We start from the raw sequence: 55,209 nt of genomic DNA on the forward strand, positions 1-55,209 counted from the left end.
GATGGTGAGCGTGCGCGGCCGCGCCGCCAGCCACCATAACCGCCAGCCGTCGGGCGGCTGGTCGGCGCGGCTGGCGTCGGGCTGAACCAGTTCGGCCGGCGCGGATTCGGTCAGGCCGGTCTCCAGGGTCATGGCTTGCCCCCCACATGCAGACAGGCGATGCCGGCCGAGAAATCGCGCCATTCCACCGGGGCGAAACCGGCATGACGCATCAGCCGGGCCAGTTCCCGCTGATCGGGAAAGCGGCGAATGGATTCGACCAGATAGGAATAAGCCGCGGGCTGGCGCGCCACCCAGGCCCCCAGGCGGGGAATCACATGGAACGACCAAGCGTCGTAGACCGGACGGATCGGCCCCCAGGGGCGCGAGAATTCCAGGCACAGCAGCCGGCCGCCCGGCTTCAGCACCCGGAAGATCTCGGCCAGGCCGGCTTCCGGGCTGGTGGCGTTCCGAAGGCCGAAGGCGATGGTGACGGTATCGACCGAATCATCGGCGAACGGCATGGCCTCGGCCTTGCCCTCGACGAATTCGACGCCGGCCGCGGCCGAACGGTCACGCCCCACCGCCATCATCCCGGCGGACGGATCGCACACCACCACCCGGCGTCCGTCTCCGGCCATCAGCCGGGCGACATCGCCGGTGCCGCCGGCCAAATCGACGATCAGCTGCCCCGGCCGGGGCGCCGCCGCCCGGGCCACGCTCCGCTTCCACAGGCGGTGGATACCAAGGCTCATGACGTCGTTCATCAGGTCGTAGCGCGGCGCCACCGCGTCGAACACGGCGCGAATGCGCCGTTCGCGTTCCTCGGTCGAGACCCGCTCGAAACCGAAGGTCTCGGACAGGGGCGAGGTCACGGCAGATCGCCCCGCCGGAACACCGCATAGCCAATCCCGGCGCAGACGGTGCCGAGCGCGATGGGATACAGGACGGCGAACGCCAGATAGCCGGTCCGACCCAGGGCGTCGAGAATGACATAGGCCGCCGGCCCCAGCAGCAGCATCTCGGGATCGAACAGCAAGATGGCGGCGGTGCGGAAGCTTTGCAGCGGATTGGCGACGGCGACGCCGATCACCGCCTCCACCGGCAATTGCTGGCGGATCATGACGCCGAGCAAGATGAGGTCGAGGAACAGCAGCAGCACCAGCCACACCAGGAAGGCCCCGGTCTGGGCCACGTCGGGCGAGCGCGCCAGGGTCGACACCAGCATGCCGATGCCGAGAAACGCCCAGGACAACGCCACCAGCAAGGTGGTGTAAAGCAGGAACAAGGTCCAGTCGACCTCGACGCCGCGCAGCAGGGTATAGGCCACGGCCAGCGCCATGGCGCCGAACACCGGCAGGAACACCACCACGAAGCGCCCGACCATCTTGCCCCAGAACCAGGCATGCAGCGGCACCGGCAGCGACAGCATGTATTCGAACACGCCGGCGTCGCGATCGCCCGCCACCGAACGCACCGTGGTGATCAATATGAATACCGGCAGGATGGCGACGCAGATCTGGATATAGGTGACCAGCAGCCGCGACAGGCCGGTGAAGCCGAGAATGCGCGATTCCGTCAGGCCGAACACGAACAGCAGCATGACGATGCCGCCGAACACCAGCGAATAGAACATGAACCAGCGGGCACGCAGCGACTCGGCGATATCGAGCCGGGCGGTCAGCATCAGGGCATTCATCATCCGCGAGTCTCCATGGCGACGTCGGTGCTGCCGGTGGGCTCGCAGCGGCTGGTCGAACCGCGCACCACCACCATCCCCTTCATGCGGACGAAATCGACCGCGCCGTCCCGCTGACCGGCGATGGCGCCGAAACCGTGCGCCATGGGAGATCGCTGGTTGGCGAGATAGTACGCCTTCAGGCCGTCCAGCCACTGGCCCTTGGCGATCTCCAGCCCCCCCACCCAGAACTCGGTGGCGGGATCGTCGGCCCAGTCCTGCTTGACCAGGAACAGCACCGCGTCGCCCAGATCGTCGAACTTGTAGACCTTGCGGTCCTTGCCGCCGCGCAACTGTGCCGCGAAGCGGTGATCGTCGATCACCATGCCGCAGTAATCGCAGGTGTCGCGCCCCCACTTGATCTCCACCGGGCCGGTGGTCTGCTGCGAACACCCCGACACCGCCAGCGCCATGCCGGAAATCAGGCCAAGGAAGTGGCGGCGGGGCATGCGATGATGATCACACATGGCGGACCCTCCTATTTCATCTCGATGCCGGCGATCAGGCCGGCATAGCGGGCCAGGACGCCCAGGAACCGCAAGCGGTCGGGGCCGTTGACCGCCCCCGTCCAGCTGACGCCGCCGTCGCCGGAAACGAAATTCCACTCGCCCATGGCCCGGGCGAAAGCGGCCTCGGCCCGGGTCAGGCGGATAACGCAATCCAGCCGCGCCGTCATCTCGACGTCGTCGGCCACCCGGTCGTCCAGGGCGACCTTGCCCTGATCCATCTCGACCACGCGATTGACCAGCGCCGCCACCTCGTCGAGACGGTGGCTGGTGATCAGCATGATGGCGTTGTCCTTGCGGTCATGCAGCTGGTGGAAAAAGATGTGGCGCGCCTCGGGGTCCAGGTTGGCGGCCGGCTCGTCCATGATCAGGATGTCGGCATCGCGGCCCAGCGCGATGCCGATCAGCATCTTCTGCTTCATGCCGCCCGACAGCTTGACGAAGGGCAGGCGGCGGACCTGATCCCAGTCCAGCCCCAGCTGGCGCACCATGGCGACGATGCGATCAGGGTCCGAATCGCAGACCGAGGCGGCGAAGTTGACCAGTTCGCCCACCGGCATCTTCAGCGGCGGCGGAATCTGCGGCACGAAACCGACCCGGGCCAGCACCGCCTTGCGGTTGGCCTTGGGGTCGAGACCGCCCACCGTCACCTCGCCGTCGTGCAGATACTCGCCCAGCAGACAGCGGATCAGGGTGGTCTTGCCGGCGCCGTTGGAGCCGACCAGGGCCACCCTCTCGCCGGTATCGATGGTCAGATTGACGGAGTCGAGGACCGTGTGACGCTTGAAGGTCTTGGAGACGTTCTTGAATGTGATCATGCGGCAATGGTCTCTACAGCAGCTTGTTCAGGCCCTTGACCTCGAACCGGAGCGACCCGGTCGGGCAGGCGTCGATGCATAATCCGCACCGGGTGCAATCGGCGCCGATGGCCACATCCACGTCCGGGGCATAGGTTTTCTTGGTGACCTCCAGCACATGCGGCACCAAGCATACCTTGCGGCAATCGCCTTCGTGCAGGCAATTTTCCAGGTTGTACTTGACCCGCATCGGTGAGACCGCGCCGACCAGCCCATAGGTCAGGCCGATCGGACAAATATAGCGGCACCACATGCGGCGGATGAACACCACCTCGTAGACCAGCAGGCCCAACACCCACACCATCGCGAGGCCCGGCCCGTAGATCAGGGCCCGCGACACGATGCCGGTCGGCGAGATGGATTCGTAGACGGTATAGCCGCTGACCACCGCCAGCAGGCCGAAGATGACGTACAGCACGCTGCGGGTGCCGCGATGCAGAGGATAATCGACCACCATGCGGCGCGCCGCCAGCATCAGATGGATCTTCTCGGCGATCTCGGCCAGCAGGTGATAGGGACAGGCCCATGAACAGAAGGTCCGGCCGCCGAACAGCCACCACAGGAAGAACACGGTCCCGGTCCCGATCACCAGATTGATCAGGATGACCTTGTAGGCCAGCATCACCTGGATGGCCGAATAGAGGTCGGCCATGTGAAAGCCGATCACCCTGGACGCGGTCAGCGAGCCTTCCACCAGTTGCACGTCGAACTGGAACGACAGCACGAACACCATGTTGAGGAAGATCAGGGTGGCCCAGCGGATGTTGCGCCACTTGTTGGAATGCGTCCCGGCATGGGCGGCCCTGATCTGGCGGGCGCGTTCCGGTCCCTTGACCTGACGCTTGGCCTCGTGCATGGCCTCGGCCGCCGGGGTATAGGAGGCCGGCCGCTCGGGGGCGGCGCCCAGCATGGTCTTGAGGGAGGCAAGCAGGCCCATCACACGTCTCCCCACTTGCGGCGGATGTCGATGACGATGGCGGCCGGCTCGGTCGGACAGATCATCTCGCACATGCCGCAGCCGACGCAGGCCTGATGCACCACCGGGGTCCGGCGCTTGTCGGCGGGATCGCCGGACATCGGTTCCAGCGAGATGGCATCGGCGATCGGGCATTCGCGGACGCACAGGTCGCACAACTCCAGGTCGTAGTTATAATCGGCCAGCTTGACCGGTTTCCAGCGGTCGATCTCCATGTAGCGGTGGACGCCGGTGAACGGAGCCGGCCGCGCCGGCCCCTTGAAGCCCTCGCCCTTGCGGGCCAGACAGGCGTTGGGACGGTCCAGCCGGGCGAGGCCCATGTGGACCTCCTCCTTCTTGCTGATGGAATGCGACAGCGCCCCGGTGGGACAGGCCAGCACGCATTGCACCGCGTCGCAGGAGAAGTCGCAGGCCTGCTCGCGGGCGGGAATGTAGGGGACGCCGACGCCAAAGCCCTCGTCCAGGTCGCCCAGATAGATGGCCCGGACCGGACAGACCTGGACGCACTGGCCGCATTTGATGCAGGCGGCGAGGAAATCGTTCTCGTCGATGGCGCCCGGCGGCCGGAGCCTGGGCGTCCACTTGCGCGTCACCGGGAAGAACCCGAACAGCGACGCGCCGACGATCGCCGTTCCCATGGTGATGGAACGCATCGCCTGCCGCCGGGTCTTGGGATTGGCGAGCGGCGGGCGCTTGGCCGGCGGGGCTTCATCCGTCATGATTTCGGCTCCAGTGTGGACCCCGCCTTGAACGACTTGTCGTTGCCGAGGCGGGGACGCTTGTCCTCCAGCAGCAGGGTCGGCTCGCTGAACGGCGCCAGACGGTCGAGGAAATCAAGCACCTCCAGCAGCGGCGCCCCCTTGAAGAAGCGCGTGTTCGGAACATCCATCCACACCTGTCCGGCATAGCCGTAAACCCGGTGCGGGGTATCGCCGATACCGTCGCCGGCCCGGTCGAATCCCTGGTAGTCATCCCAGCGATTGCCGTCCCAGGTGTTGCGCATGGCGCTGCCGCCGCCATAGACCGCCACCTCGGTGATGTTGCCGGTGAACAGGTTGCCGGTGAAAATGCTGTCCTTCCAGTCGTTGACGAACGACACGCCGACATTGTTGTAGGCGATGCGGTTGCCGCGGATATGGTTCTTTGTGCCGGGCTCGTAGGGCGAGACGTCCATGGCGATGCCCGACGCGCAATACATCAGATCGTTGTTCTCGACCACAACGTCGCTGCTTTCCTTCAATGACAGGCAGACGCCGACGGTGCCGGTCGAGCGGACGATGTAATTGTTCCGGATGACGTCGCCGTGGTCGTACATCAGCGAGATGCCGGTCATGTTGTCGTAGAACAGGTTGCCCTCGGCGAGGTTCTCGCTCGACTTCATGACGTGCAGGCCATAGCGGCCGCCACGCTCGACGTTGCGGAGGAACTTGTTGCCGCTGGCGTACCAGAACACCACGTCGCGGCCGTTGTTGAACTCGTTGTCGCTGATCTCGTTGTCGTTGGAATACCAGACCTTGATGCCGTCGCCGCGACGCGGCATCTCCAGGTCCTGGCCGAAATAGCGGTTGCGGCGGATGATGTTGCGGTCCGACTTCTCCAGCGAGAACCCGAACAGGGTGTTCTCGATCAGATTGTCCTCGATGACGTTGGCGTGGCCGCGCACCTGGATGCCGGCATCCTGTTCGGGATGCTCGTCGCCGCTGTTGACGATGCGAAGATTGCGAACGGTGGCACCGTCGGTCATCACCCACAGCACCGAGCCCGTGCCGTCGCCGTCCAGGGTCACCTTGCCCTGGCCATCGAGGATGATGGGCTTGGTGACCCGCAGCGGCCCGCGATAGCGGCCGGGCGGCGGCACGATCACCTGGCCGGGCTGGCCCATGTCGATCAGCGCCTGGAGCAGCGCCGGGCTAAGCAGCGGCTCCTCGGCGACAGAGGCCGGAGCGGCGGCCCGCACCGCGACCGCCAGCCCCCCCGCCACGGCCAGGACGGCCATGGCGGCCAGTATCGATTTAGACAAACTCTTGATCAGAATTCGCATGGAACCGCCCACCGCCTTGTACCGGGCATCCGGAAAACTAGTCCTTCAGGGCCTTGCGCTGCAACAGCAGGGCCAGGATCAGGCACAGCGACGCGGCGCACAACAGGCCAAAGCCGTAATGGGGGTAGGAATAGGTGAAGAACTGGGCGACCTTGCCGTCGCCGAACACGGTCGGCATGAACGGCTTGACCGAGAACGCCGCCCAGGGATGCAGGTTATGGCCGAAATACCACAGCCATGCCGAGTAATCGATGACGAAGGCCGCCGGAATGACGATTCCCGACATCGGCAGGCCCCACCAGAACGGTCCGGCATAGAACAGGAAGGCGGCCAGCATGACCCCGACCAGGCCGAACAGGTACGGGGCGGCCATGATCTCCAGCTGGGCGCCTTTCTCGATGGGCTCCATGCCGATGTAATGATTGATGATGTTCATTTCCTCGACACAGTCCAGCCCGCCCTCCTCGTCACCCCAGGCGGCGGAGTGGCCGGGCTTCGGCGCGGCCTGCGAGGTACAGCCGTTGAACACGCCGTTGACGTGGAAATGGATACGGATGCCGTCGGGGAAGGTCTCGGCGGGATAGTTGGGGGCCTTCAGCGACACCCACCAGATCGGCGAGAAATAGGCTCCGCCGATCAGCAGCGCGGCGACCACGGTGAGGATTCGCACGATCGCGGGCTTGCTTGTGGTTCTGGTCATGGAAACCTCGATGGACATTCGGGAGGAGGCGGCGACCCGGCCATCGGCCGGATCGCGCCCAGTGTCCACGTTATATCAGGAAACGCTACTGGAAGTCAGGATTCTTCCAGCCCTTCGGCGCGGTCAGGTTGGCCGGCGGCTTCAGGCGCGAGGTATAATCCAGCACCGCCTTGGTGTCCCGGTCGGTGAAGGCCTGAATCTGCTTCATCATGTCGGGATTGGCGTTGCGGCGCTTGCCTTCCTTGATCCACTGGTACTGACGCACCAGGTAGTTGTAGTGCTGCCCCTGGATACGGGGATAGAACTTGTCGTTGTCGCCGGCGCCATCGACGCCGTGGCAGCGGGTGCAGTTCTCTTCGTACAGCTTCTTGCCGTGGGCCAGATCCTTGCCGTCGCCCACGCCGGGCTCGGGGTTCATGGGCAGCTTGGCCATGTAGGCGGCGACGTCGGCGATGGCCTGCGGCCCGCCGATCTGCGACGGCAGCGCGAACGGATACATGGTGGGATTGTCGCGGTTCAGGGCGCGGATGTCGGCCAGCTGCTTGATGGTGACCTTGGCGTGCTGCCCGGCCAGCTGCGGGAAGGTGCCGTCGGTCAGGCCCCAGCCTTCGGGCTGATGGCAGGCCGAGCACACCTCGTAGACCTCGCGGCCGTTGTTCAGGTCGGGCTTCAGGGTCAGGGCCGCGTCCTCCTCACCGCCGCCGGCGTGCCAGACATAGCCTTCCTCGCCCAGCGACTTGCCCTTGGTCGGCTTGACGTCGGCGGCATGGGCCGCGCCGCCCGCCAGCAGGGCCGAGACGGCGGCCGCGACGGCCAGGCTGTACTTGAATTTGAACATCGTCGTCAGTCTCCGAATGCGATCAAACTGGGGCGCACGATACCTCAATGGGCCGGCGCGTCACTTGACTGTGGACAAGCACCGGCGGCGCTGGTTCGGCTTATTTGACCGAGGACAAGTAATCCGCGATGGTGGCGATCTCGTCGTCGGTGACCAGATGCATCACCGGCTGCATGGCGTTGGATTTGCCGTTGGTGCGAACGCCGGTCTTGATGTCCTTGGTCTGGGCCAGGATATAGGCCTTGTCCTGGCCGGCGATGGCCGGATAGCCGGGCAGCGGCTTCTTGCCTTCCTTGCCGTGGCAGGCGACGCAGGTCTTGGTCAGGAACAGGGTCTTGCCGGGATGGGGGGCGCCGGCGGCGGGAGCGGCGGCGGCCGGCGGCTCCTTCAGGCTGGCGAGATAGTCGGCCAGCGCCTTCATTTCCGCATCGCTCAACTCATCGACGATCGGCTTCATGGTGTCGACGCTCTGGCCGTTCTTGCGGGCGCCGGACTTGATGTCCTTCATCTGATTGAAGGCGTATTCGGCGGTCTGGCCGGCCAGCTTGGGGAAGCCTTCCTGCAACGGGGTCTTGGCGTCCTCGCCGTGACAGGCGACGCAGCCCTTGTCGGTGAACAGCGCCTTGCCGTCGGCGGCCTGGGCCGGGGACAGGCAAGCCACTCCGAGACCGGCCGCCAGGGCCATGAAGGGAAGCTGCCGCATGACACTCTTGAACATGTCTGAACCTCGCAGGTTTAAAAACGATCGAAAGGCCGATACGCCTGATGCCGGACGTTCGACCCTGGGGTGGAGGGAAATCCGGGAGCGGGCAAGCCGCTCCCGGTCATTCCGATGATTCCGGCATCGGCGGGTCCCGGACCGGGACCCGCCTTCGTCGGTTTCCTTACTTCGCGGCCTCGACCTTCTTGGCGCCGTTCTGCTCCAGGAACGTCTTGGCGCGCAGACCGATGTCGGCGGCCTTGACCTGATACTGGAACCACTGCTCGGCCCACAGGAAGGCGGAGTTGTAATCGCCCTTGGCGGCGAACTCTTCCGACTTCTTCTTGTTCTGCTCGGCATAGCCGAGCTGCTCGGTGGCGTCCTCGACCATGGCGACCACGGGCGGGAAGTCCTTGAAGTTCACCGAGGTGATGTAACCGACGACGCTGTTGATGACGGCCTGGGTCTCGACATTGGCCTTCACGCGGGCGTCGTAGTCCTTCTGGGTGTAGGTCTGGCCTTCCTTGCCCTTCACGCCGGCATCCTTGTAGTTCGCCGGCTTGACGAGCAGATAGCCTTCCATTTCCAGATGCAGCGCCGAGCAGAACTCGGTGCAGTAGTAGGGATAGACGCCAGCCTTGTTGGCCTTGATGGTCGCCGAGGCGGTCTTGCCCGGCTCGACCGACAGGTTGACGTTGTGCTTGGACACGGCGAAGCCGTGGGTCTGGTCCTGGGCACGTTCGAGGTTGGTCAGGTGGATGGTGATCTCGTCGCCTTCATTGGCCTCGATGATCTCGGGCGTGATGTGCGAACGGATCAGGGTGCCGAACACCTCGACCTTGCCCGGCTTCCTGTCGACCCGCTCCTGACCGGGACGCACCGCGAACGGCGACTTCTTCTCGGTGCGGGAATCGGTGCCGAACGGATAGCGGATATTGGTCTTCAGCTTGCTGATGTCGATGGACACCGCGTAGTGGGGCTCGCCCAGCGGCAGCGGCATGTCGTAGAGCAGCTGCATCTTGTCGCCGCTGATGTCGATCAGCTGATGGTTCTGCGGATGCAGCGGGCCAACCTGGGCGAAGCGGTCGATGGCCAGCTTGTTCAGCGCGATCAGGTACTTGCCGGCCGGCTTGGCGGTGTCGCCCTGCATGGACATCAGGTGACCGATGTTGTAGTGGACCGACACCTTGTCCAGCACCTTGCCTTCGCAGTAATCCCACTTGGCGACCATGGAATCGACATAGAGCGAGGTGTAGGCGACGCAGGGCTTGGAATCGTACTGGGTGTGCAGCGGGCCAAGACCCAGGGCGACCTGCTTGTGGGCGACGTCGGCCAGGGCGATGATCGGAATGCCGTACTCGTCCTTGCCCTGGAACTTCTTGGCCTTCAGCGCCGCCTCGATCTTGGAGATGTCGTAGACGGTGGTGTGGCTGTCCAGCTTGCCCGAAACGGTCACGTACTTGCCGTCGGGAGTGACGTCGGCGCCATGCGGGCTCTTGGGCTCGGGGACGAGCACCAGGATGCCTTCCGCCACGGCGGTGTCCATGGTGATGACGGGATGGCCCTTGATCTTCTTGACCTTGCCGGCCTTGACCAACTCGGCGGCCTTCTTCCAGTTGATCACATGCAGGAAGTCGTGATCCTTGGCCGAGCAGCCGGCCTCGAACGGCGGGCGGCCGCGCTCGATGCCGCCGACATAGCGCTCGGTGCAGAACGAGTTGACGAAGGCCCAGCCGTCCGACGGACCCTTGCCGAAATCGGCCAGATCCTGGCTGTAGGGCGGCAGTTCGAGCGAGAACGAGTTCTCGGGCTCGATGCGGCCGTGCTCGCGGTTGAACTTCCAGAAGGTCACCGCGCCGCGATACTTGTCGTTGAACTGCTCCAGCGGGGCGAACTCGCCGCCCAGCGGCGCGGCGTACTGCGCCGGCTCGATGATGTAGTCGGTGTTGGGGCTGACGAAGGCGCCGCCGTGCTCGGACTGCATGATCGGGTTCTGGACGATCTGCTTGGTCTCGAAGTCGCGCAGGTCGATGACGGCGATGCGGGGCGTGTTCTTGTCGTTGATGAACAGCCACTGGCCGTCGGTCTCGCCGTTGGTCTCGGACAGGGCCGGATGGTGGGTGTCGCCCCACAGGATCGTGCGACCCTCGACATCGGAGCCCTGCTTCAGCACCGCCTTCGATTCGTCGTCGTAGCCGTATCCCTGCCAGGGCTCGGGAGTGAACACGCCGATATACTTCAGGATGCGCATGGACGGCACGCCGTAGACGATCACCTGACCGCTCTGGCCGCCCGAGCTGAACACCATGAACTCGTCCATCTTGCCGCTCGGGGTGTAGGTCTTGGCGGCCGCCAGGATGTCGTTCTCGGACAGGCCGCGACGCTTCATCACGTCCTGGAGCGACTCGGCCGAAGCGGCCCCCGCCGCCAAGGCGCAAAAGCTTACAGTGGCGAGCCAGCTCGCCAGCTTGCGGGACTTTGTCATCTTCCCCACCTTTTGAATTGTTGAAATACTAAAAATTAACCCAACCTTCGCCGGCCACCATGAGCGCGAAGGGGTAAAAAGGCCTTAACTTTCGTCAAGAAATGGCGGGTATATTCAGTCTTTGTGATCATGGCCCAGGCGCTAAGATGGGGCTTCCCCGATGGCGGGGACGGCGGCATCCTGTGCCGATGGCTGGACTGGGACGATTGGGGACCGACATGAAAACTTTGCTGATGGCCGCCGCGGCGCTGCTTGCCGCCGCCGCCGCCGCCCCGGCGTCTGCCGGCGAGCCCCCCCCGCGCGACGCGGCGGAGCGCGAGGTGGTGGGACGCTTCCTCCTGATGGACGTCAACGGCCGGCCCGTCACCGACCAGGCCTTCGCCGGCAAGATCCGCCTGATGACCTTCGGCTACACCTATTGCCCCGACATCTGTCCGACCGTGCTCAACACCCTGGCCGAGACCCTGGACAAGCTGGGTCCCGACCGCGACAAGGTCGCGACGGTGTTCATCAGCGTCGATCCCGAGCGCGACACCCCCGCCCATCTGAGGGATTACCTGACGTCGTTTCCCGGCATCACCGGCCTGACCGGCACGCCCGAGCAGATCGCCGCCACCGCCTACAACCTCAAGGCCCGCTACCAGAAGCAGCCGGCCGCCAACGGCGACCCGGCCGCCTACAGCGTCGACCACACCGCCTCCATCTACATCATGGACCGGGCCGGCAACTTCCTGGCCCGGCTGGCCCACATCTCTCCATCCGACCATGTGGTGGACCGGGTGCGGTCCTACCTTCATTCCGACAGGCCGGGAAGCCGGCCATGAACCGGCGGGCCTTCATCGCCGCCCTGGCGGCGGCCGGCCTCGCCCGGCCGGCCAGCGCCGCCCGCGCCGCCCAGGGACTGACCATCCATTCCGCGCCGAGGCCCCTGCCCGCCCTCGACATCCGCGACGGCAACGGCGCCAGCGCCGGACTCGACGGCTTGCGCGGCCAGGCGGTGCTGCTGAACCTGTGGGCCAGCTGGTGCCTGCCCTGCGTCGCCGAACTGCCGGCGCTGGACCGCCTGAAGCCCAAGGCCGAGGCCATGGGGGTCCGGGTGGTGGCGCTGTCGCTGGATCGCGGCGGCAAGGTCGCGGTGGTCAACACCTACGCCCGGCTGGGGATCAAGACGCTGGACATCCGCACGGACGAGGCCCGCGCCGCCGCCGAGAAGCTGGGCGCCAGCGTCCTGCCGGTCACCCTGCTGCTCGACAGCCAGGGCCGCGAGGTCGCCCGCTATGTGGGCGCCGCCGAGTGGGAAGGCCCGGTGGCCGCCCGGCTGCTGGACGCCCTGGCGGCCGGGCGGCCGCTGACCCCCGACATGGCGCCGCCGCTGGCCAAACTGACCGGACCGGCGCCCTAGAGCGTCGAGCCCTATATACGCCCCCCCAGGATCAGTGCTTCATGCCGGGTCCGTGCTGCATCATGGGGGCGGCGCCCATGGCGCCGGCGGCCAGCACCGGCACCTCGACCATGATCTTGCCGGCCCTCTCGAACACCAGGGTGACAGGCACCTTGACGCCTTCCTTCATCGGCTCGACAAGGCCCATGAACATGACGTGATCGCCGCCCGGCTTCAACTCGACGGTGCCGCTCTTGGGCACGGCGATGGCGTCGACCTTGCGCATCCGGAAGACCTCGCCGTCCTTGACGTGGGTGTGCAGTTCCACCGACTTGGAGATGGCGGCCTCGGCGGCGACCAGACGGTCGTCGCCGCCATGGTTGCGGATGGTGAGAAAGGCCGCCCCGTTGCCGCCAACCATGGGAGTGGCGCGCATGAACTGGCCGGACACCTCGATATCGGCGGCGGATACGGGCGACGCCAGCATCAGGACGGCGGCGGCGGCGGCAAGGATGATGTGCTTCATTCGGCTAAGGCTCCGGGCAAAACAGGTAGGGGGCAGGCTATCATTCCGATGCCCGACTGTCGCGAGTGGTGACGGCGTGGATGGATTTGCGGTGGCGTCACGCCACGGAATGCGGGGGCGCCCGGGCCAGATACCGGTGGGATGCGTGCTGATCGACCCGTGTCGAGACGCTCCGGGCGGCCAGAAGCGTTGCCGTACCTGCGGTGGGTAGCGTGAAGGTTGGGGACGGCAGCGTCCCTTTCGCCAGCGGAGCGGCCTGGCACACCAGGCAGCATCCGTGATGCTCGGCTTGCCGTTCCCCGTCCGACCCGGCGGGAGCCGCCGCGCGCGCGGCCTCACCGGATGGAGGGGAATGGCAGATGGCGGACTCGATCCCGAATGGGGTCCAGGGCATCTCGCCCCGGAAGGCGAGATCGAGGCCGGGAAGGAACCCCTGGAGCAGAAAGGCAGCCGCGAGCGCCCCGACCAGTCCCGGCCGGATCGACGGCCGGAGGGTGCGGAAACGCTTCATCATGGCTGACCGGAATCGGCCCAACTCGTTCCTCCTCGAATGTCCGGAAGACTCGCACATCCCGGACCGGAAAAGATTAACCGAAGTCAACCGGGCGCGTCAAATCGCCGGCGGCGGCACATTCAGCCGGTTGGTTGTACGCTTCCGATGCTGTAGTGTGGGCGCGTAACGTCCAGCGGATTGAAATGACGAAGTTGCGCCTAGCCGTCTTCGACGTCGACGGCACCCTAGTCGACAGCCAGCACAACATCGTCTCGGCCATGACCGAGGCGTGGAGCAGCCTCAATCTCGGCATTCCGCGCCCGGATCAGGTGCGGCGGATCATCGGTCTGTCGCTGGTGGAGGCCTGTTCCGTCCTGCTGCCCTGGGCGCCGTCGTCGCTGCACCGGGCGGTGGCCGAATCCTACAAGGAGGCCTTCCGCGCCATGCGGCTGCTGCCCGACACCATGGAGCCGCTGTTCCCCGGAGTGAGGGAAGCCCTCGACGTCCTCGAGGCCGAGGGCTGGCTGCTGGGCCTCGCCACCGGCAAGTCCCGGCGCGGAGTCGACGCCCTGCTGGACAGCCACGGGCTCAAGGGCCGCTTCATCACCATCCAGACCGCCGACGACCATCCCAGCAAGCCCAACCCCTCCATGCTGAAGCGGGCCGCCGAGGATTGCGGCCTCGATCCCGGCGACATGGTCATGATCGGCGACACCGCCTATGACATGGCCATGGCCGCCGCCGCCCGGACCGGCGCCGTGGGGGTGTCGTGGGGCTATCACTCGCTTGACGAGCTGCATCAGGCCGGCGCCCAGGTGGTGTTGGACACCTTCGACAACATCACCGAGGTGCTGGACGCCCTGGCCGGAGAGCGGGGATGAGGTTTTCCAGCGTGCTCAAGATCGTCGCCGCCCTGGTCCTGGCGGTGGCCGTGGCGCTGATCGCGGCGTCGAAATCGCTGGACAGCGCGGATTATCAGGCCTTCCTGGCCCGGGAGGTCGGCAGGGCCAGCGGCCTGGACCTGAGCTTTTCCGGCCCAACCAAGCTGAAGCTGGGCCTTCGTCCCCAGCTCAGTTTCACCGGCCTGTCGCTGAGCCGCCCCGGCAGCGGCCTGCCGCTGCTCTATATCGACCGCATCGAGGCCCGGGTGGCGCTGCTGCCGCTGATGTTCCGGGAATTGCGGATCGAAAGCGCGACACTCCAGCGTCCGATCCTGCGGCCCGAGACCATGCCCCGCCCCGGCGGCGGCCTTGATCTGATCCGCCCTGCCGACAAGGTCCCGTCCACCCGCCTGGCGGTGGCGGACATCGTCGTCGAGGACGCCGCCATCGTCTGGCGCGAATCCGAACCCCACATCGACGTCGTCCGTGCCCGCATCCGGCCGGAAAGCGTGGAGGGCGGGCCGCTGTCGCTGATGGCGGAGGGCCGCTGGAACGGCAACGCCTTCGAGATTTCCGGAACCCTGGGCCCCGCCGCCGCCCTGCTGGACGCCAAGCCCTATCCGCTTCGGCTCAAGGGATCGGCCAGCGGCGCCGTGGTGGTGGTCCGGGGACAGGTCGCCGAGCCGCTGGCCGGCAAGGGCATCGACCTCGACGTCAAGGCCCAGGGCGACGAGCTCGCCGAACTGCTGAAGCGGGCTGGATCGGATCTGGGCGATCGCATCGCCGCCATCGGCCCCTACAAGCTGTCGGCTAGGCTGTCGGACGCCCAGGGAAGCCTCGGCCTTACCGACATCGACGCGGTGATGGGGCGTCGCGACAGCCTGTTGCTCAGCGTCAAGGGCTCGGCGCGATCCCTGACCCGGACCGCCGGCCTTGATCTCGCCCTGGTTGCCGAGGCCGATGGAACCGGCGCCCTCTTCCGACTCTTGGGAATTGATCCGCCGGCGGCCGGACCGGTCAAGCTGGCGGCGCGGCTGTCCGACATCGACAACGGCTGGCATCTTGCCGGCATCAAGGGCGCCATAGGCCGCAACGACGTCGCCGGCGACCTGTCGCTGGTCCAGGCCGGCCGGCCGCGCCTGTCCGGACGTCTGGCCCTGTCAAGCCTGACCCCGGCCGAGATCAGCCTGCCCCCCGCCCTCCGGGGGACCGAGGCCAACCCGCTGGTTCCCCTGCGCCCCGCCATTCCGGTGGTGGACGGGCGCATCTTGTCGCTGGATCTGCTGCCATTCGAGGCGCTGAAGGCCTTCGATCTCGATCTGTCGCTGAGCGTCGCCCGCCTTCACCTGGGCGGCATGGTCCTGTCCGATACCACCGCCCATCTCCGCCTCGACGCGGCCCGGCTGACGGTGGGGGAATTCTCGGCCCGGCTGGGCGAGGGCAGCCTGAAGGGCGAAGCCCGCGTCGACGCGGCCGCGCGCGTCCCCTCCGTCGCCCTGCGCCTGGCCGGAATCGGCCTCGATTTCGCCCGATTGGGAGGCGCGGGACCGGTGACCGGCGGGCGCGGCGACCTGGTCCTGGACATCAGGAGCGCCGGCGCCAGCCCCCGCGTCCTGGCCGGCAACCTGGAGGGCAGCCTCTCCCTGGTCCTCGGCCAGGCCACCCTGTCGCGCGGCGGGACCGACCTGCCTTTCCAGGTCATCGCGGCCCTGGACGCCGACGCCGAGGAACCGCTGCTGCTGCGCTGCGCCGCGCTGAACCTGTCCGTCAAGGACGGGCTGATCAACGCCGACCGGGGCATCGCCGTCGAGACCATCCGCACCGCCATCATGGGATCGGGCCGCATCGACCTGCGCACCGAAACCATCGATCTCGCCTTAGCGCCGCGCGGCGGACCGGGGCTGAGGCTGCGCGGCATGCTGGGCGCCCCGACGCCCGACGCCAACGGGCCGCCGGTCAAGCCCTCGGGCGAGGCGGCGCCCTGCGCCGCCGTCGCCAAAAGTTCCCGATAACCCGGAGTCAGTCTTGTCGAAATCCTTCAAGCGCGTCTATGCCAGGGCCGATATCTCGGCCGCCGGCCACGGCCATGCGATCCATCTCGACGGAAAGCCGGTCAAGACTCCGGGCGGACGGGTGCTGGCGGTTCCCACCGCCGCCCTGGCCGAAGCCGTAGCCGCCGAATGGAACGCCCAGGGCGAAGTGGTGATACCCGCCACCATGCCGCTGACCCAATTGGTCAGCACCGCCCTGGACCGGGTGGAGCCCGACCGCGACCATATCATCGCCGAACTGATGAAATACGCCGGCACCGATCTGCTGTGCTACCGGGCGGAAATCCCAACCGATCTGGCCGAACGCCAGACCCGCGAATGGCAGCCGCTGCTGGACTGGGCGACGCTGGCGCTCGACGCCCCCCTGACCACCACCACCGCCATGCTGGCCATCCACCAGCCGCCCGGCGCCCTGGCGGCGCTGAGGCGCATCCTGGAGCACGCCGATCCGTGGCGGCTGACCGCCGTCCAGTCGGCCACCGCCGTCATGGGATCGCTGATTCTGGCCCTGGCCCTCGCCGAGGGACGCCTGACCGCCGAACAGGCGTTCGCCCTGTCGCAACTGGACGAAACCTACCAGATCGAACAGTGGGGCCAGGACGAGGAAGCCGCCGAACGCCACGCCGAACTGCGCCGCGACGTCGCCGCCGCCGCCCGCCTGCTGGAACTGCTCGCCGTCTGATGCTAATCCGTCCGACCTGTGCTAGATCGGTGGCGGCCGGCGTGCTTCGGTGCAATATTACAAGAACATAATAATCAAGATGGAGCGGGAGAAGGCATGAATTCGGCAAGGACCGAGGAGGGGGGCAGGAGCGGGCGCGTCTTCCTGGTGGGGGCGGGGCCGGGCGATCCCGACCTGCTGACGGTCAAGGCGGCCCGGCTGATCGGCTCGGCCGGACTGGTGGTCTACGACCGGCTGGTCAGTCCCGAGATCATGGCGCTGATCCCGCCCGAGGCCGAGCGCGTCTATGCCGGCAAGGCGCTGGGGCACCATCACCTCGTCCAGGACGAGATCAACGACCTGCTGGTGCGGCTCGCCCGGACCGGCCGCGACGTGGTGCGGCTAAAGGGCGGCGATTCCTTCGTGTTCGGACGCGGCAGCGAGGAGGCGCTGCATCTGGCCATGAACGGTATCGCCTTCGAGGTAGTACCCGGCATCAGCGCCGCCGCCGGCTGTTCCAGCTATGCCGGCATTCCGCTGACCCATCGGGGACTGGCCACCGGCGTCCAGTTCGTTCCCGGCCATCTGCGCGAGGGGCATCGCCTGGATCTCAACTGGGACAAGCTGGCCGATCCCGACACCACCCTGGTGATCTACATGGGGCTGCAATCGCTGCCCGAGACCACCGCCGAACTGGTCGCCGCCGGCCTGCCGGCCGAAACCCCCGCCGCCGCCATCGAGAACGGCACCACGCCGCGCCAACGCCGGGTGCTGGGCACCCTGGCCGATCTGGCCGAGCGGACCCGCGCCGCCGGATTGCAGGCGCCGACCCTGATCGTCATCGGCCGGGTGGTGGCGCTGGCCGACCGGCTCGACTGGTTTGCTCCGCCGATGGCGGAGGTTCCCACGCCATGACCGGCACGGCGCTGGTCCTGGTCGGGCACGGATCGACCCGCCATCCCGACGGCGCCGCGCCGATCCTGGCCCTGGCCGAGGACATCCGCCGCCGCCGGCTGTTCGCCGAGGTGGCGGCGGTGTTCATGAAGCAGGCCCCGCCGCTGGCGGCGGCCGAAACCATGGTCGGGGCCGCCCGTTTGGTGGTGGTGCCGGTCTTCGCCGGCAAGGGCTATTACACCGACGAATTGATCCCCCGCGAGATGCGGCTGACCGGCCGGGTGACCGAGCGGGACGGCCGCCGCATCCTCTACACCGAGGCGGCGGGAACCCATCCCCGCATTCCGGCGCTGCTGCGGGGGCGTGCCGAGGCGGTCGCGGCCGCCGCCGGCTTCATCGCCCGGGACAGCACATTGCTGCTGATCGCCCACGGCTCGTCCCGCCCCGGCGGGGCCGGCGAGACTCCCAGGGCCATCGCCGCCGCCCTGGATGGATTCAAGGAGGTTGTGCTGGTGTTCCTGGAACAGGAGCCGCTGGCGACCCGTTGGCGCGATCTGGTCAAGTGCCGCGACGTGGTGGCCCTGCCGCTGCTGGTGGCCCAGGGCATGCACGCCAGCCGCGACATTCCGCCGCTGTTCGGCCTGAACGACGGCGAGACCGGCCCCAAGGACTGCCATGGGCATCGGGTGGCACTGGGTGGCGGGCTTGGTGCCGAGCCGGCCCTGGTGGAGGTCATCCTGGAAATGGCCAACGCCGCGCTATCGCAGGACGCGCAGCAGGGCCTTTAGCCGCCCCATGGTCTCGGCATCGGGGTGGCCGTCCACCTTCCACGGCCGGAAGTGGCGCTGAAAGGCGGTCACCGCCGCCTTGGGGTCCCAGATGTCGTAGCCGACATGGGCAAGCCCGGCCAGAATTACATGCTCAGGCGGCAGGCCGGACGGTTCGCCGCACGGCCACAGGCCGATGCCATGCGTCTCCGCCAGTTCCTTCCACGGGAACATCTCGCCGGGGTCCTGCTTGCGGGTGGGCGCGACGTCGGAATGGCCGACCACGTTGCGGGCGGGAATGGCATGGCGGCCCAGGATATCGTGGACCAGTTCCACCAGCGCGGCGATTTGCGCCTCGGGAAAGGCGCGGTAGCCGAATTCGTGGCCGGGATTGACCAGTTCGATGCCGATGGAGCGGGCATTGACGTCGGTCTCGCCGCGCCAGAACGACGCCCCGGCATGCCACGCCCGCGCGGCCTCGTCGACCAGGGCGAGGACGCGGCCGTCCTCCTCGATCAGGTAATGGGCGCTGACCTCGGCCGCCGGGTCGCACAGCCGCGCCAGGGCGGCGGCGGCGTCCGGCATGCCGGTATAGTGGATCACCAGCATGTCGACGGGGCCGGCCGAGCGTGGGCCGAAATTGGGCGAGGGATGATGAAACGGAATCATGCCTTCTCCTTGGCCTTGTCGTCGGACAGCAGTTGAATCACCGCCACGCCGGCGATGGTCAGGCCGCAGCCCAGCAGCTTGTGCCAGGTCAGCGGCTCGCCCAGCAGCATGACGCCGCCGACCAGCCCGACGCCCGGCCCCAGCAGGGTGAACGGCACCACCCGGTTCAGCGAATGGCGCGCCATCAACCTGTACCACAGGGTATAGGCGATCAGGGTCGATCCGATGACGGTATAGGCCAGCCCGGCCCACCCGGCCGGTCCGGTCGCCCGGATGCCCTCGATCTGGCCGGTCTCCAGAAACACCGACAGCGCCAGCAGCATCGGAAACGAGAACAGCGCCACCCAGCCGTTGATCGCCAGCGGGTCGATGTCGCCGATGCGCTTGATCATGACGTTGGAAACCGCCCAGCAGGTGATGCTGGCGGTCATGACCAGCAGGGGGATCGGGCTGGCCAGATGGGGTTCGCCGGCCAGGATGGCGACGCCGGCGAAGGCCACCGCCATACCGGCGGCCCGCGCCCAGCCCAGCGCCTCGCGATAGGCCAGCCAGGCGACCAGGGCGCTCATGGGGGTGGAAAGCTGGACCGCGATGCCGGCGCTGGCGGAATCCATGCCGCCGACCGCCACGAACAGCAGGCCGAAATGACCGATTCCCAGCACCACCGACAGGGCCAGGATGGCCGCCATCTGATCGCGGCGCGGCCGGAAGAACGGCACCAGCACCAGCGCCACCACGGCGAAGCGCATGCCGGTCAGCAGAAAGGGCGGCAGGGTGCCGACCGCCATCTTGACCGCCACCACGTTGCCGCCCCACAGCAGCGACACCGCCAGGGCGGCGAACCAGTCGAAGGCGGTGAAGCGGGTCATGTTCCGGAGATGCGGGCGGGATGCCCGCGCTCCAGGACGGCGGCCGGGACCGGAGCGCGGGCATCTTGCCCGCACGAAACATGGCGAGTGCGGACGGGTGTCATTTCCCCGCCGCTTCCTCGCGCTTGGCCTCCAGTTCCAGCCAGCGTTCCTCGGCGGCGTCCAGCTCGGCACGGGCGGCATCGGCGCGGGTGGCGGTCTTCTGGAAGCGGGCGGGATCGCGGGAATACAGCGCCGGGTCGGACAGTTCCTTTTCCAGCCTGGCGATCTCGGCGCCCAGGGCGTCGATCCTGCCGGGCAACTGCTCCAGCTCGCGGGCTTCGTTGTAGGACAGACGGTTGCGCGGGCTCTGCGGCTTGGGGGCGGCCACCGGCTTGGCGGCCGGCTTGGGGGCGGCCTTGTCGTCCGGGGCCGGGCGCTGGTTCAGGTAGTCGGTGTAGCCTCCGGCGTATTCCCTGACCTCGCCGTCGCCTTCCACAGCGATGACGCTGGTCACCAGCCGGTCGAGGAAGTCGCGGTCGTGGCTGACCACCAGCAAGGTGCCGTCGTAATCGGCCAGCACCTCCTCCAGCAGGTCGAGGGTGTCCATGTCGAGGTCGTTGGTGGGCTCGTCCAGGATCAGCAGGTTGGACGGCTTGGCCAGCAGCTTGGCCAGCAGCAGGCGGTTGCGCTCGCCGCCCGACAGCGCCTTGACCGGGGTGCGGGCCTGGGCCTCGGAGAACAGGAACTCCTTCATATAGCCGACCACATGCTGGGGGCGGCCGCGCACCCAGACATTGTCGCCGCGCCCGTCGGTCAGGGTGTCCCAGACGCTGGTCTCGGGATCGAGGGCGGCGCGGCGCTGGTCGAAATAGGCGGGCTCCAGATTGGTTCCCAGCCGGACCGAGCCGCCGTCAGGCTCGATCTCGCCGGTCAGCATGCGCAGCAAGGTGGTCTTGCCGGCGCCGTTGGGGCCGATCAGGCCGACCCGGTCGCCGCGCAGGATGCGGGTGGAAAAGCCGTCGGCGATGACCTTGTCGGCGAAGCGCTTGCTCACCGCCTTGGCCTCGATCACCAGACGCCCCGACAGATCGCCCGATTCGGCGGCCAGGGCGACGCGGCGGCCGCTGACCAGGATGGCGTTCTTGGCCTCCGCCCGCTCCTTGCGCAGGGCGTGCAGCGCGTGCAGGCGGCCCATGTTGCGCTTGCGCCGGCCGGTGACGCCCCTGGACAGCCAGTGCAGTTCCTGGCGCATGTGGGTGTTCATGCGCGCCAGCTCGGCCTCCTCGGCGGCGTAGACCTCCTCCTGCCAGGCGGGAAAGCGCGAGAACCCCCATTCGGCGCGGCGGACCACGCCGCGTTCCAGCCACAGCGTCTGCCTCGACACCGTCTCCAGGAAGCGTCGGTCGTGGCTGATGGTGACCAGGGCGCCGCCAAAGGCGTTCAGCCAGTCCTCCAGCCACAAGATGGTGGGCAGGTCCAGGTGGTTGGTGGGCTCGTCCAGCAGCAGCACGTCGGGCCGGGCCACCAGGGCGCGGGCCAGGGCGGCGCGCCGGCCCTCGCCGCCCGACAGCGCCACCGGATCGCGGGCGCCGTCGATGCCGATGGCGTCCAGCACCGTCTCGACCCGGAAGATCTGGTCGCGTTCATCCGGCGGCAATCCCTGGGCGACGTAATCGGCGACGCTGGGGGCGATGATGATGGGGTCCTGCGGCAAGGTGGCGACGCGGGTGCCGGGCTGGACGAAGCGTTCACCGGAATCGGGGGCGATATCGCCGGCCATCACCTTCAGCAAGGTCGACTTGCCCGATCCGTTGCGGCCGACCAGACAGGTCTTGTCGCCCCGCCCGATCCAGGTGGTGACCCCTTCGAACAGCGGCTTGCCGCCGAAGGTGAGGCGAACGTCCTTGAGCGCGAGGAGAGGAGGGGAAGCCATGGCCGATGGCTACACCCAAGCCGCGCCGGAGTCAAACCGCCAGGAAGGGGAGAGACTGGCGCGCCCTGCTGGATTCGAACCAGCGACCTGCCGCTTAGAAGGCGGCTGCTCTATCCAACTGAGCTAAGGGCGCCATGTGCCGAGGGACTACCTAGCATCACTTGCAAGCCGGCGGCAATATGCCCTGAGGGCAAGGCGGCCTCGCAAGATCGGCTTTCGGTCAAGCGACGACGCAACCGGGCGGCAGGGTGACGGTGACGGTGGTGCCCCGGCCCAGCACGCTTTCCACCGCCAGCGTCCCCCCCAGCGATTCGGCCAGATGCTTGCTGAGCGGCAGCCCCAGTCCGGTCCCCTCGTATTTGCGGGCCAGCCGGCTGTCCACCTGTCCAAACAGGGTCAGGGCCTTGACGATGCCGTCGGCGTCCATGCCGATGCCGGTGTCCGAGACCACGAAGCAGACGCCGCCATCGGGCGTTCCCGCCACTTTCAGCATGATGGAGCCGCCCTCGGGGGTGAACTTGACGGCGTTGCCCAGCAGATTGATGAGGATCTGCTTGACCCGGCGCCGGTCGATCACCAGACGGGAGGGCGACGGCGCCAGATCGACGGCAAGGCTGAGATTGCGTTTTTCGGCGCGCACCTGAATCTTGCACATCAGACTCCAATACCGCGCCAGCGGTTTCGTTCAATCAGCCGTTCGGTGGACAGCACCAGCGCGGCGATGTCGATCTCCTCCGGGTGCAGGGTCAGCTTGCCGGCCTCGACCGCCGAGATATCCAGGATGTCGTTGATGATTTCCAGAAGATGGGCGCCGGATTCATAGATGCTCGACGCATAATCGCGATAGCGGGGCGGGCAATCGCCATCCAGCGAATTCATGGTGATCATCTCGGAAAATCCGAGGATGGCGTTAAGCGGGGTGCGCAATTCGTGGCTCATGGTGGCCAGGAATTCGGACTTGGCGCGGGTGGCCTCGTCGGCCAGGCGCTTGGCGTTGCGCAGTTCGGTCTCGGTGCGGGTCCGCTCGGTGACGTCGATCAGCACGCCGATCTGGCCGTAGATCCCCTCCCCCGGCTTGTCGAAGCGGATCTTGGTCACCACCACCATGCGCTGCTCGTCCTCGGCGACGCTCAAGGTCGCCTCGTAGATATTCTCCTCCAGCCCGTCGCGGTCGCCCATGGCCAGACGTTCCGCGCTTTCCGGCGGCAGGACGTCGTGCCAGCGGCGCCCCAGCGTCACCAGGGGATCAAGCCCGAAAAAGCGGAACAGCGCCGAGTTGGCCCGCTGGATGGCGCCGTCGGTGTCGACCAGGAAGATCGGCAGGGGAACCGTGTTGATCAGCTTTTCCAGGAACTCGCGCTCGTGCTGCAAGGCGTCCTGCGCCTTCTTGCGGTCGGTGATGTCGCGGATAACGCCGACGGTGCCGACATAATTGCGCCGCGCCTCCGAGCCCTCGCCATACAATCCCGAGGAACTGATCTCGACCACCAGCGGCGAATGGGACAGCGGCTTGACCTCGCCGTGCTGGACCGTGACGCCGGACTTGGTCTTCAGCCGCACCTCCAGCCCGGCGGTCATGCGCTGCCCCGAACGGCGCTCGTCGAACAGCTTGGGCGGCACCGGCGGCAACAGCCCGGCATCCCGGCGCCTTGCCACCGCGTCCTGCCAGCTGACGGCCTGAACCTCGGTGGGGGTGATGATCTCGCTGAAATGGGTGCCGATCAGTTCGCCGCGATGATAGCCCAGCCGCTCGATAGCGCTGTTGAGGAAGCTGAAGCGTCCCTCTGAATCCAGCCGGTAGACGATGTCCGGCACCGTCTCGACCAGGCTGCGGAATCGCTCCTCCGACATCTTCAGACTGTCCAGGCTGGACGCCAGCTTGGCGTTGATGTCGTTCAGCTCGCGCTGCTTCTGCTCCAAGATCTTCATCTGCGCCAGCGAGTGTTCGTAGGTGGAGATGAACATGTCCAGGATATGCTTGCGGCTGGCGGTGATGACGTGCTTCTGGCCGTTGAAGATGAATTCGATGGCCTGCCCGGAATCCTCGTCATCGCCCTGCGGCAATTCCCGCATGGCAAGCAGGGTCCTGATCTTGCGAAGCAGGAACCCCTCCTCGTAGGGCTTGGTGATATAGCCGTCGGCGCGGGCCTCCAGCCCGTGGATGATGTCGTCCGGATTGCTGAGATCGGTCAGCAGCAGGATGGGAATCAGCCGCAGACCGGCATCGGCCTTGGCCTTCGAGCAAAACTCGAAGCCGCCCATGATCGGCATGGTGATGTCGCTGATCACCAGGTCGGGCTTGTGGATATGCGCCATCTCCAGCGCCTGGAGACCGTTATTGGCGATGGTCACCCGGTAGCCGTTCTCGGACAGCAGGTATTCCAGGCTGAAGGCCTGGGTCATGCTGTCCTCGACGATCAGGACATGCGGAGCCGCCCCACTCACGCGAGCGCCCCACACGTCATGTACGCCCGGATAATGGGCACCGCCAGGAACCTCCCCCCTGCGACGACCGACCGGGCCGGCCGTCTTCCTTCGGCATCATGGCCGACACTCCGGGCCCTGGCAACGTTTTGTCGGCCGTCTCCCTGCCCCGGGAGTTCCCGCCCGGCCTCAGAAGCGCCCGAACTCCAGCTTGTCGAAGCGGAAGTTGTCGGAGTAGTTCTTCGGCTTCTGCTGGCGGATGTTCTCGTCCGAGACCTGATAATCCAGCCCCTTGCGCCTGGCGAAGGCGACGGCCTCGTCGCGGGTCGCGAACCTGATGCGCAGTTGCGACGCGGTATCGCCCGACCCCAGCCAGCCCATCAGATTGTCGGGCTGCTTGGGGGCGACGGGCTCGTATTCCAGCACCCAGTCCTTGGCGTTGCCGGCGCGGCCGGACTGCATGGCCGTCTTGGCCGGGCGATAGATGCGCACCTGCATCACGGTTCTCCTGCTCGTCTGTCGAAGTCTGCGCAAGTCTCAACATGGTCGGGGCGAGAGGATTCGAACCTCCGGCATCCAGCTCCCAAAGCTGGCGCTCTACCAGGCTGAGCTACACCCCGATGCGCGGTTTGTAAGGGGTTTCGGCCCGATTGGCAAGGAGGGGCTGAGATGGCGGACGATCGCCCCGTTCCGTATCGAAGCCCCAACGGACCGACAGGCAACCGAAGCGCCGGCTTGACGCCGAACGCCGTGGCGAAGGACTGGCGCCCCCGGCCTACCGCCAGCCGACTTCCTTGGCGAGGGCGTCGAGAATGGCGGACGAGGCTTCCCATTCCTCGGTGGGCGGGGCGCCGTCGGACTGGGCGGCGGCCCGTGCGGTGGCGACGGTCTCGGCCAGGGGGGCAAGGCCGGAAGCGGCGCGGCGCTGGTCCACCGTATCGGGTTCGTCGATGGGCAGCGGCGTCAGCACGCCGTCTTGCCAGCAAAGCTGGGTGCCGAAGCGCTGGGGCCGGCCCTCCAGGGCGCGGATGCGGTCTTCCAGCATGGCGGCGTGGCGGGCCGGCACGTCGCCCCGCCGGGCGGCGGCCTGGAGCAGGCCAAGACAGCGGCGCATGAACGTCGGCCGCGACACCGCGTGCATGGCCACCAGCCAGGCGGCCTCGGAACCGTCGACATCGGCGACGTCGGGAGTGGGCCAGCCCTCGTCGTCGATGATCAGCTCCAGCTCGCGGGCATTGGCCTCGTGCAACTGGCGCAGGCGCGGCGAATAGCCGCCCGCCGGCTCGCCCGACTGGGCCAGTTCGGCCCGAAGGGCAAGCTCGGCGTCGCGCAGCGCCAGCAGGCGGTGGCGGAAGTGGATCACCTCCGGCTCAGTTCCGGGCGCCGCTCAGCAATCCACGGGCGATGACCTGGGCCTGGATTTCCGCCGCGCCCTCGAAGATGTTGAGGATGCGGGCGTCGCAGAGCACGCGGGAAATGGGGTATTCCTCGGCATAACCGTTGCCGCCGTGGACCTGGAGCGCATTGTCGGCGTTGGCCCAGGCGACGCGGGCGGCCAGCAGCTTGGCCATGCCGGCCTCGATGTCGCAGCGGTGGCCCTCGTCCTTCTCGCGGGCCGAGAAATAGGTGAGCTGGCGGGCGATCATGGTTTCCACCGCCATCCAGGCGATCTTGCCGCCGACGCGGGGGAATTCATAGATGGGCTTGCCGAACTGGACGCGCTCGTTGGCGTATTTCAGGCCGATCTCCATGGCGCACTGGGCGACGCCGACGGCGCGCGCCGCGGTCTGGATGCGGGCCGATTCGAAGGTTTCCATCAATTGCTTGAACCCCTGGCCCTCGACACCGCCCAGCAGATTGGCGGCCGGCACCTTGAAGCCGTCGAAGCCCAGTTCGTATTCCTTCATGCCGCGATAGCCCAGCACCTTGATCTCGCCACCGGTCATGCCTTCGGCCGGGAAGGGATCGGCCTCGGTGCCGCGCGGCTTGGGCGCCAGCATCATGGACAGGCCCTTCCAATCCTTGGTGTTGGGATCGGTGCGCACCAGGAGGGTCATGACGTCGGTGCGAGCGGCGTGGGTGATCCAGGTCTTGTTGCCGGTCACCACGTAGCTGTCGCCTTCCCTGACGGCGCGGGTGCGCAAGGATCCCAGGTCGGAACCGGTGTTGGGCTCGGTGAACACGGCGGTGGGCAGAATCTCGCCCGAGGCGATCTTCGGCAGCCATTCCCGCTTCTGCTCCTCGGTGCCGCCAAGGCGGATCAGCTCGCCGGCGATCTCGGAGCGGGTGCCGAGCGAGCCGACGCCGATATAGCCGCGCGACAGTTCCTCGGTGACCACGCACATGGACATCTTGCCGAGGCCGAGCCCGCCGTATTCCTCGGGCAGGGTCAGGCCGAACACGCCCATCTCGGCGACGTGGTTGACCACCTCGATGGGAATCAGCTCGTCCTTCAGATGCCATTCATGGGCATGGGGGATGACTTCATCCTCGGCGAAGCGGCGGAACTGCTCCTGGATCAGCACCAGGGTCTCGTCGTCGAGGGCGGCCTCGCCGAAATGATGGCCGTCGCGGATCAGTTCGGCGATGCGGGTCCGCACGGCCGCCGTGCAGCCCAGGCGGCGCAGGGTGGTGGTCTCCTCCGACGAGAAGCCGTGAACGGTCTTGGAATCGAGCCCCAGATCGCCGGGACGGACGATCTCGCCCTGGCTCATGGGGATGCCGCCATAGATCTGGGCGATGTATTCGCCAAAGGCGGCCTGAAGCATCAGGGTCTCCAGTTCGCCCAGCTTGCCGGCGGCCTCGATCCGCCTGGCCCAGCCCAGCATCTGTTCCAGCGCCGCCACGTAAACCGCCAGCCAGGCATAGCCGTGGGCGGCGGTCTGGTTGGCGTCGAACAGGGCGCCGTTGATCTTGCCGTCCTTGCTGACCATGGCGGTGACCGAGACCTTGGCGGCAAGCCGCAGCTTGTCGATGACGGCCAGGGCGCGTTCGCAGGTGGGGATCAGGTCGGGAAGCAGGATGGCGGTCATGGGAAAATCCTCGATGCAAAAAGAAAGCCCTCTCCCGCATGCGGGAGAGGGGGCGGGTCGAGATCAGCCCTCGATGCAGTCCTCGACGGTGTAGCGGCCGGGCTTCAGCGCCTGGACCAGCACCGCCATGTTGCCGGGCTTGTGCAGGTTCTTCAGCATCTGCATGTGGGCCAGCGGGATGTCGTCCCACGAATAGACCTCGGACATGCAGGGATCGATGCGGCGTTCGATCACCAGCTGGTTGGCCTGGGCCGATTGCAGCAGGTTGGCGAAGTGGCTGCCCTGGATGCGCTTCTGGCGCATCCACACGAAGCGGGCGTCGAAGGTCAGGTTGTAGCCGGTGGTGCCGGCGCAGAACACCACCATGCCGCCGCGCTTGACCACGTTGCACGACACCGGGAAGGTGGACTCGCCGGGATGCTCGAACACGAAATCGACGTCGTTGCCCTTGCCGGTGATGTCCCAGATGGCCTTGCCGAACTCGCGGGTCTTCTTCATGTAGTCGGCGAACGCCTTGGGATCGCCGTCCACGTCGGGCAGCTGGCCCCAGCAGTCGAAGTCCTTGCGGTTGATGACGCCCTTGGCGCCCAGGCCCAGCACGAACTCGCGCTTGTCGTCCTCGGACACCACGCCGATGGCGTTGGCGCCGGACACCGCGATCAGCTGGATCGCCATGGAGCCGAGGCCGCCGGCGGCGCCCCACACCAGGACATTGTGGCCGGGACGCAGCACATGCGGGCGATGTCCGAACAGCATGCGATAGGCGGTGGCCAGCGTCAGGGTGTAGCAGGCGCTTTCTTCCCAAGTCAGGTGCTTGGGCCGCGCCATCACCTGCTGCGCCTGGACGCGGCAGAACTGGGCGAACGAACCGTCGGGGGTCTCGTAGCCCCAGATGCGCTGGGTCGGCGAGTTCATCGGGTCGCCGCCGTTGCACTCCTCGTCGTCGCCGTCGGTCTGGTTGCAGTGAACCACCACCTCGTCGCCGACCTTCCAGCGCTTCACCTTGGAGCCGACCTTGTAGACGATGCCCGAGGCGTCCGAACCGGCGATGTGGTAATCGGCCTTGTGATAGTCGAACGGCGAGATCGGCTTGCCCAGCGCGGCCCAGACGCCGTTGTAATTGACGCCGGCCGCCATCACCATGATCAGCACGTCGTGCGAATCGATTTCGGGCGTGTCCACCACCTCGACCTGCATGGCCTTGTCCGGGGTGCCGTGACGCTCGCGCCGGATCGCCCAGGCGTACATCTTCTGCGGCACATGCCCGAGCGGCGGGATCTCACCCAGCTCGTAGAGATCCTTGACCACCTGTTCGCTCATCTCAGAACTCCTTAAAGCACCCTGGTACGACGATGCGCCGACACGACCACCACCGTGGCGCTCGACACACCGCCTTTTAGCGTTTTGTCGCTTTCTTCGCAATGCACAAAATGATAGTTTGTTTCGCCAAGCCGGGGTTCCGAGAAATTTTAGGTCGCGAGGCCATCGTACCCCCCGGAAAATGCGACATTTTTTTGACCGAGAGAAAGTGTGGAGCGCCCCATGACCGACAAGACCGCCGCCAGTCCGATTCCGGCCCGCGAGAAGCCCTGGCTGATCAGGACCTATTCCGGCCATTCCTCGGCGGCCGAGTCCAACAGGCTCTACCGCACCAATCTGGCCAAGGGCCAGACCGGCCTGTCCATCGCCTTCGACCTGCCGACCCAGACCGGCTACGACAGCGACCACCCGCTGGCCAAGGGCGAAGTGGGCAAGGTGGGCGTGCCGGTATGCCATATCGGCGACATGATGACCCTGTTCGAGGGCATCCCGCTGGAGAAGATGAACACCTCCATGACCATCAACGCCCCGGCGCCGTGGCTGCTGTCGCTCTACATCGCGGCGGCGGAACGGCAGGGAGCGGCGCGCTCGGCGCTGAACGGCACCACCCAGAACGACATCATCAAGGAATACCTGTCGCGCGGCACCTACATCTTCGCGCCGCAGCCCTCGCTCCGGCTGACCAGCGACGTCATCAGCTTCACCTACCGCGAGGTTCCCAAGTGGAACCCCATGAACGTCTGCTCCTACCACCTCCAGGAAGCCGGCGCCACACCGGAGCAGGAACTGGCCTTCGCGCTGGCGACCTCCATCGCGGTGCTCGACACCGTGCGCCCGGTGGTGCCGGAAGCCGATTTCGAGCAGGTGGTCTCGCGCATCAGCTTCTTCGTCAACGCCGGCATCCGCTTCGTCACCGAGCTTTGCAAGATGCGCGCCTTCACCGAGCTGTGGGACGAGATCTGCCGCGAGCGCTACGGCATCGAAGACGAGAAGGCGCGGCGATTCCGCTACGGCGTCCAGGTCAATTCCCTGGGCCTGACCGAGCAGCAGCCCGAGAACAACGTCTATCGCATCATCCTGGAAATGCTGGCGGTGGTCTTGTCAAAGAACGCGCGCGCCCGCGCCGTGCAGCTTCCCGCCTGGAACGAGGCGCTGGGCCTGCCGCGCCCGTGGGATCAGCAATGGTCGCTCAGGCTTCAGCAGATCGTCGCCTACGAGACCGACCTGCTGGAATTCGGCGACATCTTCGACGGCTCCACCGAGGTCAACCGCAAGGTCGAGGAACTGAAGGCCGGCGCCCGCGACGAGTTGAAGCGCATCGCCGACATGGGCGGCGCGGTCGCCGCCGTTGAATCCAGCTACATGAAGCAGAAGCTGGTGGAATCCAACGCGCGGCGCCTCGGCGCCATCGAATCGGGCGAGCAGATCGTGGTCGGCGTCAACAAGTGGACCGAGACCGAACCCAGCCCGCTGACCACCGGGGACGGTTCGATCATGACCGTCGACCCCAAGGCCGAGGCCGAGCAGATCGAGCGCCTGAAGGCGTTCCGCGCCGCCCGCGACCAGGCGGCGGTCGCCAAGGCCATCGCCGGGCTGAAATCCGCCGCCGCCGAGGGCCGCAACATCATGGACCCCTCGATCGCCTGCGCCCATGCCGGCGTCACCGGCGGCGAATGGGCCGGCACGCTGAGGGAGGTGTTCGGCGAATACCGCGCCCCCACCGGCGTCGCCCGCGCCGCCGCCAGCGTCACAAGCGACAGGATCGGCGCGGTGCGCGACAAGGTCGAGGCGATTTCCGCCCGGCTCGGCCGCCGGGTCAAGATGCTGGTGGGCAAGCCCGGCCTGGACGGTCATTCCAACGGCGCCGAGCAGATCGCGGTGCGCGCCAAGGATGCCGGCATGGAAGTGGTCTACGAGGGCATCCGCCTCACCCCCGCCCAGATCGTCAACGCGGCGCTGGAGGAAGGCGTCCATGTGGTCGGCCTGTCGATCCTGTCGGGCAGCCATATTCCGCTGGTGACCGAGGTGCTGGAGCGCATGCGGGCCGCCGGCCTGGGCGACATTCCGGTGATCGCCGGCGGCATCATTCCGCCCGAGGACGAGAAAACCCTGCTGGCCGCCGGCTGCGCCCGCATCTACACCCCAAAGGACTACGACATCACCGCCATCATGGGCGACATCGTCGATCTGCTGGCGTCCCGCGCCAAGGCGGCATAGGCGCCGGCCGGGGATCACTCCCGCCGGTCCACCGCCGCCAGCAATCCGTGCAGCATTCCGGCACGGATGCCCAGCCGCTCCATCTCCTCCACCGTGCGGGCGAGGTAGTCGCGGCTGGACCCGGCCCGCCCCACCCCCTGGCGGATCAGGGCGACGGCGCGGACCGGATCGGGCGGGACGTACTGCTCGTGATCGTGCCGGGCCACGAAGGCCCAGGCGGCGACCCGGCGGCCGTCGTCCAGCCGGACCGGCACGTCGCGCGGAATGTAGACGCCGGTGATCATCTCGCGCTCGAACAGGATTCGCCTGACCGTCTCGACGTCGGCGGGCTCGACCCGGAAGGCGCGGCCGACGCACGAGCCCCCCCGGTCCAGCCCCAGAACCAGCCCCGGACGCTCGTGGGTGCCCCGGTAATGGTTGGACAGGATGCACATGGCGCGATGATAGCCCGTCAGGCGGGCCAAACGGGCCTCGACATGATCGAAGTCCGGCCGCCACATCAGCGAGCCGTAGGCGAACACCCAGAAATCGCCAGCCCCTTGTTCCCCGCCGCCCGGCAGGGTAGAGGTGGAACAGCAGGTTCCTTCCTTGGTGGACTCCATGTCCGTCCGTCTCCGCATCGCCGCCCTTGTCCTGACCCCCGCCCTGGTCGCCGTCATCGGGGTGAGCGCCTATTGGTTCCATGCGGCCGGGCAGTTGCGCAAGGGAATCGATGCCTTCGCCGAGGACCGCCGCGCCCGGGGCTGGGTCGTCGACATCGCCCCGCCCGCCCTGGGGGGCTTTCCCGCCACCGTCGCCGCCCGACTGCCCCGAATCTCTCTGGCCGGTCCCTCCGGCCAGTCCTGGCGGGGCGAGGACGTCACCGTCACCATCCCCCTGCTCGATCCGCTGGCCCCGGTGGTGGGGCTGGCGGGAATCCACCGCCTGTCCGTCGGCGGGTGGAACGGCATCGTTTCGGCCAAGATCGCCGAGGCCCATCTTGCCCTGGCTCCCGATGGCCGGTTGAAACGGCTGGATCTCGCCGTCAGCCAGGCGGCCATGGAACAGCCGGGCGCATCGTCCATGACCCTGGGCTCGGCCGCCCTGGGAATCGAATGGCTGTTTCCGCCCGATCCGGGCCATGACAAGGCGTCGCTGGCCATAAGCCTGGGACTGCGCGGCCTCGACCTGCCGGACGGCCTCGTCCCGCTTCTGGCCCACCGCATCGATTCGGCGCATCTGGAGGCCCGGCTGATGGGAACCGTGCCCGATGGGCCGTCACTGGCCGCCCTGGAGGCGTGGAGCCGCGATGGCGGCACCATCGAACTGGACCGGCTGACCCTGGACTGGGCGCCGCTGTCCATCGAGGCCGACGGCACCTTCGCCCTCGACCCGGCCCTTCAGCCGCTGCTAGCCACCAGCAGCCGGGTGCGAGGCTGGTCCGGCCTGACGACCCGGCTGGTCCGGAACGGCCTGATGGAGCCGGGCGTGGCCTCGGCCGCCGAGGTGATGATGGGCCTGATGGCGCGGCCCGACGCCCAGGGCCGTCCCACCCTGACCATTCCGGTGTCGGTCCAGGACAACATCCTGTCGGCCGGCCAGATTCGCGTGCTGCGGGTTCCTCCGCTGTCGCTGCCCTCCCTCCTGTCAGAAGGACCTCCGTCATGACCAAGCCGTTCCAGCCGCCCAAGCGCCTGCTGATGGGACCGGGGCCGTCCGACGTGCACCACCGGGTGCTGTCGGCCATGGCCCGGCCGACGCTGGGCCATCTCGACCCGGCTTTCGTCGGCATGATGGATGAGGTGAAATCCATGTTGCAGGAGGCTTTCTTCACCGCCAACGCGCTGACCCTGCCCATTTCCGGCCCCGGATCGGCCGGCATGGAAGCCTGCTTCGTCAATCTGGTCGAGCCCGGCGACACCGTGGTGGTCTGCGTCAACGGCGTGTTCGGCGGCCGCATGCGGGAGAATGTCGAACGCTGCGGCGCCAGGGCGGTGGTGGTGGAGAACGACTGGGGCACGCCGGTCGATCCCGACAAGGTGGAAGCGGCGCTGAAGGCCAATCCAGGCGTCAAGGCGCTGGCCTTCGTCCATGCAGAGACCTCGACCGGCGTCGAATCTCCCGCCGGCGACCTGTGCGCCCTCGCCCGCGAACACGGGGCGCTGTCCATCGTCGACACGGTGACCTCGCTGGCCGGCATTCCGGTGCTGGTGGATCACTGGGGCGCCGACGCGGTCTATTCCGGCAGCCAGAAATGCCTGTCCTGCCCGCCCGGCCTGTCGCCGCTGACCTTCTCGGACCGGGCGGCCGAGACCCTGAAATCCCGCAAGACCAAGGTGCAGAGCTGGTTCCTCGACCTCACCCTGCTGACCGCCTATTGGGGCGGCGGCGCCAAGCGGACCTATCACCACACCGCCCCGGTCAACGCCCTGTACGGCCTGCACGAATCCCTGGTCATGCTGCACGAGGAGGGCATCGAGCATTCCTGGACCCGCCACGCCATGATGCATCAGGCGCTGCGCGCCGGGCTGGAGGCGATGGGCCTGTCGCTGCTGGTGGCCGAAGGCGCCCGACTGCCGCAGCTCAACGCCGTGGTGGTGCCCGACGGCATCGACGAGGCCCAGGTCCGCTCGGTCCTGCTGACCACGCACGGGCTGGAGATCGGCGCCGGCCTCGGCGCCCTGGCCGGAAAGGTCTGGCGCATCGGCCTGATGGGGCAAAGCGCCACCCCCCGTCACGTCGCCTCCTGCCTCGGGGCGCTGGAATCCGCCCTGGCCGCCCAGGGCTTCAAGCTTTCCGCCGGAGCCGGCGCGGCGGCGGCCAATCGGCTGCTGCTGATCTGATAGCGGTTTCTCCCCACCGGTGAATTGGTTATCCTGCCTCGCAGGAAATCCTTCCACCGGACGAATGGAGCCAATGCAATGCTGGTCGCTGAAATTCTTGCCAAGAAGGGCAACAAGGTCTTCAAGATTCTGCCGGCCAAGACCGTCATGGAGGCCGTCACCGGCATGGTGTCCTTCAAGGTCGGCGCGGTGATGGTGGTGGACGAGAGGGACGCCATCCTCGGCATCTTCACCGAACGCGACCTCAGCCGCGTGCTGGTGAGCAGGGGAGCCTCGGTGCTGGACAGCCCCGTCGGCGACCACATGACCCGCAATCCGGTTCCGTGCAAGGCTTCCGACACCGTCCCCGCCGTCATGAGCCTGATGTCGCGGCACCATTTCCGCCACATGCCGGTGTTCGACGACAAGGGCCTGTGCGGCATCGTCTCCATCCGCGACCTGGTCTCCAACAGTCTGGAACGGGCCGAGTTCGAGGCCGAGATGATGCGCGCCTACGTCACCGCCAGTTGAACCGTCCAAAAGGATCGCCATGAATCGGGGTATCGAGGCGGACTCGGCGCGAGCCTGGATCGCGGCGGCCGCTCCGCCCGACATGGCGGCCTCGCTCGGCGCCAGCGTCGGGGAATGGGCGGAGGGAAACCTGCCCGTCTTCGCCCTGTGGCGGTTTCTCGGCCGCCGCCTCGGCTCGGCCGGGCTGCTCGACCCCGCCCGCGACGCCGCCCGCCGGGCCGTCGCCGCCGCCGACGGCGATCCGCTGCCACTGGCCGAACTGGCCCGGCTGGACTTCGCGGCCGGCGACGACACCGCCGCCCGGGCCCTGGCGGAACGGGTCCCCGCCGGACATCCCAGCCGCCTCGACGCGCGGCTGCTGCTGGCCGAGATGTCCGACCGGCCCGACACCGGACTTGCCGCCGAAATCGCCGGACTGCTTCACGCCCGCCCGGACTGGGGCGACGCCCACGAGCTTTGGCACCGCCTGCTGCGCCGCCACGGCCTGGAAGATGCCGCCGGCTTCCTGATGGGCTGGATGAAGGCCTGTGGCGCCGGTCCGACGCCGCTGATGCACATGGCCCAGATCCTGCTGGAAGGCGGGCACGCCGATCAGGCCGCCCCCATCCTGGCCAATCTGTGGCGTGCCAACGAGGACAGTCTCGGGCCGGTGATCGGCCGCCATCATGCCGCCATTCCACCCGACCCGGCGGCGGAGGCCGATCTGCGCCATCGCATCGAGGCGGCGCAGGCCCTGCCCGAGGACGGCCTGCCGATCCATCCCCTGCCCACCCCACCGTCACGACTGCCCGAGCGGGTGCTGTACGTGGGACCGGACCAGACCGGAACCAGCCCCTCGTTCCCCAACGATCTGGCCCAGCATCTCGGCGACGCCGCCCGTGCCGCCGGGGGCTCGATGGCCCATTACGCCGATCCGGCCATCACCGGCCCGGACCGGCCGCGCATGACCGATGCCGCCCGCGCCGGCCGCATCGCCGCGTTCATCGACCATCTGCGCCGGACGCGGCCCCAGGTGGTGATCCTCGATTGCTGCTGGTCGCCCATGCGCGGCGACATCGACCCCGCCGCCCTGGCCGCCGTCAAGGCCGAAACCGGCCTGTCGCTGCTGTGCCTGTTCCGCGACGCCCAGGAGCCGAGCATCAGCCTGATTCGCCACTGGGCCGCCCTGGCCGATGGACTGATCCTGCCCGACCCGTTCTCGCCGGTGTTCGACGCCGCCAACGCCGACCTGGCCGCCAAGGCGCTGGTGATTCCCATTCCGGCGCCGTTCGGGCCGGAACCGCCGCCCCAGCCCCGCCACGGCCTGCTGTTCATCGGCGGCCTCGGCCAGTTCCACCGGCCCATCCTGGTCGGCGCCCTGACGGAAACCGGCATCGACTTCACCGCCATCCTCGGCACGCGACGGCGGGAACTCGCCCCCGATCTGGCCGCCTATGCCGCCCTGCTGGCCGACAGCCGCGCCGTCCTCAACATCGCCGTGCATCACCGGGACCAGCGGCTGATCACCGGCCGGGTGTGGGAAACCATCGCCGCCGGCGGCCTGCTGCTGGAACAGACCGGCAGCGCCACGCCCCGCTTCTTCCAGCCTTACCGCCATTACCTGCCGTGGTCGGACATGGCCGACATCGTCCATGCCTGCCGGATGCTGGCGGCCAATGACGACCTTCGCCGGACCATCATCGCCTCGGCCCGCGACTGGTCGGCCCGCCACTATGCGCCGGCCAGGGTCTGGGGAGCCCTGATGGCGCTGTCGGGCCACGACGGAACGGGCATTCCGGCTTAGCCTGAATTTGCTCTATCTAGCCGAGACGGCCGCCCTCCAGCCATGCCGAGCGGGTGGCGAGACGGTCCAGCACCTCGCGGTCGTGGGAAACGACGACCATGGCCAGGGGCAGGCCGGCCAGAATGTCCAGCAACCGGGCGCGGGTCGCCTCGTCCAGCGCATTGGTGGGTTCGTCCAGCAGCAGCGCCTCCGGCCGCATCGCCAGCACGGCGGCCAGCGACACCAGCCGGCGCTGGCCGCCCGACAGCTTGTGGGTGACCCGGTTCTCCAGGCTTTCCAGCCCCAGGTCGGCCAGGGTCTGGCGGACGATGGCGCGCGCCTCGGCCCGGCTTTTGCCCTGGTTCAACGGCCCGAAAGCCACATCCTCGGCGACGGTGGGGCAGAACAGCTGGTCGTCGGCGTCCTGGAACAGCAGGCCGGCCCGCGAGCGAACCTCGACGAAATCCGTCTCGGTCCGCCGTTCGCGGCCAAAGGCGACGACGCGGCCCTTCCGCGGACGCACCAGCCCCACCATCAGATGCAAAAGCGTGGTCTTGCCGGCGCCGTTGGGGCCGTTCAGCGCCACCCGCTCGCCGGCCGACAAGGTGAAATCCACTTGATCCAGCACCGGATGGGCCGGGTCGTAGGCGAACGAGATTCCTTCCAGACGGATCACGACAGCCCCAGTCCCGCCACCAGCGCCAGGGCGGCGGTGGAGGCGGCGCCAAAGCCCCAGTCCAGGATGCCGGGACGGTCGGCGGCCTCGTCCTCCAGGCTGTGGAACCGGCCGGTGAAGCCGCGGCAGCGCATGGCGGCATCGATGCGTTCCGCCCGTTCCAGCGAGCGGACCATCAGCATGCCGAACAGGTAGCCGACCGAACGCCAGCAATGCGGGCCGGCGGCCGGGCGAAAGGCCCTGGCCCGCATGGCCAGCCGAAGACGGCGGTATTCGCCGTCCAGCACCGCCACATAGCGCACGGTGAACAGGAACAGATGGACCAGCCGTTCGGGCGCCCCCAGGCGGCCAAGGGCGCGCCCCAGGCTCACCAGTTCCATGGACCCCAGCAGCGCCAGCAGCGCCACCGCCACCGCGTTCGCGCGCAACGCGATGGCGGCGGCCTGGGTCAGCCCCTCGGCCGAGACGGCGAAGCCCAGCGGCTCGGCCACCATGCGGCCCGGCACGGTGAAGGGCAGCAGCGCCAGCACCACCAGCATGAACCCTTCCAGCGCCAGCATGCGGCGAAGCGTCGCGGCCCACGGCAACCGCGCCAGGACGGCCAGGACCAGGGCGGCGGCCAGGGCCAGGACCAGGGCGGCCAGATGCTCCACCGCCACCACGGTCAGCGAGAACGCCAGCGCCAGAACGACCCGGGTGCGGGGGTCCAGCCGCGCCATCAGCGGCCGCCCGGCGGAAGCGGAGTCGAACCCGCCATCGCGGGACGCGGCCGGGCTCATGGCTTCCTCCGTCCGGCCGACCACCATGCCGCCACGCCGAACAGGCCGAAGATCATGCCGACGCCGCCCAGGATGTCGTGCAGCCTCACCTTGTCCTCGTAGGCGTCCAGTTGCCGGCGCAGGGGCTGAATCTGGCGCGCCACCGCCGCCTCGATCGCCTCGACCGGGACGACCGCCATCGTATCCGCCGTGGCCGGCGGCGGGCGCGGGGAACCGGCAATGCCGGGCGGCAGCGATTCCGGCAGCTCGGCGGCGGTCACCACCGCCGAGGCGGCATGGCCGTCGCCGCCATCGACGACGATGGCGTGGTCCATGCGGCTTTTGGCCTCGAAGCGGAAGCCGCCATCCTCACCGGTCCGTATCTCGGCCAGTGTCGAGCCGTCGGGGGCCAGGACGGTTCCGCCGAGTCCCGCCGCCTTGGCGCCGCCCGAGAAATAGGCGGCGCCGCTGATCACCGCACCCTCGGCTGTGACGAACAGCTTCAGCTTGTGCGCCTGGGCGGGGCCGGCCAGCAGCAGCAGGATGAACAGCAGCCCTTTCATGCCGGCCTCGCCAGCATCTCGGGCTTGACCCGGGCCAGCAGCGACACAAGGGCCGCGGTGAAGGCCGCCTCCACCGCCATCACCGGCAGATGGGTCGCCACCACCAGACCGGCGGCGGTCTCGAAGGCGCGGCCCGACGCCGCCAGGACCAAGGCCACCATCAGGGCGCTCAGCAGCACCGCGCCGCCGCCGGCCAGACCGCCCAGCAGGGCGGCGCGCCGAGGCCCCGCCCCTTGGCGCCACAGCAGGCGGAACATGCCCCCGGCCAGCAAGGCGGGCACGGCCATGTCCATGGTGTTGACCCCCAGCACCACCACTCCGCCGAAGCCGAACAGCACCGCCTGGAGCAGCAGCGCCACCAGCATGGCCGGAAACACCGCCCAGCCCAGCACGATGCCGGCCAGGCCGTTGAGCAGAAGATGCACCGAGGCCAGTCCGGCGGGAAAATGCACCAGCGAGGCGACGAACAGCGCCGCCGACAACACCGCCACCCGGGGAATGCGCGTCGGGTCCAGTCCCCGCAGGCCAAGCGCCACACCGACGGCGCTGATCGCGGCTCCCGCTATCAGCACCGGCGCGGACAGCACGCCGTCGGGAATATGGGCCAATGCGCGTCCCCCCTCTATTTCATGTCGACGGCGCGGACCCAGATCAGGCCGCCCAGTTCGACCGTGGCCGACTTGCCGTCGGGGCTCTTCATGGGCCTGTCGCCGTCGATCAGGGCGGCGAACCCCCACCAGCCGGACCTGGGCATGGCATAGGCGAACTGACCCGAGGCGTCGGCCTTGATCACCTGGGTGACGAAGGGATCGGCGGGCGGCCTGACCGAACCGTCGTTGCGCCATTCCACCTCGATGGTGGCGAACGGCACCGGCTTGCCGTTCTTGCGGACCACGCCGCGGAACAGGTTGCCGGTCCACAGGCCATAGGGCCGCACCAGCGGCTCGATCTCCACCGGCAGGCCGACCATGCGGTCCCAGCCCTCGCCCGAGCCGAAATCCACCACAACCTTGGTGTAGTGGACGATCCACTTGGCCTCGGCCGGTTCCCAATAGGGGGCCGGCTCGACGAAGAACACGTAATCGCCCGGAGCCTCGACCTTGTAGGCGGCTTCCCAGGCGGTCCTGTCGCCGATCTTGCGGGATTTCAGCGCCGCCGTCAGGTCCCTGGTCTTGCCGCCGGCCACCACGCCGAACCGCACCGGAGCGGCCATCTCCATCACCGGCCCGCCCTCCATGGGATGGGTGAAGGTCAGATCCAGCCGGGCCATCCGGTCGCCCTGCTCGGGCAAGATGTCGGCGGCCGGGATCAATTCCAGGAAATGGGCCTGGGCCGGCGCGACCGGCAGCGCCAGGGCAAGCAGTGAAAGCAGCGAAAGCGATGCCGGCAGGAACCTTGCGCGCATGATGGAGGAGCCCCTGATGCAAAAAATATTATGCGACTTCGTCTGATCCTGCCGCAGGATAGACGCAAAGGACCGTCCGACGCCAGGGCTATTGCGTAACGGAAATCCGGTCGCCGTCCGGTGGCGCGGCATAACCGGCGACGATGCGGGCGTATTCGCCGCTCTGGCGCAGGCGGGCCAGCCCCCGGTTGAAGCTGTCGCGCAATTGGGGGTCGCGGAACGCTACCCGGTATTCGGTGGGAGGAAAGACGTGGTGGATACGGACCGGTTGCGAGGTGTCGGCCTTGCCGCGCACCTCGGGATGCCGGGAAAGCCAGGCGAAGACGGCCGGATCGGCGACCACCACCTCGGCCCGGCCGAGATACAGCAAGATCGGCTGGGCGGTCTGCCTGGCCTCCTCGCGATAGCCGGGACTGGCGGCGACGATCCGCCGGAAGCTCGGCCCCAGATAGGTCGCGGCCCGTGGGAACGCCACCACCGACTTGCCGGCCAGATCCTCCATCCGCTCGATGCTGGCCCCGCGCGAGGCCAGGGTGATGGCCGCGTTGTGAAAGGAGATGTGGACGTCGGAATAATGGGCCGAAACCCCGTTCTCGGGATGCTGGGTCAAGGCGGCGTCGGCCTCGCCGGCCTCGATGGCGCGGACGGCCCGCGCCGCCGGCAGGAAATTCGGCCGCATGACATGCCCCTCGATCGCCAGGGCGGCCTTGACGATGTCGTATTCCATGCCGCGCCGCTCGTCGGCGATGACATAGGGGGGAACGGAAAAGCCGACCGCCACCGCCACCTCGGCGGCGGCAACGTCCCTGCCGCCCGCCAGAACGGGAAGCGCGGCGCACAGCGTGGCGACCAGAACAAGACGAGCCATGACGGACCGGCACCCATCGGATCAGTAGAACAGGCCGCCAGGACTACCGCAAAGACGGGTCCGGCGCAACCCTTGCAATAACAAGTTATCAACTCAACTGCCAATTACGACACAAGCGCCTTTTAGGTGTGCCGTCTCCGGGGGCTGACGCCCCGCTCCGGTTCGGCTACAGTGCCCGCGCCCAACCCGGAGACCGCGCCCATGAAGATCAACGGCATTCCCTACCGCACCATCTGGCTGGCCAAGGACGGCGAGGGCGTGGAGATCATCGACCAGACCCGCCTGCCCCACGACTTCGTCACCGTGACGCTGCGGTCTCTGGACGACGCCGCCACCGCCATCCGCGACATGTGGGTGCGGGGCGCGCCGCTGATCGGGGCCACCGCCGCCTACGGCATGGCTCTCGCCGCCCGCGCCGACGCCTCGGACACGGCGCTGGACGAGGCTTACCGGACGCTGCACGCCACCCGCCCCACCGCCATCAATCTCAAATGGGCGCTGGACGAGATGATGGCCCGCCTGTCGCCGCTGCCGCCGGCCGGCCGCGCCGCCGCCGCCTATGGCCGCGCCGCCGAGATCTGCGACGAGGACGTGGCCATGTGCGCGGCGCTGGGCGAACACGGCGCCCGCATCATCGCCGGCCTGCACCGCGACAAGGGCGAGCGGGTCAACATCCTGACCCATTGCAACGCCGGCTGGCTGGCGACGGTGGACTGGGGAACCGCCATCGCCCCCATCTACAAGGCGTTCGACGCCGGGATTCCGGTCCATGTCTGGGTGGACGAGACCCGGCCGCGCAACCAGGGCGCCAGCCTGACGGCGCGCGAACTGAACTGGCACGGCGTCCCCCACACCGTCATCGCCGACAATACCGGCGGCCATCTGATGCAGCACGGCATGGTCGACATGGTGATCGTCGGCACCGACCGCACCACCCGCAACGGCGACGTCTGCAACAAGATCGGAACCTATCTGAAGGCCCTGGCCGCCCGCGACAACAACGTGCCGTTCTACGTGGGACTGCCCAGCCCCACCATCGACTGGACCGTGGCCGACGGGGTGAGGGAAATCCCCATCGAGCAGCGTTCCGCCCGCGAGCAAAGCCACATCTTCGGCAAGGACGAGGCCGGCAGGGTGATCGAGGTGCAGGTCACCCCCGACGGCTCGCCCGCCGTCAATTACGGCTTCGACGTGACTCCGGCCCGTCTGGTCACCGGCCTGATCACCGAGCGCGGCCTTTGCCCGGCCAGCCCCGAGGGGCTGCTGGGACTGTTCCCCGAAAAGGGATAGCCCGCCCGCCCTATTTCGCCAACCCGTCCAGCCTGGACGCGGCCCGGACGTCGGCTTCCGACGGCAAGCGGCGGTCGCGATCCTCGATCCAGGCGGCGATGTCGTCGATCACCACCCGGGCCTGAAGATCGCGCAGCAGCATGTGCCAGCCTTCGGCGTACAGCGCCACCCGCTGCGACCGGCCCAGGCCGGGTAGCCGGGCGGTGGCGGCCCAGGTGGGGGCGGCGGGAATGACCTCGTCGTTCTCGCCGTAAAGCAGCAGCAGCGGGAGCTGCAACCGGTCGACGGCGGCGTGGGCGGCATCCATCAGGTCGACCACGCCCTTGACCACGTCGACCCTGGTCTGCTTGATCACCAGCGGATCGCGCGACAGGGCGCGCAGCATCTCGACGTTGTCCGACGGCTTGATCCTCAGCCCCTGGCCGGACATGCGCAGGCCGGGAGCGAGGCGGTGGGTCAGCCACAACGCCGCCCGGTGGAAAACGCTCATGGTCGAGCGGCCCCAGACGGCCGGAGCCGACAGAATCAGTCCATCGACCTCGCCGGCATCCGGTCCGGCGAAGGCGGTCATGGCGACGGCCCCACCCATGCTTTCGCCCAACACGTACAGCGGCACCCCCGGATACTGCCGCCGCAGCAGCCGGGCGACGGCACGCAGGTCGGCCGCCATAGTCTCGGAGCTGGACCAGAAGCCGGGATGCGCCCCCTGGCCGAAGCCGCGCTGATCATAGGCATAGGTGACGATTCCCCGCTCGGCCAGGATTCGGCCGGGGGCGTCGAAGGCATTGGAATAGTCGTTCATGCCGTGCACGGCCAGGATCACCGCCCGTGGCGGCGCATCCGGCCGCCAGACGCGCAACGGCAGGATGGCGCCGTCCTCGGCCTGCCAGTGATCGGCACCCAGGCGGGCCTCCATCACCTTCGGCCCCTCGGGATGAAGCCGGGGAGCGCAGGCGGCGAGCAGCAGCAGCAGGGCGGCGACAAGGGATCTTCTCATCCCGCCCAGGGCAGGATACGCCCGCGCATCTTGACGTCGGTCTTGAGGATATGCTGGCTGAGCCAGACGCCGAGGAAGGTTCGCAGCTTGGCGGTGTCGGCCTTGATCTCGCCGGGGCCGCCGCTGTGGAATTTCTCGGTGAACACGGCCAGGGTGTGGGTCAGTTCGTCGTGCTGGCGCTTGTTTTCCTCGTAGCCGTCGTATCCGGCCTCGAGCTGCGCCGTCTCTTCCCGCTCGAAATGTTCCGTCACGTAGGATTGCAGGCGGGCCAGGACATCGGTCATCTTGGGACGGTCGACCTCGCCGCCGTGGGAATCCGCGGCGGCGTTGAACTCCTGTATCAGGGCGAACAACTGGCGGTGATCCTCGTCGACCACCTCGATTCCCACCTTCATCGCCTGATGCCAGGTCGCCATGGAAACCTCTCCGCCCAATCCGGGGGCCAGAGTAGAACCCCATGCCGGAAATGACAATCCGGTCTTTGGGCCTGGACGGACAAGCGGGGGTTTGTGACCGCGCCGTAGCCGTGCTATTGACCCAGCCATGCTTCATATCAACGACCTTACCTTCCGCTACGGTGGCCGCGTCCTGTTCGATCAGGCCTCCGTCCACATCGCCGCCGGCCAGCGGGTCGGCCTGGTCGGGCGCAACGGCACCGGCAAGACCACCTTGTTCAAGCTGATCCTGGGCGAGGCGCATCCCGACGGCGGCGAGATCAGCCTGCGCCCCCGCGCCCGCCTCGGCCGGCTGGCCCAGGAAGCGCCCGAGGGCAACATCAGCCTGATCGACTGCGTGCTGGCCGCCGATACCGAGCGCACCGCCCTGTTCGAGGAGGCAGAGGACTGCGACGACGGCCACCGCATCGCCGAGATTCACGAACGCCTGCTGGCCATCGACGCCCATACCGCCCCGTCCCGGGCCGCCGCCATCCTGTCCGGCCTCGGCTTCGACGCCGAGGCGCAGGCCCGCGCCGTCTCGGACTTCTCCGGCGGCTGGCGCATGCGCGTCGCCCTGGCGGCGGCATTGTTCGCCAGTCCGGACCTGCTGCTGCTGGACGAGCCCACCAACCACCTGGACCTGGAGGCCACCTTGTGGCTTCAGGCCCATCTCGCCGCCTATCCCGGCACCCTGGTGGTGATCAGCCACGACCGCGAATTGCTGAACGAGGTCGCCGACCGCATCGTCCATCTGGAGGGCGGCAAGCTCAACGCCTATGGCGGCAATTATGACCGCTTCGAGGCGACCCGGCGCGCCCGCATGGAATTGCAGTCCAAGGCCTTCGTCAAGCAGCAGGAACAGCGCAAGAAGATCCAGTCCTTCATCGACCGTTTCAAGGCCAAGGCCACCAAGGCCGCCCAGGCGCAAAGCCGGGTCAAGATGCTGGAACGCATGGAGATGGTGGTGCCGGTGGTCGAGGACCGCGCCATGTCGTTCGACTTTCCCGACCCCGAACCGCTGAGCCCGCCCATCATCGCCATCGATCACGGGGTGGCCGGGTACGGCGACAAGGTGGTGCTGAGGGGGCTCGACATCCGCATCGACATGGATGCCCGCATCGCCCTGCTGGGGGCCAACGGTAATGGCAAGTCGACCCTGGCCAAGGTGCTGGCAGACCGGCTGGACCTGATCGGCGGCCAGATGCGCAAGCCGTCCAAGCTGAAGATCGGCTATTTCGCCCAGCACCAGACCGAGGAACTGCGCCTGGACGAAACCCCGTTCGAACACATGGCGCACCTGATGAAGAACCAGCCCGAGGCGAGGGTCAGGGCGCAGTTGGGCCGCTTCGGGTTCGAGCAGGAGCGCGCCAACGTCAAGGTGTCCTCGCTGTCGGGCGGCGAGAAGTCGCGGCTGCTGTTCGCCCTGATGAGCCGCGAGGTGCCCCATCTGATGATCCTGGACGAACCCACCAACCATCTGGACATCGACGCCCGCGAGGCGCTGGTGTCGGCGCTGAACGCCTATGACGGGGCCGTCATCCTGATCAGCCACGATCCCCACCTGATCGAACTGACCGTCGACAATCTGTGGCTGGTGGGCGATGGCGGCGTCCGGCCGTTCGAGGGCGACCTGGCCGCCTATCGCAAGCTGCTGCTGGACAAGGCCCGCGAGGACCGGCGCGGCGGCAAGGCGGAAAAGTCGGGCGACGCCGGATTGCGCAAGGCCGACCGCAAGGCCGCCGCCGAGGCCCGCGCCCAATTGGCGCCGCTGCGCAAGGCGGCCCAGGCGGCGGAGAAGGCGCTGGCCGACCTGCACCGGCGGCAGGCCGCCATCGCCCAGGACCTCGCCGATCCCTCGCTCTATCAGGGTTCCCCGGCCCGGCTGACCGAGCTGCGCCGCCAGGAGGCCGAGATCGCCCGCAAGGTCGAGACGGCCGAGTTGGACTGGCTGGCGGCGGAAGAGGCGCTGGAGGCGGCGAAGGGGTAGCGGGCGTCGCCCGCGTCTCCTCACACGCTGAAATACTTGGCCTGGGGGTGCACGGTGACGATGGCCGAGGTCGATTGCTCGGGCTCCAGCTGGAACTCCTCCGACAGGGTGACGCCGATGCGCTCGGCTCCCAGCAGGGACAGCAGGGCGGTCTGATCCTCGACGCGCGGGCAGGCGGGATAGCCGAACGAGAAGCGCGAGCCCCGGTAATTCTGCTTCAGCAGTTTGTCCATGTCGGCGGCATCCTCGGCGGCGAAGCCCAGTTCCGAACGGATGCGCTTGTGGACGTATTCGGCCATGGCCTCGGCCATCTCCACCGACAGGCCGTGCAGGTAGAGGTAATCCTGGTACCTGTCGGCCTTGAACCAGTCCTGGGCCACCTCGGTGGCGCGCTTGCCCATGGTCACCACCTGCAATCCGATGACGTCGCGCTGGCTGTCGGACACCGGGCGGAAGAAATCGGCGATGCACAGGCCGCCTTCCTTGGCTTGGCGCGGGAACGGGAAGCGGGCGGCCTCGGTCTTGCCGTCTTCGTGGAACAGCACCACCGAATCGCCGTCACTGGCTGCCTTCCAATAACCATAGGCCGCCTGCGGCCGCAGGATCTCTTCCCGGGCCGCACGCTTCAGCATCTCCAGCGCGATGGGCTTCAGCTCCTTGTGAGCCCAGTCCTTGAACTCCGCCAGCGAGCGGCCCTGCTTCCGGTAGCCCCAGTGGAACTGGTAGAGCATGGTCTCGTTGAGGAACGGAATCAGGTTCTGGAGCGGCGCCGCCTCGATCAGGCGGGCGCCCCAGAACGGCGGCACCGGCACCGGCGCGTCCCGGTGCAGTTCGGCGCGGCGCAGGTTGATCTCGTCCCAGTCCACCGGGCGGGTCGCGGGCTGGGCCGCCTCGCCCAGGGTCCGTGACGGCGAGCCGGGACGGTGGGGGGCGGCGGCGCGGGCCTGGATATGATCGTCGAAGCCGCTCTCCGCCACCTTGGCCATGAGGTCGAGACCGTCGAAGGCATCCCTGGCATAGGCCACCCGGCCCGAGCCGTAGGCGGCGCGGCAATCCTCCTCGACATACTTGCGGGTGAGCGCGGCGCCGCCCAGCAGCACCGGGACGTCGAGACCGGCCTTGGTCATCTCCTCCAGGTTCTCGCGCATGATGACGGTGGACTTGACCAGCAGGCCCGACATGCCGACCGCGTCGGCCTTGTGTTCCCTGGCCGCCTTGATGATCTCGGCGATGGGCTGCTTGATGCCGATATTGACCACCTTGTAGCCGTTGTTGGTCAGGATGATGTCCACCAGATTCTTGCCGATGTCGTGGACGTCGCCCTTCACCGTGGCCATCACGATGGTGGCCTTCTGCCCTCCCTCGGCCTTTTCCATATGGGGTTCCAGCCACGAGACGGCGGCCTTCATGGTCTCGGCCGATTGCAGCACGAAGGGCAGCTGCATCTTGCCCGAGCCGAACAGCTCGCCCACCACCTTCATGCCGTCCAGCAGAAGCTGATTGATGATGTCCAGCGGCTTCCAGCCCCCGGCCATGGCCTCGGCCAGATCATCCTCCAGCCCGGTGCGGTCGCCGTCGACGATGCGGGCCTTCAGGCGGTCCTCGGCCTTGGCCGGGCGCTCCTTCTTGACCTCCGAGACCTTGCGGTCGCCGAACAGGGCGATGTAGCGGGCCAGCGCCTCGGGCGAGCGGTCCAGGATCAGGTCCTCGGCCGCCGCCACTTCCTCGGCCGGCAGGGTGTGCAGCGGCACGATCTTGCTGACGTGGACGATGGCCCCGGTCATGCCGCGCTTGATGGCCAGATCGATGAACACCGAGTTCAGCACCTGGCGCGCCGCCGGCTTCAGCCCGAACGACACGTTGGACAGGCCCAGCACGATGCCGCATTCCGGCATGTCGCGAGCGATGGCCTCGATGGCGTCCAGGGTCTCGATGGCAAGGCGACGGTCATCGACGTTGCCGGTGCAGATAGTGAAGGTCAGCGGGTCGAACAACAGGTCCGAGGCCGCCAGGCCGTGGGTGTTGACCGCGAAATCATAGAGGCGCCGCGCGATGCGCAGCTTGGATTCGGCATCCTTGGCCATGCCGGCCTCGTCGATGGTCAGCGCCACCACCGACGCCCCGAACTTCCGCGCCAGTTTCAGCCGGTCGGCGGCGTCACCCTCGCCGTTCTCGAAATTGATGGAATTGAGGATGGCCTTGCCGCCATAGAGCTTGAGGCCCGCCTCCAGCACCGGCAATTCGGTGGAATCGATCACCAGCGGCGCGGTGACCGACCCGCGCAGGCGCGACACCACCTCGGTCATGTCGCGGACCTCGTCGCGACCGACGAAGGCGGTGCAGACGTCCAGGGTGTGGCTGCCCTCACGCACCTGCTCGCGGGCAATGGCGGTGATGCCGTCCCAGTCCTCGGCGTCCTGGAGGTCGCGGAACTTCTTCGAGCCGTTGGCGTTGCAGCGCTCGCCGATGGCGAGGAAGGCGTTCTCCTGCCTCAGCGGAACCTGGGAATACAGCGAGGCCACCGCCGGCATCCAATGGACGATCCGCTTGACCGGGCCGGGACGATAGCCGTTGCCGATGCGCTTCAGCATCGCGTCGGTCGCCTTGATGTGGGGCGGCGTGGTGCCGCAGCAGCCGCCGATCAGATTGGCGCCGGCCGTCACGAAGCGCTCGTGCCACACCGCCAGTTCGTCGGGCAGCAGCGGATAGCGGGTCTGGCCGTCCACCAGCTCGGGCAGGCCGGCATTGGGCTGGATGGAGACGAAGCCGTCCCAGTTGTCGACCAGCCACTTGAAGTGCTCGCCCATCTCCTGCGGGCCGGCGGCGCAGTTCATCCCCATCAGCGGCACGCCCAGCGAACGGACCACCGTGGCGGCGGCGGCGATGTCGGCGCCCACCAGCAGGGTTCCGGTGGTCTCCACCGTCACCTGGACGAAGATGGGAACATCGGTTCCGGCCCTGGCGTTGGCGATCTTGCAGCCGTTGACGGCGGCCTTGATCTGGAGCGGGTCCTGGCAGGTCTCCACCAGGAAGGCCGAGACACCGCCGGCGATCTGGCCCTCGGCCTGGATGACATAGGCGGCCTCCAGCTCGTCATAGCCGATATGGCCGAGCGAGGGCAGCTTGGTGCCCGGCCCGATGGCGCCCAGCACGAAGCGGGCGCGGCCGTCGCCCTTGAAACGCTCGGCGGCCTCATGGGCCAGTTCGATGGCGCGCTTGTTGAGGTCGAAGGCCTGATCGGCGATGCCGAATTCGGCCAGCGTGATGGGCGATCCGCCGAAGGTGTCTGCCTCGACCATGTCGGCGCCAGCCTCGAAATAGCGCTCGTGAATGCCGCGAATCACGTCGGGGCGCGACTTCACCAGGATCTCGGTGCAGTTCTCCAGCCCCAGGAAATCCTTGTCCACCGACAGGTTCATGGCCTGGACCAGGGCGCCGGTGCCACCGTCGCACAGAAGAACCCGCTGGGAGAGATGGTCGAGAATATTGGTCATGATTCGCTTTCCGTTTTGGCGTCTCTTCCCCCTCGCCCTTCGAGACGCCGCTATCGCGGCTCCTCAGGACGAGGCCACAATGAAAACCTCATCCCGAGGAGGCCCGGGGGCCGCCTCGAAGGACGAGACCGCGGTTCACCCTCTCGGCCGCACTCCCAGGATGTGGGAGATGGCATAGGCGAGGTCGGCACGGTTCAGGGTGTAGAAGTGGAACTGCTCCACCCCTTCCGCCGCCAGGATGCGGCATTGCTCGGCGGCGACGGTGGCGGCCACCAGCCGGCGGGTCTCGGGGTCGTCGTCGAGCCCTTCGAACAGCCGCGCCATCCAGGCGGGCACGCTGGCGCCGCAGGCGGCCGAGAACTTCTGGACCTGGGCGAAGTTGGTCACCGGCAGGATGCCGGGCACCACCGGAACCGAGATGCCGGCCCGGGCCGCACGTTCCTGGAAGTCGAGGAACACCGCCGGCTCGAAGAAATACTGGCTGACGGCGCGGCTGGCGCCGGCGTCGACCTTACGCTTCAGGTTGTCGAGGTCGAACCCGGCCGAGGGCGCGTCCGGGTGCTTTTCCGGATAGGCGGCCACCGACACCTCGAAATCGGCGATGCGCTTCAGCCCCTTCACCAGATCGACGGCATAGGCGTAGCCCTGGGGATGGGCGGCGTAGGGTTGGCCGTCGGGCATGTCGCCCCTGAGCGCCACGATATGGCGGATGCCCTCGTCCCAATAGCGGCGGGCGATGTCGTCGACCTCGCCCCGCGAATGGCCGACGCAGGTGAGATGCGCCGCCGGCTTCAGGCTGGTCTCGCGGGCGATGCGCACGACGGTGTCGTGGGTGCGTTCCCGCGTGGTTCCGCCGGCGCCGTAGGTCACCGAGACGAAGCGGGGCGACAGCGGCTCCAGCCGCTTGACGCAGTCCCACAGGGCTTCCTGCATCTTGTCGGTCTTGGGGGGAAAGAACTCGAACGAAACGCTGACCGGATTGTTCGACGCGGCGGCGATGGGCAGTTCGGTCACGCTAATGCTCCTTGAACAGGCTTTTCGGCGATCCAGATCATGACGGTCAGCGGCTTGCCCGGCAGGCTGACGGCGGGACGAGACGTCAGGCCCACCGTCTTGAACCAGCCCTCGACCTCGGCATTCTCGAAGCCGAGGCGGCGGTGGGCATGCTGGTCGCGCAGGATTTCCAGATCGTGGGGGGCGAAATCGATGACGGCCAGCCGGCCGCCCGGTTCCAGCACGCGGGCGGCCTCGGCCACCACGGCGGCGGGGTCGGCGGCATAGTGCAGTACCTGATGGATGGTCACCGCATCGGCGGTGGCGGCCGGCAGCGGCAATTGGGTGATGTCGCCCTGGCGCACCATGCAATTGCCGAGGCCGGCGCGTTCCAGATTGGCGCGGGCGACGCTCAGCATCTCGCGCGACAGGTCGATGCCGGTGGCGCGCTCCACCCGGGGGCCAAGAACTTCCAGCACCCGGCCGGTGCCGGTGCCCATGTCCACCAGATCGCGGACGGAACGGCCGGCGAAGATGCCCAGCAGGGCCTTTTCCACCTCGGCGTCGTCCACATGCAGCGAACGGATTTCATCCCAGCGCGACGCATTGGCGCTGAAATAGCTTTGCGCCCTCTCGGCCCGGCTGCCGCGAATGGCGGTCAGGCGCTGCTGATCCAGCGCCAGCACCGGATCGGCGGCGGGCAGCAGGTCAAGCAGATGACGGGCCAGGGTGGCGCCGTTTCCCTTGGCGGCGAGGCGGTAGAACACCCAGGCGCCCTCGGGGAAGCGGTCCAGCAGGCCGGCCTCGCACATCAGCTTCAGATGGCGCGACACGCGGGGCTGGCTCTGGCCCAGGATCTGGGTCAGTTCGGTGACGGTCAGCTCACCCTGGGACAGCAGATGCAGCAGCCGCAGCCTGGTCGGCTCGGCGGCGGCCCGCAATCCCGTCAGCACCCCCTCCACGGCATCCTCCTCGCTCACTTCGAAAAACATATAAACATATCTTTATACGGATATGAAGTGATGATTTTGCCGTTGGAGCGAACGCCCCCCCACGAGCGCCCCCACGAAACGATACGGCCGCCCCGTGAAGGGCGGCCGCCGGTTCGTCACTTGGTGCCTGAAAGCCGGAAGATTACTTCTTCGCGGCCTTGGAGAACACGTCGCGGGCTTCGTCCAGGCTCTGGGTGAAGCGCTTGTTCAGCAGGTCGAAGGCCTCGGTATTGGCCTTGGCGACCATCTCGGCCAGCTCGCGGGCATTGCCCAGGGCGCGCTCGAAGGCGTCCTTGGCGAATTCGGCCTGCTTGGCGGCCATGTCCTGGGGGGTGCCGGGCTCGGCGAAATTCTTGGAAACGGTGGCGACTTCGTCCATGGCCTGGCGCAGGATCTCGACCTGACGCTTCACCACGTTCTGAAGGCCCTCGAAGGCCAGCTTGTTGGCCTGGGTCAGCGCCTCGATATTCTTGCGCTGGCTGGCAACGATGGTCTCGACGTCCACGCCGGGGACCTTGAAATCACCGAGATACTTGCTGACGTCAAAATCGAAAAACTGCTCTGTCTGCTTGGCGGCCATGGTAGGAGTCTCCACCCAGGATCATGTTGCGGTGCAGCAGACACTATCTCGCAGGTGCAAAAGAGTCAACAGGACTCGCATCGGTATCGCCGATCACGTTCATGAGAAAACATCATGATGCCAGTTCCTTGCCCCGACGGGTGGCGGCCGCCACCGCCTCGGCCATCAGATCTGGAACGCCTCCAGGTTGAGCCATCAGCACCGCCAGGGCGGCGGCGGTGGTCCCGCCGGGGCTGGTGACGTTCTTGCGCAACTGCTCGGCGCTGTCCTCGGCCTGACGCAACAATTCGCCGGCCCCGGCCACGGTGGCCCGTGCCAGCCGGACCGCCAGATCGGGCGGCAGCCCCTGGCGAATGCCGGCCTCGGCCAGGGTCTCGGCCAGCAGGAAGACATAGGCCGGGCCGGACCCGGAAACCGCGGTGACCGCGTCCATCAGCGCTTCGTCCTCGGTCCAGCCGACCTCGCCCACCGCTTCCAGCAGCGACTGGCAGAGATCGCGCCCCCGGGCGTCGGTTCCGGGGCCGGCGCAGCAGACGGTGATGCCGCGCCTGACCGCCGCCGGAGTATTGGGCATGGCCCGCACGATGGCCTTGTCGTCGCCCAGATGGGCGCGGAAGAAGGCGATGGGCTTGCCGGCGGCGATGGACAGGAACACCGCCCCAGCGAAGCGGGCGTAGGGCGGCAACGCCTCGGCCATCACCTGGGGCTTGACCGCCAGGACCACCACGTCGGGCTCGAAGCCCTGGGGAATGTCGGCGGCGGTGGCGACCACGCTTACCGGCAGGGCCGGGCGGGCCGGCTCGACCACCACCACGTCGGCTGCGGCAAGGCCGCGATCCAGCCAGCCGGCCAGCATGGCCGATCCCATCTTGCCGCAGCCGACCAGCAGAACCTTGGTCATGATCGAATATCCCGATTCGGTTCGACGCCATGCGGGCCGGAAGCCCGCGCTCCCGAGCACGGCCGTCCCGGCCGCAAGCCTCAAGCCTCGCCGGCGGTTTCCAGCAGCGAGGCGGCAACCGCCTCGGCGGCGGTCTTGCCGCCCCAGATGACGAACTGGAAAGCGGGGTAGAACCGCTCGCACTCGGCGACCGCCAGATCCACCAGATCCTCCACCTGTTCCGGCGACAGGCCGGCGCCGCCGCGCAGCAAGGTGGTGTGGCGGAACATGGGGACGCCCTCGTCCTCCCACAGGCCGAAATAGCCGAGCCAAAGCTTTTCGTTGATCATGGCCAGCAATTCGCAGATGGCACCGCGCTTGGCCGCCGGCACCTTCATGTCGAAGGCGCAGGTGAAGTGCATGGCCCCCATGTCCTCGCGCCAGGCGAAATAAAGCGAGTAATTGCACCACTGGCCGGGAGCCTCGGCGGCGAGTTCCTCCTCGCTGCGACGGTCGAAAGCCCAGTCATTGGCGGAGACGAACTGCTCGACCAGATCCACGGGATTGACCAGAGCCTCTTCGCTCTGGTAAGCGGCGGTCAACGACATGCCTGCGCCCTCCTTGGCATGGGTACCGTCGGAAGACGGATCGGAATCAAAATTTAGTGTCCGATCCGCAATGGACAACACAAGCCGTAGCCTAACCACACCACCAGGATGGGCGCAAGAATTTCCTTGGGAAATACTTGCCGATTCTTGTGGATAAACGGGAATCAGCCGGCCGGCCTGGGCTTGGGCGCGGCCTTGGCCCGGGGCTTGGGCGCCGCCTTGGGCTTCGGCGCGGCGGCCAGGGCGGCAAGCTGCCCCTCCAGCGCCTTGACCCTGGCCTCCAGATCCTCCTGTTCCGAACGGGCCTTGGCCGCCATGGCGCGCACAGCCTCGAACTCCTCGCGCGGGACGAGGTCCAGGCCCGCGACGAGCCGCTCCATCTGCTGGCGCACCATGGCCTCCATCTCGGCGCGCAGGCCGGACAGGGCGCCCATGGCGCCGCTGGCGACCCGGGCGAGATCATCGAAGAAGGGATTCTGGTTCTGCATGGCAACCTCTCGGAGTGGAACCCGTCCATTATGGGGAGAAGACGGGGACAGCGCTACTCCTTGTCGCTGACCCCCGCCTCGGCGAAGGTGGCCATGCCGGCATGGCAGGCCACGGCGGCCTTGAGAACGCCCACCGCCACCGCCGCGCCCGACCCCTCGCCCAGCCGCATGCCCAGATCGAGCAGCGGCGCCTTGCCCAGCCGTTCCAGCAGGCGACGATGGCCCGGCTCCACCGAGACGTGGCCGACCATGCAGTGGTCGAGGGAGTCGGGGCGCTCGGCCGCCAGGGCCGCCACCGCCGCCGTGACCACATAGCCGTCCAGCAGCACCGGCACCCGCTTCAGCCTGGCCGCCACCACCGCGCCGGCCATGGCGACCAGTTCGCGCCCGCCCAGGCGGCGCAGGATATCCAGCGGCGGATGGCCGCGGTGCAGCGCCACGCCGGCCGCCACCACCTCGATCTTGCGGGCGAGGGCGCCGCCGTCGACGCCGGTGCCGCGTCCGGTCCAGTCGGCGGCCTCACCGCCGAACAGGGCGTTGGACAGCGCCGCCGCCGGGGTGGTGTTGCCGATGCCCATCTCGCCGACCACCAGCACGTCGGCATCGTCGGGCACCGCGTTCATGCCGGCGGTGAAGGCGGCGGCGAAGTCGGCCTCGCTCAGCGCCGGCTCGCGGGTGAAGTCGGCGGTGGGCCGGTCGAGATCCAGGGAAATCACGTCCAGCTCGGTGCCGAAAGCCTTGCACAGCTGGTTGATGGCGGCGCCGCCGGCCTTGAAATTGCCCACCATCTGCACAGTCACCTCGGCGGGAAAGGCGGAGACGCCCAACGCCGCCACGCCGTGATTGCCGGCGAACACCCGCGCCCGCGGCCGCGCCATGGTCGGCGGGTGACGGCCCTGCCAGGACGACAGCCATGCGGAGATTTCCTCCAGCCGCCCCAGCGAACCGGCCGGCTTGGTCAGCTGCGGCTCGCGCGAAGCCCAGGATTCCAGGGCGGCGACGTCGGCGGCGGGCAGGCGGGCGAGCAGGGCGCGAACATCGGATACGCTAGAAATAGATGAATTCAAGGAAGTTCTCCCCAAGATGTTGCGGTCCGGCACTGCAAGTCCTATAAACGACCCTGATGAGCGAGTCACCTGTCATGAACGATATATCACCGCCGCCCAGGGGCTGGCTGGCCGACCTGCACCTGGCGGCGGTCTTCCTGACCCGGCTGCCGCTGCCCGATGCCGGGAAGCCGCCGCCGGGCGGGCTGGCGGCGGCCATGCGCTGTTTCCCGCTGGTCGGCCTCGGCCTCGGCCTCGCCGCCGGTCTGGCCGGAATGCTGGCGGCGACGGTCCTGCCGCCGCTGCCCTCCGCCTTGCTGGCGGTGCTGGCGCTGGTGCTGCTGACCGGCGCCCTGCACGAGGATGGCCTGGCCGATCTGGCCGACGGTCTGGGCGCGCGGGGCGGACGCGACCGCCGCCTGGAGGTGATGCGCGATTCGCGGACCGGCGCTTTCGGGGTGCTGGCGCTGCTGTTCTCGGTGGGCTTGCGTGCCACCGCCCTGGCCGCCATGCCGGGCGGCTGGGAGATGCTGACGGCGCTGGCGGCGGCGGCGGCGCTGTCGCGGGCGACGATCCCGGCGGCGATGCAGATCATGGCGCCGGCCAGGGCCGATGGACTGGGGGCGTCGGCCGGCGTGCCCGACGCCTCGGTGGCGGCCCATGCCGCCGGTCTCGGGCTGGTCGCCGCCGCCGTCTGCCTCGGCCTGGACGGGGCGCTGGCCGCCGCCTGCGGCGCCCTGCTCGGCGGTCTGGCGGTGGTGGTCCTGGCCCGGCGCGCCATCGGCGGCTATACCGGCGACGTGCTGGGGGCGGTGCAGCAGGCGGCCGAGACCGGCGTTCTGCTGGCCGTCGCGGCGGCCCTGCCGCGAGCGGCCGGATAAGGCCCGCGCCCCATTCCGGCAGGCCCGACCACCAGCCTTGCCTGATTATATCCTTGGGAGTAAACCAGTAGCGTCTACAAACGCATTCTCGGGTTCGGGGGCTTCATGGCCGTTGCTACACTTCCACCGCCGGTCGAAATCGATTCGGAAACCAAAAGAGCCGTGATCGACGGCCTCAAGAAGGTGTTGGCGGCGTTCCAGCAAGCCAAGGCGGTGGATGGGGCCATCAGCTACCAGCAGATCATCTCCGAC

At 67.8% G+C, this 55,209-nt stretch carries 55 protein-coding genes and 2 tRNA genes (2 of these 57 only partly in view); 16 read left to right on the forward strand and 41 right to left on the reverse strand.

Annotation, left to right across the window (positions count from 1 at the left end):
- The 12 genes from menA to nosZ all read right to left on the reverse strand — a co-directional run.
- Window positions 1-132 carry the 5' end (the start) of a 1,4-dihydroxy-2-naphthoate octaprenyltransferase gene (gene menA, locus MTBSS4_RS04905; protein ID WP_173982282.1) on the reverse strand. Its footprint begins 822 nt before the window's first position, so the window shows 132 of its 954 coding nt (coding positions 1-132); it begins with the start codon at window positions 130-132; its stop codon lies off the left edge, out of view.
- Window positions 129-854, reverse strand: a complete 726-nt coding sequence (locus MTBSS4_RS04910; RefSeq protein ID WP_173982283.1) for a class I SAM-dependent methyltransferase — start codon at window positions 852-854, stop codon at window positions 129-131. The genes menA and MTBSS4_RS04910 overlap by 4 nt, the downstream gene beginning before the upstream one ends.
- On the reverse strand, window positions 851-1,681 hold the full coding sequence (locus tag MTBSS4_RS04915) for an ABC transporter permease (RefSeq protein ID WP_254432381.1): 831 nt from the start codon (window positions 1,679-1,681) through the stop codon (window positions 851-853). The genes MTBSS4_RS04910 and MTBSS4_RS04915 overlap by 4 nt, the downstream gene beginning before the upstream one ends.
- Window positions 1,678-2,184, reverse strand: a complete 507-nt coding sequence (locus MTBSS4_RS04920) for a nitrous oxide reductase accessory protein NosL (protein WP_254432382.1) — start codon at window positions 2,182-2,184, stop codon at window positions 1,678-1,680. The genes MTBSS4_RS04915 and MTBSS4_RS04920 overlap by 4 nt, the downstream gene beginning before the upstream one ends.
- Window positions 2,185-2,195: 11 nt before the next feature.
- A complete protein-coding gene (locus MTBSS4_RS04925) occupies window positions 2,196-3,041 on the reverse strand; it encodes an ABC transporter ATP-binding protein (RefSeq protein ID WP_173982284.1) in 846 nt (281 codons plus the stop codon).
- Window positions 3,042-3,054: 13 nt separating this feature from the next.
- Complete coding sequence (locus tag MTBSS4_RS04930) at window positions 3,055-4,017, reverse strand: NapH/MauN family ferredoxin-type protein (protein WP_173982285.1); 963 nt, start codon at window positions 4,015-4,017, stop codon at window positions 3,055-3,057.
- Complete coding sequence (locus MTBSS4_RS04935) at window positions 4,017-4,775, reverse strand: 4Fe-4S dicluster domain-containing protein (protein ID WP_173982286.1); 759 nt, start codon at window positions 4,773-4,775, stop codon at window positions 4,017-4,019. Before MTBSS4_RS04935 ends, MTBSS4_RS04930 begins: the two co-directional genes overlap by 1 nt.
- A complete protein-coding gene (gene nosD / locus MTBSS4_RS04940; RefSeq protein WP_254432383.1) occupies window positions 4,772-6,052 on the reverse strand; it encodes a nitrous oxide reductase family maturation protein NosD in 1,281 nt (426 codons plus the stop codon). The genes MTBSS4_RS04935 and nosD overlap by 4 nt, the downstream gene beginning before the upstream one ends.
- Before the next feature lie 82 nt (window positions 6,053-6,134).
- On the reverse strand, window positions 6,135-6,797 hold the full coding sequence (locus tag MTBSS4_RS04945) for a hypothetical protein (protein WP_173982288.1): 663 nt from the start codon (window positions 6,795-6,797) through the stop codon (window positions 6,135-6,137).
- Between the two features lie 85 nt (window positions 6,798-6,882).
- Window positions 6,883-7,635, reverse strand: a complete 753-nt coding sequence (locus MTBSS4_RS04950; RefSeq protein WP_173982289.1) for a c-type cytochrome — start codon at window positions 7,633-7,635, stop codon at window positions 6,883-6,885.
- A 100-nt stretch (window positions 7,636-7,735) separates the two neighbouring features.
- Entirely contained in the window at window positions 7,736-8,353 is a 618-nt protein-coding gene (locus MTBSS4_RS04955; RefSeq protein ID WP_173982290.1) for a cytochrome c, read from the reverse strand.
- A gap of 166 nt (window positions 8,354-8,519) precedes the next feature.
- Complete coding sequence (nosZ, locus tag MTBSS4_RS04960; protein ID WP_173982291.1) at window positions 8,520-10,820, reverse strand: Sec-dependent nitrous-oxide reductase; 2,301 nt, start codon at window positions 10,818-10,820, stop codon at window positions 8,520-8,522.
- A gap of 218 nt (window positions 10,821-11,038) precedes the next feature.
- On the opposite strand from nosZ, the gene MTBSS4_RS04965 reads away from it, so the two are divergent.
- Complete coding sequence (locus MTBSS4_RS04965) at window positions 11,039-11,644, forward strand: SCO family protein (protein ID WP_254432384.1); 606 nt, start codon at window positions 11,039-11,041, stop codon at window positions 11,642-11,644.
- Window positions 11,641-12,222, forward strand: coding sequence for a TlpA disulfide reductase family protein (locus tag MTBSS4_RS04970; protein WP_173982293.1), 582 nt, complete (start codon window positions 11,641-11,643; stop codon window positions 12,220-12,222). The genes MTBSS4_RS04965 and MTBSS4_RS04970 overlap by 4 nt, the downstream gene beginning before the upstream one ends.
- Before the next feature lie 31 nt (window positions 12,223-12,253).
- Here MTBSS4_RS04970 and MTBSS4_RS04975 read toward each other — a convergent pair whose 3' ends face one another.
- The gene (locus MTBSS4_RS04975) at window positions 12,254-12,727 is read right to left on the reverse strand and encodes a copper chaperone PCu(A)C (RefSeq protein WP_173982294.1); all 474 of its coding nucleotides are present in this window, start codon (window positions 12,725-12,727) and stop codon (window positions 12,254-12,256) included.
- A 696-nt stretch (window positions 12,728-13,423) separates the two neighbouring features.
- Here MTBSS4_RS04975 and MTBSS4_RS04980 point away from each other — a divergent pair.
- From MTBSS4_RS04980 to MTBSS4_RS05000, 5 genes are all read left to right on the forward strand, one after another.
- Complete coding sequence (locus MTBSS4_RS04980; RefSeq protein ID WP_173982295.1) at window positions 13,424-14,101, forward strand: HAD family hydrolase; 678 nt, start codon at window positions 13,424-13,426, stop codon at window positions 14,099-14,101.
- Window positions 14,098-16,113 carry an AsmA family protein gene (locus MTBSS4_RS04985; RefSeq protein WP_173982296.1) on the forward strand — a complete coding sequence of 672 codons (2,016 nt, stop codon included), beginning with the start codon at window positions 14,098-14,100 and terminating at the stop codon, window positions 16,111-16,113. The genes MTBSS4_RS04980 and MTBSS4_RS04985 overlap by 4 nt, the downstream gene beginning before the upstream one ends.
- A gap of 13 nt (window positions 16,114-16,126) precedes the next feature.
- A complete protein-coding gene (locus MTBSS4_RS04990; protein WP_173982297.1) occupies window positions 16,127-16,834 on the forward strand; it encodes an ATP12 family chaperone protein in 708 nt (235 codons plus the stop codon).
- A gap of 96 nt (window positions 16,835-16,930) precedes the next feature.
- The gene (gene cobA / locus MTBSS4_RS04995) at window positions 16,931-17,728 is read left to right on the forward strand and encodes a uroporphyrinogen-III C-methyltransferase (protein WP_173982298.1); all 798 of its coding nucleotides are present in this window, start codon (window positions 16,931-16,933) and stop codon (window positions 17,726-17,728) included.
- The gene (locus tag MTBSS4_RS05000) at window positions 17,725-18,495 is read left to right on the forward strand and encodes a CbiX/SirB N-terminal domain-containing protein (protein ID WP_173982299.1); all 771 of its coding nucleotides are present in this window, start codon (window positions 17,725-17,727) and stop codon (window positions 18,493-18,495) included. Before cobA ends, MTBSS4_RS05000 begins: the two co-directional genes overlap by 4 nt.
- On the opposite strand, the gene MTBSS4_RS05005 is transcribed toward MTBSS4_RS05000, so the two are convergent.
- The 11 genes from MTBSS4_RS05005 to ccrA all read right to left on the reverse strand — a co-directional run bounded on the left by MTBSS4_RS05005 (window position 18,466) and on the right by ccrA (window position 28,703).
- Complete coding sequence (locus tag MTBSS4_RS05005) at window positions 18,466-19,143, reverse strand: N-acetylmuramoyl-L-alanine amidase (RefSeq protein WP_173982300.1); 678 nt, start codon at window positions 19,141-19,143, stop codon at window positions 18,466-18,468. The genes MTBSS4_RS05000 and MTBSS4_RS05005 overlap by 30 nt on opposite strands.
- A complete protein-coding gene (locus tag MTBSS4_RS05010) occupies window positions 19,140-20,012 on the reverse strand; it encodes a DMT family transporter (protein WP_173982301.1) in 873 nt (290 codons plus the stop codon). Before MTBSS4_RS05010 ends, MTBSS4_RS05005 begins: the two co-directional genes overlap by 4 nt.
- Before the next feature lie 100 nt (window positions 20,013-20,112).
- Complete coding sequence (locus tag MTBSS4_RS05015) at window positions 20,113-21,927, reverse strand: ATP-binding cassette domain-containing protein (RefSeq protein WP_173982302.1); 1,815 nt, start codon at window positions 21,925-21,927, stop codon at window positions 20,113-20,115.
- Between the two features lie 56 nt (window positions 21,928-21,983).
- Window positions 21,984-22,060, reverse strand: a tRNA-Arg gene (locus tag MTBSS4_RS05020).
- A gap of 87 nt (window positions 22,061-22,147) precedes the next feature.
- Entirely contained in the window at window positions 22,148-22,582 is a 435-nt protein-coding gene (locus MTBSS4_RS05025; protein ID WP_173982303.1) for a HAMP domain-containing sensor histidine kinase, read from the reverse strand.
- Window positions 22,582-24,372 (reverse strand): PAS domain S-box protein, encoded by a 1,791-nt coding sequence (locus MTBSS4_RS05030; RefSeq protein WP_173982304.1) that lies wholly within the window; start codon window positions 24,370-24,372, stop codon window positions 22,582-22,584. Before MTBSS4_RS05030 ends, MTBSS4_RS05025 begins: the two co-directional genes overlap by 1 nt.
- 168 nt (window positions 24,373-24,540) lie before the next feature.
- A complete protein-coding gene (locus MTBSS4_RS05035) occupies window positions 24,541-24,849 on the reverse strand; it encodes an ETC complex I subunit (RefSeq protein ID WP_173982305.1) in 309 nt (102 codons plus the stop codon).
- A gap of 45 nt (window positions 24,850-24,894) precedes the next feature.
- Window positions 24,895-24,971 (reverse strand) — tRNA-Pro (locus MTBSS4_RS05040).
- Window positions 24,972-25,126: 155 nt separating this feature from the next.
- Window positions 25,127-25,714 carry a DUF6624 domain-containing protein gene (locus MTBSS4_RS05045; protein ID WP_173982306.1) on the reverse strand — a complete coding sequence of 196 codons (588 nt, stop codon included), beginning with the start codon at window positions 25,712-25,714 and terminating at the stop codon, window positions 25,127-25,129.
- A gap of 7 nt (window positions 25,715-25,721) precedes the next feature.
- Complete coding sequence (locus MTBSS4_RS05050; RefSeq protein ID WP_173982307.1) at window positions 25,722-27,383, reverse strand: acyl-CoA dehydrogenase family protein; 1,662 nt, start codon at window positions 27,381-27,383, stop codon at window positions 25,722-25,724.
- 63 nt (window positions 27,384-27,446) lie between these two features.
- Window positions 27,447-28,703 (reverse strand): crotonyl-CoA carboxylase/reductase, encoded by a 1,257-nt coding sequence (gene ccrA, locus MTBSS4_RS05055; RefSeq protein ID WP_173982308.1) that lies wholly within the window; start codon window positions 28,701-28,703, stop codon window positions 27,447-27,449.
- Window positions 28,704-28,925: 222 nt separating this feature from the next.
- Between ccrA and MTBSS4_RS05060 the strand changes: the two genes are divergently transcribed.
- The gene (locus MTBSS4_RS05060) at window positions 28,926-30,920 is read left to right on the forward strand and encodes a protein meaA (RefSeq protein WP_173982309.1); all 1,995 of its coding nucleotides are present in this window, start codon (window positions 28,926-28,928) and stop codon (window positions 30,918-30,920) included.
- A 14-nt stretch (window positions 30,921-30,934) separates the two neighbouring features.
- Here the strand turns inward: MTBSS4_RS05060 and MTBSS4_RS05065 are convergent, their stop codons facing one another.
- A complete protein-coding gene (locus MTBSS4_RS05065; protein WP_173982310.1) occupies window positions 30,935-31,522 on the reverse strand; it encodes a gamma-glutamylcyclotransferase in 588 nt (195 codons plus the stop codon).
- Between MTBSS4_RS05065 and MTBSS4_RS05070 the strand changes: the two genes are divergently transcribed.
- From MTBSS4_RS05070 to MTBSS4_RS05085, 4 genes are all read left to right on the forward strand, one after another.
- Window positions 31,521-32,567 (forward strand): DUF2125 domain-containing protein, encoded by a 1,047-nt coding sequence (locus tag MTBSS4_RS05070; protein WP_173982311.1) that lies wholly within the window; start codon window positions 31,521-31,523, stop codon window positions 32,565-32,567. The two genes, MTBSS4_RS05065 and MTBSS4_RS05070, sit on opposite strands and share 2 nt — an antisense overlap.
- A complete protein-coding gene (locus MTBSS4_RS05075; RefSeq protein ID WP_173982312.1) occupies window positions 32,564-33,742 on the forward strand; it encodes an alanine--glyoxylate aminotransferase family protein in 1,179 nt (392 codons plus the stop codon). Before MTBSS4_RS05070 ends, MTBSS4_RS05075 begins: the two co-directional genes overlap by 4 nt.
- Before the next feature lie 78 nt (window positions 33,743-33,820).
- Window positions 33,821-34,252: a CBS domain-containing protein gene (locus MTBSS4_RS05080; RefSeq protein ID WP_173982313.1), complete on the forward strand. Its 432-nt coding sequence runs from the start codon at window positions 33,821-33,823 to the stop codon at window positions 34,250-34,252.
- A 19-nt stretch (window positions 34,253-34,271) separates the two neighbouring features.
- The gene (locus tag MTBSS4_RS05085) at window positions 34,272-36,035 is read left to right on the forward strand and encodes a glycosyltransferase (protein WP_173982314.1); all 1,764 of its coding nucleotides are present in this window, start codon (window positions 34,272-34,274) and stop codon (window positions 36,033-36,035) included.
- A gap of 16 nt (window positions 36,036-36,051) precedes the next feature.
- Here MTBSS4_RS05085 and MTBSS4_RS05090 read toward each other — a convergent pair whose 3' ends face one another.
- The 6 genes from MTBSS4_RS05090 to MTBSS4_RS05115 all read right to left on the reverse strand — a co-directional run bounded on the left by MTBSS4_RS05090 (window position 36,052) and on the right by MTBSS4_RS05115 (window position 40,284).
- Complete coding sequence (locus MTBSS4_RS05090; RefSeq protein ID WP_173982315.1) at window positions 36,052-36,690, reverse strand: energy-coupling factor ABC transporter ATP-binding protein; 639 nt, start codon at window positions 36,688-36,690, stop codon at window positions 36,052-36,054.
- Complete coding sequence (gene cbiQ / locus MTBSS4_RS05095; RefSeq protein ID WP_173982316.1) at window positions 36,687-37,469, reverse strand: cobalt ECF transporter T component CbiQ; 783 nt, start codon at window positions 37,467-37,469, stop codon at window positions 36,687-36,689. The genes MTBSS4_RS05090 and cbiQ overlap by 4 nt, the downstream gene beginning before the upstream one ends.
- The gene (locus MTBSS4_RS05100; RefSeq protein WP_173982317.1) at window positions 37,466-38,011 is read right to left on the reverse strand and encodes a hypothetical protein; all 546 of its coding nucleotides are present in this window, start codon (window positions 38,009-38,011) and stop codon (window positions 37,466-37,468) included. Before MTBSS4_RS05100 ends, cbiQ begins: the two co-directional genes overlap by 4 nt.
- Window positions 38,008-38,619, reverse strand: coding sequence for a cobalt transporter CbiM (gene cbiM / locus MTBSS4_RS05105; RefSeq protein WP_173982318.1), 612 nt, complete (start codon window positions 38,617-38,619; stop codon window positions 38,008-38,010). The genes MTBSS4_RS05100 and cbiM overlap by 4 nt, the downstream gene beginning before the upstream one ends.
- A 14-nt stretch (window positions 38,620-38,633) precedes the next feature.
- Window positions 38,634-39,416 (reverse strand): DUF4198 domain-containing protein, encoded by a 783-nt coding sequence (locus tag MTBSS4_RS05110; protein ID WP_173982319.1) that lies wholly within the window; start codon window positions 39,414-39,416, stop codon window positions 38,634-38,636.
- A gap of 88 nt (window positions 39,417-39,504) precedes the next feature.
- Entirely contained in the window at window positions 39,505-40,284 is a 780-nt protein-coding gene (locus MTBSS4_RS05115; protein ID WP_173982320.1) for an ABC transporter substrate-binding protein, read from the reverse strand.
- A gap of 201 nt (window positions 40,285-40,485) precedes the next feature.
- Here MTBSS4_RS05115 and mtnA point away from each other — a divergent pair, with 201 nt between their 5' ends.
- Window positions 40,486-41,574, forward strand: a complete 1,089-nt coding sequence (mtnA, locus tag MTBSS4_RS05120; RefSeq protein WP_173982321.1) for an S-methyl-5-thioribose-1-phosphate isomerase — start codon at window positions 40,486-40,488, stop codon at window positions 41,572-41,574.
- Between the two features lie 10 nt (window positions 41,575-41,584).
- Here the strand turns inward: mtnA and MTBSS4_RS05125 are convergent, their stop codons facing one another.
- Complete coding sequence (locus tag MTBSS4_RS05125) at window positions 41,585-42,571, reverse strand: alpha/beta fold hydrolase (RefSeq protein WP_173982322.1); 987 nt, start codon at window positions 42,569-42,571, stop codon at window positions 41,585-41,587.
- Window positions 42,568-42,987, reverse strand: a complete 420-nt coding sequence (locus MTBSS4_RS05130; RefSeq protein ID WP_173982323.1) for a bacteriohemerythrin — start codon at window positions 42,985-42,987, stop codon at window positions 42,568-42,570. Before MTBSS4_RS05130 ends, MTBSS4_RS05125 begins: the two co-directional genes overlap by 4 nt.
- Window positions 42,988-43,114: 127 nt before the next feature.
- Here MTBSS4_RS05130 and MTBSS4_RS05135 point away from each other — a divergent pair, with 127 nt between their 5' ends.
- Window positions 43,115-44,995: an ABC-F family ATP-binding cassette domain-containing protein gene (locus MTBSS4_RS05135; protein ID WP_173982324.1), complete on the forward strand. Its 1,881-nt coding sequence runs from the start codon at window positions 43,115-43,117 to the stop codon at window positions 44,993-44,995.
- Window positions 44,996-45,015: 20 nt separating this feature from the next.
- On the opposite strand, the gene metH is transcribed toward MTBSS4_RS05135, so the two are convergent.
- From metH to cobT, 8 genes are all read right to left on the reverse strand, one after another.
- On the reverse strand, window positions 45,016-48,489 hold the full coding sequence (gene metH / locus MTBSS4_RS05140; RefSeq protein ID WP_173982325.1) for a methionine synthase: 3,474 nt from the start codon (window positions 48,487-48,489) through the stop codon (window positions 45,016-45,018).
- A gap of 135 nt (window positions 48,490-48,624) precedes the next feature.
- A complete protein-coding gene (gene metF, locus MTBSS4_RS05145) occupies window positions 48,625-49,503 on the reverse strand; it encodes a methylenetetrahydrofolate reductase [NAD(P)H] (RefSeq protein WP_254432385.1) in 879 nt (292 codons plus the stop codon).
- Window positions 49,500-50,474, reverse strand: a complete 975-nt coding sequence (locus MTBSS4_RS05150; RefSeq protein WP_254432386.1) for a metalloregulator ArsR/SmtB family transcription factor — start codon at window positions 50,472-50,474, stop codon at window positions 49,500-49,502. Before MTBSS4_RS05150 ends, metF begins: the two co-directional genes overlap by 4 nt.
- A gap of 142 nt (window positions 50,475-50,616) precedes the next feature.
- A complete protein-coding gene (locus tag MTBSS4_RS05155; protein WP_173982326.1) occupies window positions 50,617-51,054 on the reverse strand; it encodes a phasin family protein in 438 nt (145 codons plus the stop codon).
- 112 nt (window positions 51,055-51,166) lie between these two features.
- A complete protein-coding gene (gene proC, locus MTBSS4_RS05160; RefSeq protein WP_173982327.1) occupies window positions 51,167-51,955 on the reverse strand; it encodes a pyrroline-5-carboxylate reductase in 789 nt (262 codons plus the stop codon).
- 80 nt (window positions 51,956-52,035) lie between these two features.
- On the reverse strand, window positions 52,036-52,542 hold the full coding sequence (locus tag MTBSS4_RS05165; RefSeq protein WP_173982328.1) for a YbjN domain-containing protein: 507 nt from the start codon (window positions 52,540-52,542) through the stop codon (window positions 52,036-52,038).
- 164 nt (window positions 52,543-52,706) lie between these two features.
- Entirely contained in the window at window positions 52,707-53,030 is a 324-nt protein-coding gene (locus tag MTBSS4_RS05170; protein ID WP_173982329.1) for an accessory factor UbiK family protein, read from the reverse strand.
- Window positions 53,031-53,083: 53 nt separating this feature from the next.
- Window positions 53,084-54,097: a nicotinate-nucleotide--dimethylbenzimidazole phosphoribosyltransferase gene (gene cobT, locus MTBSS4_RS05175; protein ID WP_173982330.1), complete on the reverse strand. Its 1,014-nt coding sequence runs from the start codon at window positions 54,095-54,097 to the stop codon at window positions 53,084-53,086.
- Window positions 54,098-54,171: 74 nt separating this feature from the next.
- On the opposite strand from cobT, the gene cobS reads away from it, so the two are divergent.
- Entirely contained in the window at window positions 54,172-54,957 is a 786-nt protein-coding gene (gene cobS / locus MTBSS4_RS05180) for an adenosylcobinamide-GDP ribazoletransferase (RefSeq protein WP_254432387.1), read from the forward strand.
- A gap of 162 nt (window positions 54,958-55,119) precedes the next feature.
- Window positions 55,120-55,209: the 5' portion of a hypothetical protein gene (locus MTBSS4_RS05185; RefSeq protein ID WP_254432388.1), read on the forward strand. 957 nt of this gene lie beyond the right edge of the window; the window shows 90 of its 1,047 coding nt (coding positions 1-90); it begins with the start codon at window positions 55,120-55,122; the stop codon falls past the right edge of the window.

Origin of the sequence: Magnetospirillum sp. SS-4, from assembly GCF_902729425.1 — a bacterium.
Taxonomy (GTDB): Bacteria; Pseudomonadota; Alphaproteobacteria; order Rhodospirillales; family Magnetospirillaceae; genus Phaeospirillum.

Excerpts from the sequence above, each read along its gene's own strand:
- MTBSS4_RS04915 (WP_254432381.1), bottom strand. The coding sequence starts at position 1,681 with ATGATGAATGCCCTGATGCTGACCGCCCGGCTCGATATCGCCGAGTCG.
- MTBSS4_RS04920 (WP_254432382.1), bottom strand. The coding sequence starts at position 2,184 with ATGTGTGATCATCATCGCATGCCCCGCCGCCACTTCCTTGGCCTGATT.
- MTBSS4_RS04925 (WP_173982284.1), bottom strand. The coding sequence starts at position 3,041 with ATGATCACATTCAAGAACGTCTCCAAGACCTTCAAGCGTCACACGGTC.
- MTBSS4_RS04930 (WP_173982285.1), bottom strand. The coding sequence starts at position 4,017 with ATGGGCCTGCTTGCCTCCCTCAAGACCATGCTGGGCGCCGCCCCCGAG.
- MTBSS4_RS04935 (WP_173982286.1), bottom strand. The coding sequence starts at position 4,775 with ATGACGGATGAAGCCCCGCCGGCCAAGCGCCCGCCGCTCGCCAATCCC.
- nosD (WP_254432383.1), bottom strand. The coding sequence starts at position 6,052 with ATGGCCGTCCTGGCCGTGGCGGGGGGGCTGGCGGTCGCGGTGCGGGCC.
- MTBSS4_RS04945 (WP_173982288.1), bottom strand. The coding sequence starts at position 6,797 with ATGACCAGAACCACAAGCAAGCCCGCGATCGTGCGAATCCTCACCGTG.
- MTBSS4_RS04950 (WP_173982289.1), bottom strand. The coding sequence starts at position 7,635 with ATGTTCAAATTCAAGTACAGCCTGGCCGTCGCGGCCGCCGTCTCGGCC.
- MTBSS4_RS04955 (WP_173982290.1), bottom strand. The coding sequence starts at position 8,353 with ATGTTCAAGAGTGTCATGCGGCAGCTTCCCTTCATGGCCCTGGCGGCC.
- nosZ (WP_173982291.1), bottom strand. The coding sequence starts at position 10,820 with ATGACAAAGTCCCGCAAGCTGGCGAGCTGGCTCGCCACTGTAAGCTTT.
- MTBSS4_RS04965 (WP_254432384.1), top strand. The coding sequence starts at position 11,039 with ATGAAAACTTTGCTGATGGCCGCCGCGGCGCTGCTTGCCGCCGCCGCC.
- MTBSS4_RS04970 (WP_173982293.1), top strand. The coding sequence starts at position 11,641 with ATGAACCGGCGGGCCTTCATCGCCGCCCTGGCGGCGGCCGGCCTCGCC.
- MTBSS4_RS04975 (WP_173982294.1), bottom strand. The coding sequence starts at position 12,727 with ATGAAGCACATCATCCTTGCCGCCGCCGCCGCCGTCCTGATGCTGGCG.
- MTBSS4_RS04980 (WP_173982295.1), top strand. The coding sequence starts at position 13,424 with ATGACGAAGTTGCGCCTAGCCGTCTTCGACGTCGACGGCACCCTAGTC.
- MTBSS4_RS04985 (WP_173982296.1), top strand. The coding sequence starts at position 14,098 with ATGAGGTTTTCCAGCGTGCTCAAGATCGTCGCCGCCCTGGTCCTGGCG.
- cobA (WP_173982298.1), top strand. The coding sequence starts at position 16,931 with ATGAATTCGGCAAGGACCGAGGAGGGGGGCAGGAGCGGGCGCGTCTTC.
- MTBSS4_RS05000 (WP_173982299.1), top strand. The coding sequence starts at position 17,725 with ATGACCGGCACGGCGCTGGTCCTGGTCGGGCACGGATCGACCCGCCAT.
- MTBSS4_RS05005 (WP_173982300.1), bottom strand. The coding sequence starts at position 19,143 with ATGATTCCGTTTCATCATCCCTCGCCCAATTTCGGCCCACGCTCGGCC.
- MTBSS4_RS05010 (WP_173982301.1), bottom strand. The coding sequence starts at position 20,012 with ATGACCCGCTTCACCGCCTTCGACTGGTTCGCCGCCCTGGCGGTGTCG.
- MTBSS4_RS05015 (WP_173982302.1), bottom strand. The coding sequence starts at position 21,927 with ATGGCTTCCCCTCCTCTCCTCGCGCTCAAGGACGTTCGCCTCACCTTC.
- MTBSS4_RS05025 (WP_173982303.1), bottom strand. The coding sequence starts at position 22,582 with ATGTGCAAGATTCAGGTGCGCGCCGAAAAACGCAATCTCAGCCTTGCC.
- MTBSS4_RS05035 (WP_173982305.1), bottom strand. The coding sequence starts at position 24,849 with ATGCAGGTGCGCATCTATCGCCCGGCCAAGACGGCCATGCAGTCCGGC.
- MTBSS4_RS05050 (WP_173982307.1), bottom strand. The coding sequence starts at position 27,383 with ATGACCGCCATCCTGCTTCCCGACCTGATCCCCACCTGCGAACGCGCC.
- ccrA (WP_173982308.1), bottom strand. The coding sequence starts at position 28,703 with ATGAGCGAACAGGTGGTCAAGGATCTCTACGAGCTGGGTGAGATCCCG.
- MTBSS4_RS05060 (WP_173982309.1), top strand. The coding sequence starts at position 28,926 with ATGACCGACAAGACCGCCGCCAGTCCGATTCCGGCCCGCGAGAAGCCC.
- MTBSS4_RS05070 (WP_173982311.1), top strand. The coding sequence starts at position 31,521 with ATGTCCGTCCGTCTCCGCATCGCCGCCCTTGTCCTGACCCCCGCCCTG.
- MTBSS4_RS05065 (WP_173982310.1), bottom strand. The coding sequence starts at position 31,522 with ATGGAGTCCACCAAGGAAGGAACCTGCTGTTCCACCTCTACCCTGCCG.
- MTBSS4_RS05075 (WP_173982312.1), top strand. The coding sequence starts at position 32,564 with ATGACCAAGCCGTTCCAGCCGCCCAAGCGCCTGCTGATGGGACCGGGG.
- MTBSS4_RS05080 (WP_173982313.1), top strand. The coding sequence starts at position 33,821 with ATGCTGGTCGCTGAAATTCTTGCCAAGAAGGGCAACAAGGTCTTCAAG.
- MTBSS4_RS05085 (WP_173982314.1), top strand. The coding sequence starts at position 34,272 with ATGAATCGGGGTATCGAGGCGGACTCGGCGCGAGCCTGGATCGCGGCG.
- cbiQ (WP_173982316.1), bottom strand. The coding sequence starts at position 37,469 with ATGAGCCCGGCCGCGTCCCGCGATGGCGGGTTCGACTCCGCTTCCGCC.
- MTBSS4_RS05100 (WP_173982317.1), bottom strand. The coding sequence starts at position 38,011 with ATGAAAGGGCTGCTGTTCATCCTGCTGCTGCTGGCCGGCCCCGCCCAG.
- MTBSS4_RS05110 (WP_173982319.1), bottom strand. The coding sequence starts at position 39,416 with ATGCGCGCAAGGTTCCTGCCGGCATCGCTTTCGCTGCTTTCACTGCTT.
- MTBSS4_RS05115 (WP_173982320.1), bottom strand. The coding sequence starts at position 40,284 with ATGGCTCGTCTTGTTCTGGTCGCCACGCTGTGCGCCGCGCTTCCCGTT.
- mtnA (WP_173982321.1), top strand. The coding sequence starts at position 40,486 with ATGAAGATCAACGGCATTCCCTACCGCACCATCTGGCTGGCCAAGGAC.
- MTBSS4_RS05125 (WP_173982322.1), bottom strand. The coding sequence starts at position 42,571 with ATGAGAAGATCCCTTGTCGCCGCCCTGCTGCTGCTGCTCGCCGCCTGC.
- MTBSS4_RS05130 (WP_173982323.1), bottom strand. The coding sequence starts at position 42,987 with ATGGCGACCTGGCATCAGGCGATGAAGGTGGGAATCGAGGTGGTCGAC.
- MTBSS4_RS05135 (WP_173982324.1), top strand. The coding sequence starts at position 43,115 with ATGCTTCATATCAACGACCTTACCTTCCGCTACGGTGGCCGCGTCCTG.
- metH (WP_173982325.1), bottom strand. The coding sequence starts at position 48,489 with ATGACCAATATTCTCGACCATCTCTCCCAGCGGGTTCTTCTGTGCGAC.
- MTBSS4_RS05150 (WP_254432386.1), bottom strand. The coding sequence starts at position 50,474 with ATGTTTTTCGAAGTGAGCGAGGAGGATGCCGTGGAGGGGGTGCTGACG.
- MTBSS4_RS05155 (WP_173982326.1), bottom strand. The coding sequence starts at position 51,054 with ATGGCCGCCAAGCAGACAGAGCAGTTTTTCGATTTTGACGTCAGCAAG.
- proC (WP_173982327.1), bottom strand. The coding sequence starts at position 51,955 with ATGACCAAGGTTCTGCTGGTCGGCTGCGGCAAGATGGGATCGGCCATG.
- MTBSS4_RS05165 (WP_173982328.1), bottom strand. The coding sequence starts at position 52,542 with ATGTCGTTGACCGCCGCTTACCAGAGCGAAGAGGCTCTGGTCAATCCC.
- MTBSS4_RS05170 (WP_173982329.1), bottom strand. The coding sequence starts at position 53,030 with ATGCAGAACCAGAATCCCTTCTTCGATGATCTCGCCCGGGTCGCCAGC.
- cobS (WP_254432387.1), top strand. The coding sequence starts at position 54,172 with ATGAACGATATATCACCGCCGCCCAGGGGCTGGCTGGCCGACCTGCAC.